This window comes from Streptomyces himalayensis subsp. himalayensis (assembly GCF_013778455.1).
GTDB lineage: Bacteria > Actinomycetota > Actinomycetes > Streptomycetales > Streptomycetaceae > Streptomyces > Streptomyces himalayensis.
Genome location: NZ_JACEHE010000013.1, coordinates 1 through 56,688, shown reverse-complemented (window position 1 = coordinate 56,688; position 56,688 = coordinate 1). Strand labels below are relative to the sequence as shown.

At 70.0% G+C, this 56,688-nt stretch carries 52 protein-coding genes and 4 pseudogenes (1 of these 56 only partly in view); 20 read left to right on the top strand and 36 right to left on the bottom strand.

Features of this window, described 5'->3' with window-relative positions:
* From pgi to uvrC, 11 genes are all read right to left on the bottom strand, one after another.
* Positions 1-994: the 5' portion of a glucose-6-phosphate isomerase gene (pgi, locus tag H1D24_RS21415; protein WP_181659249.1), read on the bottom strand. It extends 659 nt beyond the left edge of the window; the window shows 994 of its 1,653 coding nt (coding positions 1-994); the start codon lies at positions 992-994; the stop codon falls past the left edge of the window.
* Positions 995-1,069: 75 nt separating this feature from the next.
* A complete protein-coding gene (locus tag H1D24_RS21410; protein ID WP_181659248.1) occupies positions 1,070-2,317 on the bottom strand; it encodes an MFS transporter in 1,248 nt (415 codons plus the stop codon).
* 200 nt (positions 2,318-2,517) lie between these two features.
* Complete coding sequence (locus tag H1D24_RS21405; protein WP_119105043.1) at positions 2,518-2,853, bottom strand: RNA polymerase-binding protein RbpA; 336 nt, start codon at positions 2,851-2,853, stop codon at positions 2,518-2,520.
* Between the two features lie 226 nt (positions 2,854-3,079).
* Positions 3,080-3,310 carry a preprotein translocase subunit SecG gene (gene secG / locus H1D24_RS21400; RefSeq protein ID WP_181659247.1) on the bottom strand — a complete coding sequence of 77 codons (231 nt, stop codon included), beginning with the start codon at positions 3,308-3,310 and terminating at the stop codon, positions 3,080-3,082.
* A 121-nt stretch (positions 3,311-3,431) separates the two neighbouring features.
* On the bottom strand, positions 3,432-4,208 hold the full coding sequence (gene tpiA, locus H1D24_RS21395; RefSeq protein WP_181659246.1) for a triose-phosphate isomerase: 777 nt from the start codon (positions 4,206-4,208) through the stop codon (positions 3,432-3,434).
* A 6-nt stretch (positions 4,209-4,214) separates the two neighbouring features.
* Positions 4,215-5,426, bottom strand: coding sequence for a phosphoglycerate kinase (locus tag H1D24_RS21390; protein WP_181659245.1), 1,212 nt, complete (start codon positions 5,424-5,426; stop codon positions 4,215-4,217).
* A 114-nt stretch (positions 5,427-5,540) separates the two neighbouring features.
* Positions 5,541-6,545, bottom strand: coding sequence for a type I glyceraldehyde-3-phosphate dehydrogenase (gene gap, locus H1D24_RS21385; protein ID WP_181659244.1), 1,005 nt, complete (start codon positions 6,543-6,545; stop codon positions 5,541-5,543).
* Between the two features lie 389 nt (positions 6,546-6,934).
* A complete protein-coding gene (gene whiA / locus H1D24_RS21380; protein WP_067271475.1) occupies positions 6,935-7,924 on the bottom strand; it encodes a DNA-binding protein WhiA in 990 nt (329 codons plus the stop codon).
* Positions 7,915-8,952, bottom strand: coding sequence for a gluconeogenesis factor YvcK family protein (locus H1D24_RS21375; RefSeq protein WP_181659243.1), 1,038 nt, complete (start codon positions 8,950-8,952; stop codon positions 7,915-7,917). Before H1D24_RS21375 ends, whiA begins: the two co-directional genes overlap by 10 nt.
* Entirely contained in the window at positions 8,949-10,007 is a 1,059-nt protein-coding gene (gene rapZ, locus H1D24_RS21370; protein WP_181659242.1) for an RNase adapter RapZ, read from the bottom strand. The genes H1D24_RS21375 and rapZ overlap by 4 nt, the downstream gene beginning before the upstream one ends.
* Entirely contained in the window at positions 10,004-12,196 is a 2,193-nt protein-coding gene (gene uvrC / locus H1D24_RS21365) for an excinuclease ABC subunit UvrC (RefSeq protein WP_181659241.1), read from the bottom strand. The genes rapZ and uvrC overlap by 4 nt, the downstream gene beginning before the upstream one ends.
* A gap of 358 nt (positions 12,197-12,554) precedes the next feature.
* Between uvrC and H1D24_RS21360 the strand changes: the two genes are divergently transcribed.
* Positions 12,555-13,502 (top strand): carbohydrate kinase family protein, encoded by a 948-nt coding sequence (locus H1D24_RS21360; protein ID WP_181659240.1) that lies wholly within the window; start codon positions 12,555-12,557, stop codon positions 13,500-13,502.
* 73 nt (positions 13,503-13,575) lie between these two features.
* Here H1D24_RS21360 and H1D24_RS21355 read toward each other — a convergent pair whose 3' ends face one another.
* Positions 13,576-13,824, bottom strand: coding sequence for an MmyB family transcriptional regulator (locus H1D24_RS21355; protein WP_374064283.1), 249 nt, complete (start codon positions 13,822-13,824; stop codon positions 13,576-13,578).
* A gap of 91 nt (positions 13,825-13,915) precedes the next feature.
* On the opposite strand from H1D24_RS21355, the pseudogene H1D24_RS21350 reads away from it, so the two are divergent.
* A pseudogene (locus tag H1D24_RS21350) lies at positions 13,916-14,196 on the top strand (YceI family protein); the annotation flags it as partial.
* Positions 14,197-14,326: 130 nt separating this feature from the next.
* Here the strand turns inward: H1D24_RS21350 and uvrA are convergent.
* Entirely contained in the window at positions 14,327-17,329 is a 3,003-nt protein-coding gene (uvrA, locus tag H1D24_RS21345) for an excinuclease ABC subunit UvrA (RefSeq protein WP_181659239.1), read from the bottom strand.
* A gap of 223 nt (positions 17,330-17,552) precedes the next feature.
* Here uvrA and H1D24_RS21340 point away from each other — a divergent pair, with 223 nt between their 5' ends.
* The gene (locus H1D24_RS21340; RefSeq protein ID WP_181659238.1) at positions 17,553-18,278 is read left to right on the top strand and encodes a maleylpyruvate isomerase family mycothiol-dependent enzyme; all 726 of its coding nucleotides are present in this window, start codon (positions 17,553-17,555) and stop codon (positions 18,276-18,278) included.
* A 10-nt stretch (positions 18,279-18,288) separates the two neighbouring features.
* Positions 18,289-18,945 (top strand): MBL fold metallo-hydrolase, encoded by a 657-nt coding sequence (locus H1D24_RS21335; protein WP_181659237.1) that lies wholly within the window; start codon positions 18,289-18,291, stop codon positions 18,943-18,945.
* A 103-nt stretch (positions 18,946-19,048) separates the two neighbouring features.
* Here H1D24_RS21335 and H1D24_RS21330 read toward each other — a convergent pair whose 3' ends face one another.
* The 8 genes from H1D24_RS21330 to H1D24_RS21295 all read right to left on the bottom strand — a co-directional run bounded on the left by H1D24_RS21330 (position 19,049) and on the right by H1D24_RS21295 (position 29,743).
* Complete coding sequence (locus tag H1D24_RS21330) at positions 19,049-20,035, bottom strand: aldo/keto reductase (protein ID WP_181659236.1); 987 nt, start codon at positions 20,033-20,035, stop codon at positions 19,049-19,051.
* A 300-nt stretch (positions 20,036-20,335) separates the two neighbouring features.
* Positions 20,336-20,803, bottom strand: coding sequence for a type II 3-dehydroquinate dehydratase (aroQ, locus tag H1D24_RS21325; RefSeq protein ID WP_181659235.1), 468 nt, complete (start codon positions 20,801-20,803; stop codon positions 20,336-20,338).
* A 154-nt stretch (positions 20,804-20,957) separates the two neighbouring features.
* Entirely contained in the window at positions 20,958-22,058 is a 1,101-nt protein-coding gene (locus H1D24_RS21320; protein WP_181659234.1) for a calcium:cation antiporter, read from the bottom strand.
* Positions 22,059-22,315: 257 nt separating this feature from the next.
* Complete coding sequence (locus H1D24_RS21315) at positions 22,316-23,332, bottom strand: TerC/Alx family metal homeostasis membrane protein (RefSeq protein ID WP_181659233.1); 1,017 nt, start codon at positions 23,330-23,332, stop codon at positions 22,316-22,318.
* A gap of 350 nt (positions 23,333-23,682) precedes the next feature.
* Complete coding sequence (locus H1D24_RS21310) at positions 23,683-25,707, bottom strand: TerD family protein (RefSeq protein WP_181659232.1); 2,025 nt, start codon at positions 25,705-25,707, stop codon at positions 23,683-23,685.
* Between the two features lie 231 nt (positions 25,708-25,938).
* Complete coding sequence (locus H1D24_RS21305) at positions 25,939-26,517, bottom strand: TerD family protein (RefSeq protein WP_181659231.1); 579 nt, start codon at positions 26,515-26,517, stop codon at positions 25,939-25,941.
* 160 nt (positions 26,518-26,677) lie between these two features.
* Positions 26,678-28,834: an excinuclease ABC subunit UvrB gene (gene uvrB / locus H1D24_RS21300; RefSeq protein ID WP_181659230.1), complete on the bottom strand. Its 2,157-nt coding sequence runs from the start codon at positions 28,832-28,834 to the stop codon at positions 26,678-26,680.
* Positions 28,835-28,903: 69 nt separating this feature from the next.
* Complete coding sequence (locus H1D24_RS21295; protein ID WP_181659229.1) at positions 28,904-29,743, bottom strand: MHYT domain-containing protein; 840 nt, start codon at positions 29,741-29,743, stop codon at positions 28,904-28,906.
* A gap of 287 nt (positions 29,744-30,030) precedes the next feature.
* Here H1D24_RS21295 and H1D24_RS21290 point away from each other — a divergent pair, with 287 nt between their 5' ends.
* From H1D24_RS21290 to H1D24_RS21270, 5 genes are all read left to right on the top strand, one after another.
* Positions 30,031-30,903: a glycerophosphodiester phosphodiesterase gene (locus H1D24_RS21290; RefSeq protein ID WP_181659228.1), complete on the top strand. Its 873-nt coding sequence runs from the start codon at positions 30,031-30,033 to the stop codon at positions 30,901-30,903.
* 148 nt (positions 30,904-31,051) lie between these two features.
* On the top strand, positions 31,052-31,627 hold the full coding sequence (locus tag H1D24_RS21285) for a methylated-DNA--[protein]-cysteine S-methyltransferase (protein ID WP_181659227.1): 576 nt from the start codon (positions 31,052-31,054) through the stop codon (positions 31,625-31,627).
* A 165-nt stretch (positions 31,628-31,792) separates the two neighbouring features.
* On the top strand, positions 31,793-31,933 hold the full coding sequence (locus H1D24_RS21280; protein ID WP_181659226.1) for a hypothetical protein: 141 nt from the start codon (positions 31,793-31,795) through the stop codon (positions 31,931-31,933).
* Complete coding sequence (locus H1D24_RS21275) at positions 31,930-33,192, top strand: MFS transporter (RefSeq protein WP_181659225.1); 1,263 nt, start codon at positions 31,930-31,932, stop codon at positions 33,190-33,192. Before H1D24_RS21280 ends, H1D24_RS21275 begins: the two co-directional genes overlap by 4 nt.
* Positions 33,193-33,434: 242 nt before the next feature.
* Entirely contained in the window at positions 33,435-33,698 is a 264-nt protein-coding gene (locus H1D24_RS21270) for a GlsB/YeaQ/YmgE family stress response membrane protein (protein ID WP_181659224.1), read from the top strand.
* A gap of 97 nt (positions 33,699-33,795) precedes the next feature.
* On the opposite strand, the gene H1D24_RS21265 is transcribed toward H1D24_RS21270, so the two are convergent.
* Positions 33,796-34,227 (bottom strand): VOC family protein, encoded by a 432-nt coding sequence (locus H1D24_RS21265; protein WP_181659223.1) that lies wholly within the window; start codon positions 34,225-34,227, stop codon positions 33,796-33,798.
* A gap of 99 nt (positions 34,228-34,326) precedes the next feature.
* Here H1D24_RS21265 and H1D24_RS21260 point away from each other — a divergent pair, with 99 nt between their 5' ends.
* Complete coding sequence (locus tag H1D24_RS21260) at positions 34,327-35,232, top strand: pseudouridine-5'-phosphate glycosidase (protein WP_181659222.1); 906 nt, start codon at positions 34,327-34,329, stop codon at positions 35,230-35,232.
* A gap of 122 nt (positions 35,233-35,354) precedes the next feature.
* Positions 35,355-36,257 (top strand): annotated as a pseudogene (locus H1D24_RS21255) (carbohydrate kinase family protein); the annotation flags it as partial.
* 219 nt (positions 36,258-36,476) lie between these two features.
* Here H1D24_RS21255 and H1D24_RS21250 read toward each other — a convergent pair.
* A complete protein-coding gene (locus tag H1D24_RS21250; RefSeq protein ID WP_181659221.1) occupies positions 36,477-37,340 on the bottom strand; it encodes a methyltransferase domain-containing protein in 864 nt (287 codons plus the stop codon).
* Positions 37,341-37,493: 153 nt separating this feature from the next.
* Here H1D24_RS21250 and H1D24_RS21245 point away from each other — a divergent pair, with 153 nt between their 5' ends.
* Positions 37,494-38,621: a magnesium and cobalt transport protein CorA gene (locus H1D24_RS21245; RefSeq protein ID WP_181659220.1), complete on the top strand. Its 1,128-nt coding sequence runs from the start codon at positions 37,494-37,496 to the stop codon at positions 38,619-38,621.
* A gap of 143 nt (positions 38,622-38,764) precedes the next feature.
* On the opposite strand, the gene H1D24_RS21240 is transcribed toward H1D24_RS21245, so the two are convergent.
* Complete coding sequence (locus H1D24_RS21240; protein ID WP_181659409.1) at positions 38,765-39,406, bottom strand: nucleoside/nucleotide kinase family protein; 642 nt, start codon at positions 39,404-39,406, stop codon at positions 38,765-38,767.
* A gap of 105 nt (positions 39,407-39,511) precedes the next feature.
* Here H1D24_RS21240 and H1D24_RS21235 point away from each other — a divergent pair, with 105 nt between their 5' ends.
* The 3 genes from H1D24_RS21235 to H1D24_RS21225 all read left to right on the top strand — a co-directional run bounded on the left by H1D24_RS21235 (position 39,512) and on the right by H1D24_RS21225 (position 42,705).
* On the top strand, positions 39,512-40,324 hold the full coding sequence (locus H1D24_RS21235) for a DUF2293 domain-containing protein (RefSeq protein WP_181659219.1): 813 nt from the start codon (positions 39,512-39,514) through the stop codon (positions 40,322-40,324).
* 230 nt (positions 40,325-40,554) lie between these two features.
* Positions 40,555-41,037 (top strand): anthrone oxygenase family protein, encoded by a 483-nt coding sequence (locus tag H1D24_RS21230; protein ID WP_181659218.1) that lies wholly within the window; start codon positions 40,555-40,557, stop codon positions 41,035-41,037.
* Between the two features lie 183 nt (positions 41,038-41,220).
* Positions 41,221-42,705 (top strand): glutamate synthase subunit beta, encoded by a 1,485-nt coding sequence (locus H1D24_RS21225; protein WP_181659217.1) that lies wholly within the window; start codon positions 41,221-41,223, stop codon positions 42,703-42,705.
* Positions 42,706-42,816: 111 nt separating this feature from the next.
* On the opposite strand, the pseudogene H1D24_RS21220 reads toward H1D24_RS21225, so the two are convergent.
* The 3 genes and pseudogenes from H1D24_RS21220 to H1D24_RS21210 all read right to left on the bottom strand — a co-directional run.
* Positions 42,817-43,007 (bottom strand): annotated as a pseudogene (locus tag H1D24_RS21220) (SAM-dependent methyltransferase); the annotation flags it as partial.
* A gap of 153 nt (positions 43,008-43,160) precedes the next feature.
* Positions 43,161-43,451, bottom strand: a complete 291-nt coding sequence (locus H1D24_RS21215) for a DUF397 domain-containing protein (protein WP_181659216.1) — start codon at positions 43,449-43,451, stop codon at positions 43,161-43,163.
* Positions 43,452-44,312, bottom strand: coding sequence for a Sco1979 family transcriptional regulator (locus H1D24_RS21210; protein ID WP_181659215.1), 861 nt, complete (start codon positions 44,310-44,312; stop codon positions 43,452-43,454).
* A gap of 234 nt (positions 44,313-44,546) precedes the next feature.
* Between H1D24_RS21210 and H1D24_RS21205 the strand changes: the two genes are divergently transcribed.
* Together H1D24_RS21205 and H1D24_RS21200 are read left to right on the top strand one after the other, a co-directional pair.
* On the top strand, positions 44,547-45,101 hold the full coding sequence (locus H1D24_RS21205; protein WP_181659408.1) for an ATP-binding protein: 555 nt from the start codon (positions 44,547-44,549) through the stop codon (positions 45,099-45,101).
* On the top strand, positions 45,092-45,529 hold the full coding sequence (locus H1D24_RS21200; protein WP_181659214.1) for a hypothetical protein: 438 nt from the start codon (positions 45,092-45,094) through the stop codon (positions 45,527-45,529). The genes H1D24_RS21205 and H1D24_RS21200 overlap by 10 nt, the downstream gene beginning before the upstream one ends.
* Before the next feature lie 41 nt (positions 45,530-45,570).
* Here H1D24_RS21200 and H1D24_RS21195 read toward each other — a convergent pair whose 3' ends face one another.
* The 5 genes and pseudogenes from H1D24_RS21195 to H1D24_RS21175 all read right to left on the bottom strand — a co-directional run bounded on the left by H1D24_RS21195 (position 45,571) and on the right by H1D24_RS21175 (position 49,864).
* Positions 45,571-45,744 (bottom strand): DUF8839 family protein, encoded by a 174-nt coding sequence (locus tag H1D24_RS21195; RefSeq protein WP_181659213.1) that lies wholly within the window; start codon positions 45,742-45,744, stop codon positions 45,571-45,573.
* A gap of 272 nt (positions 45,745-46,016) precedes the next feature.
* The gene (locus H1D24_RS21190; RefSeq protein ID WP_309484403.1) at positions 46,017-47,885 is read right to left on the bottom strand and encodes an FUSC family protein; all 1,869 of its coding nucleotides are present in this window, start codon (positions 47,883-47,885) and stop codon (positions 46,017-46,019) included.
* Positions 47,886-48,148: 263 nt separating this feature from the next.
* Positions 48,149-48,446: pseudogene (locus H1D24_RS21185) on the bottom strand (nucleotidyltransferase domain-containing protein); the annotation flags it as partial.
* On the bottom strand, positions 48,443-48,886 hold the full coding sequence (locus tag H1D24_RS21180) for a hypothetical protein (RefSeq protein WP_181659211.1): 444 nt from the start codon (positions 48,884-48,886) through the stop codon (positions 48,443-48,445). The pseudogene H1D24_RS21185 and the gene H1D24_RS21180, both read right to left, overlap by 4 nt.
* A gap of 294 nt (positions 48,887-49,180) precedes the next feature.
* Positions 49,181-49,864, bottom strand: coding sequence for a helix-turn-helix domain-containing protein (locus H1D24_RS21175; RefSeq protein WP_220137028.1), 684 nt, complete (start codon positions 49,862-49,864; stop codon positions 49,181-49,183).
* Positions 49,865-50,070: 206 nt separating this feature from the next.
* Between H1D24_RS21175 and H1D24_RS21170 the strand changes: the two genes are divergently transcribed.
* Positions 50,071-51,624 carry an NCS1 family nucleobase:cation symporter-1 gene (locus H1D24_RS21170; protein WP_181659210.1) on the top strand — a complete coding sequence of 518 codons (1,554 nt, stop codon included), beginning with the start codon at positions 50,071-50,073 and terminating at the stop codon, positions 51,622-51,624.
* Positions 51,621-52,373 (top strand): aspartate/glutamate racemase family protein, encoded by a 753-nt coding sequence (locus H1D24_RS21165; protein ID WP_309484402.1) that lies wholly within the window; start codon positions 51,621-51,623, stop codon positions 52,371-52,373. Before H1D24_RS21170 ends, H1D24_RS21165 begins: the two co-directional genes overlap by 4 nt.
* A gap of 87 nt (positions 52,374-52,460) precedes the next feature.
* On the opposite strand, the gene pip is transcribed toward H1D24_RS21165, so the two are convergent.
* The 3 genes from pip to H1D24_RS21150 form a co-directional block, all read right to left on the bottom strand.
* The gene (gene pip / locus H1D24_RS21160) at positions 52,461-53,441 is read right to left on the bottom strand and encodes a prolyl aminopeptidase (protein ID WP_181659209.1); all 981 of its coding nucleotides are present in this window, start codon (positions 53,439-53,441) and stop codon (positions 52,461-52,463) included.
* Positions 53,442-53,460: 19 nt separating this feature from the next.
* Entirely contained in the window at positions 53,461-54,603 is a 1,143-nt protein-coding gene (locus tag H1D24_RS21155; protein ID WP_181659405.1) for an MFS transporter, read from the bottom strand.
* Between the two features lie 128 nt (positions 54,604-54,731).
* Positions 54,732-55,508, bottom strand: a complete 777-nt coding sequence (locus tag H1D24_RS21150; protein ID WP_181659208.1) for a uracil-DNA glycosylase — start codon at positions 55,506-55,508, stop codon at positions 54,732-54,734.
* A gap of 121 nt (positions 55,509-55,629) precedes the next feature.
* Between H1D24_RS21150 and H1D24_RS21145 the strand changes: the two genes are divergently transcribed.
* On the top strand, positions 55,630-56,079 hold the full coding sequence (locus tag H1D24_RS21145; RefSeq protein WP_181659207.1) for an RNA-binding S4 domain-containing protein: 450 nt from the start codon (positions 55,630-55,632) through the stop codon (positions 56,077-56,079).
* 6 nt (positions 56,080-56,085) lie between these two features.
* Here H1D24_RS21145 and H1D24_RS21140 read toward each other — a convergent pair whose 3' ends face one another.
* Positions 56,086-56,565 carry a DoxX family protein gene (locus tag H1D24_RS21140; protein ID WP_181659206.1) on the bottom strand — a complete coding sequence of 160 codons (480 nt, stop codon included), beginning with the start codon at positions 56,563-56,565 and terminating at the stop codon, positions 56,086-56,088.
* Between the last annotated feature and the right edge of the window lie 123 nt (positions 56,566-56,688).

Genomic DNA, 56,688 nt, shown 5'->3' with positions numbered 1-56,688 from the left:
GGAAGTTGCCGTACCAGATGCCCAGCAGGCCCAGCAGCAGCGGCACGTTGGACTCGGCCGGTGCCGTGCGGAAGTGCTCGTCGACCAGGTGGAAGCCGTCGAGCATCTCCCGGAAGCGGTCCGGGCCGATGGCGATCATCAGCGACAGGCCGATCGCCGAGTCATACGAGTAGCGGCCGCCGACCCAGTCCCAGAACTCGAACATGTTGGCCGTGTCGATGCCGAAGTCGGCCACCTTCTCGGCGTTCGTGGACAGTGCCACGAAGTGCTTGGCGACGGCCTCCTGACCGGCCCCCAGCTCGTTCAGCAGCCAGGTGCGCGCCGAGGTCGCGTTGGTGATGGTCTCGATGGTGGTGAAGGTCTTCGAGGCGATGATGAACAGTGTCTCGGCGGCGTCCAGGCCCTGCACGGCCTCGTGCAGGTCGGCGCCGTCGACGTTCGAGACGAAGCGCACGGTCAGATCGCGGTCGGTGAAGGCCCGCAGCGCCTCGTACGCCATGGCCGGTCCGAGGTCGGAGCCGCCGATGCCGACGTTGACGACGTTCCTGATGCGCTTGCCGGTGTGGCCGGTCCACTCGCCCGAGCGGACCCGCTCCGAGAAGGCACTCATCTTGTCGAGCACTGCGTGGACCCCGGGCACGACGTTCTTCCCGTCGACCTCGATGACCGCGTCACGCGGGGCGCGCAGCGCGACGTGCAGCACCGCACGGTCCTCGGTCGTGTTGATCTTCTCGCCCCGGAACATGGCGTCTCGCAGCCCGAACACGCCGGTCGCGGCGGCCAGGTCACGCAGCAGGGCCAGCGTCTCGTCCGTGACCAGGTGCTTCGAGTAGTCGACGTACAGATCGCCGACCTGGAGCGTGTAGCCCGCGCCGCGCCCCGGCTCCGCGGCGAACAGCTCACGCAGATGCACCTCCCCCAACTGCTCCCGGTGCTTGGCCAGAGCGGTCCACTCGGGCATCTGGTTGAGCCTGGTACGGCGTTCTGCGTTCATCTGGGACTTCAGCCTTCTCTTGTACCTGCGTACGTCCTGCGTACCTTGCCCCGCTGCACTTCCCAACCTAATTGATCAGGTATCGCCATGAGCGGTCTGTTCGCCGTTGGCGGGTTGAAGGGCAGGCAACAGGGCGGTGACGGACAGGACGAACAGCGCTGCCGCAAGCAGCGCGGGCGTGTTCAGTCCCCAGGCCGTGGCCACGGCACCGCCCAGAAGGGCACCCAGCGGCGCCCCTGCGACCGCCAGGGTGCGGAAGGCCGAACTGATGCGTCCCAGCATCTCCGCGGGCGCCCGCTGTTGCATCAGCGTCGTCGTGTTCACGTTCCAGACCATGCCCATGAGACCGAAGACCGCCAGGCTCACGACCACCGCGGCAAGGCTGCGCACCGTGCCCATCACCACCAGTGCGCCGATCTGCGCCGAGCCGGCGATGACCACACTGCGTATTCGGCCTACCCGAGCGACGAGCCTCCGCTGCACCCATCCCCCGGTCAGGCTGCCGACCGCGTAGGCCGTCATAGCGGCTGCGTATCCGCCGTTGCCCGCGTCGAGCCAGCCCGTCACGAGGAGCACCATCGTGGCGATCAGGGCACCCATCCCGATGTTGCAGAGGGCTGTCGCGAGGCACAGTCCTCGCAGAGGACGGTCACGCCACAGCGCCCGGAGTCCGGCGGCGATGTCCCCGCGCAGGGTGCTGCCCGCGGGTCTGGGGTCACGCTGAGGCACGGAGGTCCGCAGCGAGGCCACGAGTGCCGCCGCCACCAGGTAGGTCACGGCGTCCGCCGCGAACGGGACGGCCATCCCTCCGACGATCAACAGGGGCACGGCGGGTGCCGCCAGCAGACCGCCCGCGATCTGCTGGCCGGTGAGCAGACGCGCGTTCGCGCTGCCCAGTGCCCTCTCGTCCACCAGGTTGGGCAGCAGGGCCGTGGCGGCGTTGTCGAAGAGTGTCTGGAGGGTGGTGAGCGCGAAGGCCAGCGCGATGAGCAGTCCTATGGTCGCCTGCCCCAGCGCCACGGCCGCCGCGAAGGCCGCCACCAGCAGGCCACGCGCCACGTCCACGCTCCACATGGCGCGCCGCTGGTCGACCCGGTCTGCCAGGGCCCCGCCGAGCAGCCCGAAGATGATCCACGGCAGATAGCCGCAGGCCGTCACGGAGGCGATCAGCATCGGCTCGTCCGTCAGCGAGGCGGCGAGCAGCGGTAAGGCCGCCGTCCGCAGCGCGTCGCCGAATCTCGACAGCACGGCAGCCGTCCACAGGCGCCCGAATCCCCCGCGCCACGTGGGCGCAGAGGCACCCACGACTTCGGTCGTCGTCACAACGTCCCCTCCCGGTCCTCCCCCAGAGCCTCAAGGGCCTGGGGGTACCCCCAGATTCAGAACCGTAGAGGCCGCCACTGACAATCGGCCGCGAGCGCGGGCGCGCGGGCTTGAACGCATCAGAAGCCCGGCCCGGATCCGAAGGCGGAAGACGACTCCGGCCGGACACCGCACATGGGTGCCCGGCCGGACAACAACTCCTAGATCTCGCCCCGCAGTTTGGCGAGCGCCTCGGCGAGGATCGCCTCGCCGTCCGCGTCGCTGCGCCGCTCCCGTACATACGCGAGATGCGTCTTGTACGGCTCGGTGCGCGGCGGGTCCGGCGGGTTGTCCCGGTCCTGTCCTGCCGGGAAGCCACAGCGGGGACAGTCCCATGTCTCGGGAACCTGCGCGTCGCTTGCGAAGCTCGGCTGCGTCTCGTGCCCGTTCGAGCACCAGAAGGAGACGCGCAGCCGCGGCGCGGACTCGCCGCGCTCGGCCTCGCCCATCGGCCCCGCCCCGACCCGGCTTCCTCGGATCGCGTTGCCACTTGCCACGGTCGTAACTCCCTGCGTGATGGTGCCGCGAAGCACATGGCCTGTCGCTTCGCTGCGGGCGCCTCAGTCTACGTAAGGCCCAACGCGCGTCCAGTGACTGGAGTTACACCCCCACCCCAAGACGCAAGCCCCATGATAAGCCGCGCCTAAAGAACGCGTACCAAGCATGGGGCTTTAACGTCGCTATGTGCAGTTGTTGACGTGCCGTCCTACCGTCCTGGCGTCGTCAGCTGCTGACCTTCATCAGCAGGCCGAGTACGACAATGCACGCGAACCACAGCAGACCGACCACCACGGTGATGCGGTCGAGGTTGCGCTCGGCGACCGAGGAGCCGCCGACGGACGACTGCATGCCGCCACCGAACATGTCGGAGAGGCCGCCGCCCTTCCCCTTGTGCATCAGCACCAGCAGCATCAGCAGCAGGCTGAAGACGATCAGGGCGATCGAGAACCCCATAACCACGGCTGGACCAACTTCCTCGGACTCTGATGGACGACGGGGGCCGAAGCTCACTTCCAGAGCCTCCGGCCCCCGCAAGGGTACGACGGATCGCCGCTACCGCATACTCACCGCATGATCACTGGTCGCGGAAGCGGACGATCTTGACGAACTCGTCGGCGTCCAGCGCGGCGCCGCCGACCAGGGCGCCGTCGACATCGGGCTGCGCCATGATCGCCGCCACGTTCCCGGCCTTCACGGAGCCGCCGTACTGGATGCGGACCTTGTCGGCCAGTTCCTGCGAGTACAGCTCGGCGAGGCGGCCGCGGATCGCCCCGCAGACCTCCTGGGCGTCCTCGGGCGTGGCGACCTCGCCGGTGCCGATCGCCCAGACCGGCTCGTAAGCGATCACGATGGACTCGGCCTGCTCGGCCGGGACGTCCTTGAGGGCGCCGTCGACCTGCGCGAGCGTGTAGGAGACCTGGTTGCCCGCCTTGCGGATGTCCAGGCCCTCGCCGACGCAGAGGATCGGGGTCAGGCCGTGCTTGTAGGCGGCCTTGACCTTGGCGTTCACGAGTTCGTCGGTCTCATTGTGGTACTGGCGGCGCTCGGAGTGGCCGATCGCCACGTACGTGCACTTCAGCTTGGCCAGCATCGCGCCGGAGATCTCGCCGGTGTAGGCGCCGGAGTCGTGCGCCGAGATGTCCTGGGCGCCGTACTTGATCTTCAGCTTGTCGCCGTCGACCAGGGTCTGCACGGAGCGCAGGTCGGTGAAGGGCGGCAGGACGGCGACCTCACAGGCCTCGTAGTCCTTGTCAGCCAGGGCGAAGGCGAGCTTCTGGACGTGCGCGATGGCCTCGAGGTGGTTGAGGTTCATCTTCCAGTTGCCCGCCATCAGCGGGGTGCGGGAGCTCACGGGTGTTCAGTCCTCCAGTGCGGCGAGGCCGGGGAGCGTCTTGCCCTCGAGGTATTCGAGGGAGGCGCCGCCGCCGGTCGAGATGTGGCCGAATGCGTTCTCGTCGAATCCCAGGATGCGGACGGCCGCGGCGGAGTCTCCGCCGCCGACGACCGTGAAGGCCTTGGAGTCGAGGAGGGCCTGGGCGACAGCCTTGGTGCCCTCGGCGTAGTCGGGGTGCTCGAAGACGCCCATCGGGCCGTTCCAGAAGACGGTGGCCGCGTCGGCGAGCTTCGAGGCGTAGAGGTTGCAGGTCTCCGGGCCGATGTCGAGGCCCATCCCGTCGGCGGGGATGGCGTCGGCTGCGACCGCGGTGGGGTTGGCCGGGGCCTTGGTCTTCAGGTCCGGGAACTCGGGCGCGACCAGGGCGTCGACGGGCAGGACCAGCTCGACGCCGGTCTTCTCCGCGCGCTCGATGTACTCGGCGACGGCCGGGAGCTGGTCCTCCTGGACGAGGGATTTGCCGATCTCGTAGCCCTTGGCCTTGAGGAACGTGAACACCATGCCGCCGCCGATCAGCAGACGGTCGGCCTTGCCGAGCAGCTGGTCGATGACGGCGAGCTTGTCGGAGACCTTGGCGCCGCCGAGCACGACGACGTACGGGCGCTGGACATCCTCGGTGAGCTTCTTCAGGACGCCGACCTCGGTGGCGATGAGGTAGCCCGCGTAGTGCGGCAGGCGCGCCGGCAGGTCGTAGACCGAGGCGTGCTTGCGGTGCACGGCGCCGAAGCCGTCACCCACGTACACATCGGCCAGGGCGGCGAGCCGGTCGGCGAACTCGCCGCGCTCGGCGTCGTCCTTGCTGGTCTCGCCGGCGTTGAAGCGCAGGTTCTCGATGACGGCGACCTGGCCGGGCTCGAGGCCGTCCACCGCGTCGTGCGCTGCGGGGCCGACGGTGTCCTCGGCGAAGGCGACGGGCTTGCCGAGCAGCTCACCGAGCCGCTCGGCGGCGGGCAGCAGTGAGAACGCCGGGTCGGGGGCGCCCTTGGGGCGGCCGAGGTGCGAGGCGACGACGACCTTGGCCCCCGCGTCGGCGAGCGCCTTCACGGTCGGCAGGACGGCGCGGATACGGCCGTCGTCGGTGATCCGGCCGTCGGCCAGCGGCACGTTGAGGTCGGCGCGGACGAAAACCCGCTTGCCGTCGACGCCTTCGGCGAGAAGTTCGTCGATCGTCTTCATGGAGTGACTCCTAAGGGAAAGCTCTGGACTCGTACAACAGGGCCCGGGTAGCGCGGCATTGCGCTGCCCGAGCCCTGCTGCTCACATCGGAGTGCCTGCCGTATCAGATACGGATCAGAGCTGGCCGCCGACGAAGACCGTGAGGTCGACGAGGCGGTTGGAGTAGCCCCACTCGTTGTCGTACCAGCCGACGACCTTGACCGACTTGCCCTGGACCATCGTCAGGGAGGAGTCGAAGGTGCAGGAGGCCGGCCAGTTGACGATGTCCGAGGAGACGATCTGGTCCTCGGTGTACTCGAGGATGCCCTTCAGCTGACCCTCGGCGGCCTTCTGGAAGGCGGTGTTGATCTCGTCCTTGGTGACCTCGCGGTCGAGCTCGATGACGAGGTCGGTGACCGAGCCGGTCGGGACCGGGACGCGCATCGCGATGCCGTCCAGCTTGCCCTTGAGCTGCGGGAGGACCAGCGCGGTGGCCTTCGCGGCACCGGTGGTGGTCGGGATGATGTTCTCGGCGGCGGCACGGGCGCGGCGCAGGTCCTTGTGCGGGAAGTCCAGGATGCGCTGGTCGTTCGTGTACGCGTGCACCGTCGTCATCAGGCCCTTGACGATGCCGAAGTTCTCGTCGAGGACCTTGGCCATCGGCGCCACGCAGTTGGTGGTGCAGGAGGCGTTGGAGATGACGTGGTGGTTCGCCGGGTCGTACTTGTCCTGGTTGACGCCCATCACGATGGTGATGTCCTCGTTCTTGGCCGGGGCCGAGATGAGGACCTTCTTGGCGCCGCCGGCGAGGTGCTTGGCGGCGTCGTCGCGGCTGGTGAAGATGCCGGTCGACTCGATGACGATGTCGACACCCAGCTCGCCCCACGGGATGTCGGCGGGGTTGCGCTCGGACAGCACCTTGATGGTGTGGCCGTCGACGGTGATGGTGTCCTCGGTGTGCGACACGTCGGCCTTGAGGCGGCCGAGGATGGTGTCGTACTTCAGCAGGTGAGCGGTGGTCGCGGTGTCACCCAGGTCGTTGACAGCCACGATCTCGATGTCTGCACCCTGCTCCAGCAGCGCGCGGAAGTAGTTACGACCGATGCGGCCAAAGCCGTTGATGCCTACGCGGATCGTCACGAACCGATCTCCTCGTTAGGTACGCCGGTTTCGACGCCGGCGAGTTTTATAGGGATGTCCCCGACCGCCTACGACCCTACCTCTCCAAAGCCCCCGAAGTGACATCGAGAGGGCCCCGACGCGACACGTGCGGTGCGTACCAGCCAGTAGGGGGATGAGCCGCTGCCACAAGGGCTGACGGCCGAGAGTCAGCCCGCTCCGATGAGCGGAATCTGCTCCTTGGCGACCGCGCCTCGGAGCACCTTGACGACACCCGCCGCCGGGGTCCGATGTGCGGCCCGCGGCCACCGACGCCGCGCGTCAACGGCGCCCAGGATGGCGAACGAAGAAGGGTGCCCGCGCCCCAAGTGAGCGCGGGCACCGGTGCATTGGATGTGCGGAGCCGGCGGTCAGCCCGCGAGGTTGTCCGCCATCTCCTCCGAGAGGTTGGACTCCGTCCCCGGGATGCCCAGGTCCTGCGCCCGCTTGTCGGCCATGGCCAGCAGGCGGCGGATACGGCCCGCTACGGCGTCCTTGGTGAGCGGCGGGTCGGCGAGCGCGCCGAGCTCCTCCAGGGACGCCTGCTTGTGCTCCATGCGCAGTCGGCCGGCGGCCGCGAGGTGCTCGGGCACCTCCTCGCCGAGGATTTCCAGGGCGCGCTGGACGCGGGCCCCGGCGGCCACGGCGGCGCGGGCCGAGCGGCGCAGGTTGGCGTCGTCGAAGTTGGCGAGGCGGTTGGCGGTGGCGCGGACCTCACGGCGCATCCGCCGCTCCTCCCAGGCCAGCACCGACTCATGTGCGCCGAGCCGGGTGAGCAGCGCGCCGATCGCGTCGCCGTCGCGGACGACGACCCGGTCCACGCCCCGTACCTCGCGGGCCTTGGCGGCGATCGACAGCCGGCGGGCCGCGCCGACCAGGGCGAGCGCCGCCTCGGGACCTGGGCAGGTCACCTCCAGGGAGGAGGAGCGGCCGGGCTCGGTGAGCGAACCATGGGCGAGGAACGCCCCGCGCCAGGCGGCCTCCGCATCACAGGTGGCCCCCGAGACCACCTGCGGGGGCAGTCCGCGGATGGGGCGGCCGCGGCCGTCCACAAGACCCGTCTGGCGGGCCAGCTGGTCGCCGCCCGCGACCACGCGTACGACATAGCGGGAGCCGCGCCGCAACCCGCCGGGAGCCATCACGATCAGTTCGGAACTGTGTCCGAAGATCTCCAGGATGTCCCGCTTCAGCCGGCGCGCCGCCATCGCCGTGTCCAGCTCCGCCTCGATCACGATGCGGCCGCTCACCAGGTGCAGCCCGCCCGCGAACCGCAGGATCGCCGAGACCTCTGCCTTCCTGCAGCAGGTCCGGGTGACGGGTAGCCGGGAGATCTCGTCCTTCACCGCTGCCGTCATCGCCATGGGCCGATCCTTCCATGCATCCGAAAAATACGGTCGTACGCGGCAGCCAGGAGCTCCGGGTCGTGCCGAGGGCTGCCGTCGGTCCGGGCGACCGGCGCCAGCTCGACCGCGGCGCCGAACCTTTGGGCGGCCTCGGTCAGCGACTCGCAGTCGGGCACGGCGGCCTCGTCGGCCAACACCACGTCCAGGGCGAGTTTAGGGGCGTGTCGCCCCAAAACCTCCAAATGACGCTGCGGGGAGAAGCCGGAGGTTTCGCCGGGCTGCGGAGCCAGATTGAGCGAGAGGACCCGGCGGGCCTTGGTCCGCATGAGGGCGTCCAGCAGCTCGGGCACGAGCAGATGCGGGATCACGGAGGAGAACCAGGAACCGGGTCCGAGCACCACCCAGTCCGCGTCGAGGACCGCCTCGACGGCCTCGGGGACGGCCGGCGGGTCGTTCGGGACGAGGTGCACGGACTGCACCTCACCTGGGGTGAGCGCGACGGTGGCCTGACCGCGGACCGTGTCGACCTCGTCGGGCCGCTCCGGATCATGGCCTCGTACGAGCGCCTGGAGCTCCAGTGGTACCGCGGACATCGGCAGGACGCGGCCGTGCGCGCCCAGCAGCTTGCCGACCAGGTCGAGGGCCTGGACATGGTCGCCGAGCTGCTCCCAGAGGGCCACGATCAGCAGGTTGCCGACCGCGTGTTCGTGCAGGTCCCCCTTGGACTGGAAGCGGTGCTGGATGACGCGGGCCCAGGTCTGGCCCCACTCGTCGTCGCCGCACAGCGCCGCGAGAGCCTTGCGCAGATCGCCGGGCGGGAGCACGCCGAGCTCGTCGCGCAGCCGTCCGCTGGAGCCGCCGTCGTCGGCGACCGTGACGACGGCGGTGAGATCGCCGGTGATACGGCGCAGCGCGGCGAGCGAGGCGGACAGGCCCATGCCGCCGCCGAGCGCGACGACCTTGGGCTGGGCACCCCGGCGGCGTACCTTCCCGCCGGCACCTGTGATCCGGCGCAGCCTGCGGAGCCGGAGATTGGGTTCGCTCATTCGCGGCCCATGTCCCGGTGGACGACGACGGTCTCCACTCCCTCGGAGGCGAGTCGCTTGGCGAGCTTCTCCGACATGGCGACGGAGCGGTGCTTACCGCCGGTACAGCCGACCGCGATGGTCACATAGCGCTTGCCCTCGCGGCGGTAGCCGGCGGCGATGAGCTGGAGCAGCTCGGTGTACTGGTTGAGGAACTCCTTGGCACCGGGCTGGTTGAAGACGTAGCCGGAGACCTCCTCGTTGAGGCCGGTGTACGGGCGCAGCTCGGGGACCCAGTGGGGGTTCGGCAGGAAGCGGCAGTCGACGACGAGGTCGGCGTCGACCGGCAGGCCGTACTTGTAGCCGAAGGACATCACCGTGGCCCGCAGCTCCGGCTCCTCGTCGCCGGCGAACTGGGCGTCCATCTTGGCGCGCAGCTCGTGGACGTTGAGGCTGGAGGTGTCGATCACCAGGTCGGCGTCACCGCGCAGCTCGCGCAGCAGATCGCGCTCGGCCGCGATGCCGTCGACGATCCGGCCGTCGCCCTGCAGCGGGTGGGGCCGGCGTACGGACTCGAAGCGGCGGACCAGGGCATCGTCGGACGACTCCAGAAAAACGATCCGTCGGGTGACGTTCCTGGCCTCCAGGTCGGCGAGCGACTCACGGAGGTTGTCGAAGAAGCGCCGGCCCCGGACGTCGACGACGACCGCGATCCGGGCCACATTGCCCTGGGAGCGGGCGCCGAGCTCCACCATGGTGGGGATCAGCGCGGGCGGCAGGTTGTCGACGACGAACCAGCCGAGGTCCTCGAGGCACTTGGCCGCCGTGGACCGGCCTGCGCCGGACATTCCCGAGATGATCACCAACTCGGGGATCGCGGAGTCGGGAACCCCGTTCGCGTCGATGGTCGTGCCCGTACTCACCTGTGCTCCATGTTCGGCTTGTGCGTCCTGTGCTTCCTGTGCTTCCTGTGGGCTTGACGCGCTGGGCGCGCTCGGTGCGCGATGTTCGCCCTGCGCACCGTGGTCGCTCTCTTGGCCGTGTGCACCCTGTCCGTGTGCGCCGTGCTCGCTCATGTCTCCTGCCCCCGTCTTTCGTCCGAGGCCCCCGCGGCCTCGGCTTCTTGCCCGGAACCCGCGGGTGCGGGCTCCTCGTCCTCAATGATCTCTCCTGTGGCCGTGTTCACGGCCGGTGCCGCGGGCGCCGTACGGGCCAAGGCCCCGAGGATCGTCTCGGCCGTCTTGCGGCCCACGCCCGGGACCTCACAGATCTGCTCGACGGTCGCAGCACGCAGCTTCTTCACCGAACCGAAATGCCTGATCAGCGCCTGTTTCCGTGCGTCGCCCAGGCCCGGCACCTCGTCCAGAGGGCCTGCCTTGAAGCGCTTGGCCCGCTTGGTGCGCTGATACGTGATCGCAAAACGGTGCGCCTCGTCGCGTACGCGCTGCAGAAGGTACAGGCCCTCGCTGGTGCGCGGCAGGACCAGCGGGTCGCTCTCGTCGGGCACCCACACCTCTTCGAGGCGCTTGGCGAGGCCGCACACCGCGATGTCGTCGATGCCGAGCTCGTCGAGGGCCTTCTTGGCCGCGGCGACCTGCGGCTGGCCGCCGTCGACGACGACGAGCTGCGGGGGGTAGGCGAAGCGCTTGGGGCGGCCGGTGTCGTCGACCAGGCGTGCCCGGGCATCGTCGGCCTCGGATGCGGCGCCTTCGACCGCTCCGGGGGACGCCTCGATCGGTCCCTCCCCCCGTCCCTCGCCCGGTCCCTCGACAGATCCTTCGTAGGCATCTGCGGACAGTTCCACGGAGGAGCCGTCCCCAGCCCACTCCCCCGTCCTCTCCTGCTCGGCGAGATAGCGCTTGAAGCGGCGCATGATCACTTCGTGCATGGACCGGACGTCGTCCTGCCCCGAGCCGTGCCAGATTTGCGTGTCTCCGACACGACCCTTGATCTGGAAGCGCCGGTACTCGCTCTTCCGGGCCAGACCGTCCTCGAAGACCACCATGGACGCGACGACGTCGTCGCCCTGCAGGTGCGAGATGTCGTAGCACTCGATCCGCAGCGGGGCGCTGTCCAGGTCGAGCGCCTCGGCGATCTCCTCCAGGGCGCGCGAGCGCGTGGTGAGGTCGGATGCGCGCTTGGTCTTGTGCAGCGCGAGGGCCTGCAGCGCGTTGCGCTGCACGGTCTCCATGAGCGCCTTCTTGTCCCCGCGCTGCGGTATGCGCAGCGACACATTCGAGCCTCGTCGGCCGGTCAGCCACTCCTGCACCGGTTCGGCGGGGTCGGGCAGCGCCGGGACCAGCACCTCCTTCGGTACGGAGTCGCCGGTCTCCTCGCCGTACAGCTGCTGGAGCGCGTGCTCCACTAGATCACCGGTGGTGACGGCCTCCACCTTGTCGGTGACCCAGCCGCGCTGGCCGCGCACCCGGCCGCCGCGGACGTGGAAGATCTGGACGGCGGCCTCGAGCTCGTCCTCGGCGACCGCCATGAGGTCGGCGTCGGTCGCGTCGGCCAGCACGACCGCGTTCTTCTCCATCGCCTTCTTCAGGGCGCCTATGTCATCGCGCAGGCGTGCCGCCTTCTCGTACTCCATCTCCTCGGCGGCGTCCATCATCTGCTTCTCCAGACGACGGATGTACGTGCCCGTGCGCCCGGCCGTGAAGTCGCAGAACTCCTCGGCGAGTTCGCGGTGTTCCTCGGCGGAGACGCGGCCGACGCAGGGGGCCGAGCACTTGTCGATGTACCCGAGGAGGCAGGGGCGACCGGTCCTGGCCGCGTTCTTGAAGACGCCCGCGGAGCAGGTCCGTACAGGGAAGACGCGCAGCAGGAGGTCCACGGTGTCGCGGATCGCCCACGCGTGCGCGTACGGTCCGAAGTAGCGGACGCCCTTCTTCTTGTGGCCGCGCATGACCTGGACCCGCGGGAACTCCTCGTTCATGGTCACCGCGAGATACGGATAGCTCTTGTCGTCGCGGTACTTGACGTTGAACCGGGGGTCGAACTCCTTGATCCAGGAGTACTCGAGCTGCAGCGCCTCGACCTCGGTCGACACCACCGTCCACTCCACGGACGCGGCCGTGGTGACCATGGTGCGGGTGCGCGGGTGCAGGCCCGCGAGGTCCTGGAAGTAGTTCGCCAGGCGCTGGCGCAGGCTTTTCGCCTTGCCGACGTAGATCACGCGACGGTGCTCGTCGCGGAACCTGTAGACCCCCGGCGAGTCGGGGATCTGTCCCGGCTTGGGGCGGTAGCTGGAGGGGTCTGCCATGCCTCACACCCTACTGGCGGGGACCGACAACAGGGCCACCCGAGGACCTCTCGCCAGCCGCGGAAAAGGGGCCGCGCGCGGGACCACGCCAATTCTGGCATCGCCCCTCGTCAGGGGCATCAAACTCCCATATAAGAGACAAATCATCGCGTACCGTGTTCACGCGGGCGTTTACGCTCGGGCGCAGAGGAGATACGGCCCCGCGGGCACCGCGCCCGGGGTGGTGAGATACGTTCCCGCGGGCGCCGCAACCGGGGCCGGGCGTGCCCGGCGAGGACCGGCCGAGCCCGCACCCACCACCGACCTGAGTACCTGATCACTGCGCCTCATGAGGGTGCGCAGAGAAAGGAACCGTCTCGTGATCGTCGTCGCCGGTGAGGCCCTCATCGACCTCGTCCCGCAACCGGGACGGTACGGGAGCCCCACTCGCGTATCGCCGAATGCAGCCGGCGGGCTGCCGGACCTCGCCCCGCGCCTGGGCGGCGGGCCCTACAACACCGCCGTGGCGCTGGGCCGGCTCGGCTCGCCCACGGCCTTCTGCTCCCGGGTGTCGGCCGACGCCTTCGGCGAGGCGTTGCTGGGCGGGCTGCGTGCGGCGGGGGTGGACGTGTCGTACGTGCAGCGCGGCACGGAGCCGACGACGCTGGCCGTCGCCTCGATCGGCGCGGACGGTTCGGCCGGGTACTCCTTCTACGTCGAGGGAACGGCGGATCGGCTTTTCGCCGTGCCGGACCAACTGCCGCCCGGTACGCGCGCGGTGTCGTTCGGAACCTGTTCGCTGGTCCTGGAGCCGGGCGCAACCGCGTACGAGGAGCTGATGCGGACCGCAGCCGGGCAGGGCGTGTTCACGGCACTGGACCCGAACATCCGGCCGGTGCTGATACCGGACGCGGACGCCTATCGCGCGCGGTTCCGCTCCTGGCTGCCGCACACGGGGCTGGTGAAGCTGTCGGAGGAGGACGCCGCGTGGCTCGGCGGGGCGCCGAAGGAGTGGCTGGCCGCCGGCCCCGCCGCGGTGGTGCTGACCCATGGCGGCGACGGCCTCACGGTGCTGACCCGGGAGGGCGGGGAGTACGCGGTGCCGGGCGTCCCGGTCGACGTCGTCGACACGATCGGTGCGGGTGACACGGTCAACGCCGCGCTGCTGCACCGGCTCGCCGTGCACGACGCGATGTCCGTGGAGGCCGTGGCGGCGCTCGGCGAGGACGACTGGCACGACATTCTCGGCTTCGCGGCCCGGGCCGCCGCGATCACCTGCTCCCGCCCGGGAGCGCAGCCGCCGTACGCCGCCGAACTCGGCCGGTAAGTCCGGGACTGGGGATGTACGTCAGGCGTTGACGGCGCCCGTGTACGTCAGCCTTTGACGGCACCCCTGTACGTCAGCCGTTGACGGCGCGCAGCGCGCCGGGCCGGCGTCCGTCGACGTGGTCGAGGGCCGCGGCCGTCGCCTCGTCGGCGGGCAGATGGACGACCATCCGCTGGCCGTCGTCGGGGAGCGCGAGCGTTTCGTACGCCAGGCGCAGGGCGCCTGCTCCGGGGTGTTCGACGGTCTGTACTCCCGCACGCCGGGGCATGACCGGCACGGCGGCGAGCCGGTCGGCGAAGGCGGCGCCTGCCGTGACCTTCAACTCGTCGGCCAGCGAGGCGACATGGGGGGGGCCTGCAGCGGAGCCTCGTGCCGGAGAACGGCGACCTGCTCGTCGGCCACGCGGTCCCAGTCGGCCGACGATGACGTACCGCTCGACGCGGGTGTCCGGCAAGGGCGGAGTGGTCGATGGAGGGCGAGCTGACCATCGGCGACGTGACGCGTCCGGTGACGCTGGACGCCGAGTTCGGCGGGCTCGTGGACTTTCGTCGTGGACGGGCGCAGGCACGCCGGGTTCGAGGCCACGGGCGAGATCCGGCGCAGCGACTTCGGGCTGGACTTCGGGACCGGGCTGCTCGGCGACGTGGTGAAGATCCAGCTGGACATGCAGTTCGTCGAGCCGCAGAGCGCCTGACCCGCTGTCCGGCCTGACCTGGTCGTGCGTCCGCCGCATCTCCCTGGCCCGCGTACTCCGTATACACGCCGCGCCCCACGGGGAGTTCCTCCCGTGGGGCGCGGTCGCGCGTTGCCTGGGGTGACGCGGGTCAGGCCGTGCGGGCCTGGCTCGTCTTCTTCGCGCCGGTCTTCTTGGTCGCCTTGGTGACCGTCGCCTTCGCCGTGGCCGTGGAGTTGGCCACCACCGTCTTCCTGGCCGCCGTCTTGCGCGGTGCCTTTGCCGCCTCGGTAGACGACGCGTCGCTGATGCGGTCGGCACCCAGGATCTCGCGCAGGAACTTGCCCGTGTGGCTCGCCGGGACCGCCGCGACCTGCTCCGGCGTGCCCTCCGCGACGACGAGACCGCCGCCGTTGCCGCCCTCCGGGCCCATGTCGACGACCCAGTCGGCCGTCTTGATCACGTCGAGGTTGTGCTCGATGACGATGACCGTGTTGCCCTTGTCGACCAGGTCGGACAGCACCGAGATCAGCTTGCTGATGTCCTCGAAGTGCAGACCGGTGGTCGGCTCGTCCAGGACATAGACCGTGCGTCCCGTGGACCGCTTCTGCAATTCGCTCGCGAGCTTCACGCGCTGGGCCTCACCGCCGGAGAGCGTGGGCGCGGGCTGGCCGAGCCGGACGTATCCGAGGCCGACGTCGTTGAGCGTCCTGAGGTGGCGGGCGATCGCGGGCACGGCCTCGAAGAAGCCGAGGGCCTCCTCGATCGGCATGTCCAGCACCTCGGCGATGGACTTGCCCTTGTAGTGGACCTCCAGGGTCTCCCGGTTGTAGCGCGCGCCGTGGCAGACCTCGCACGGCACGTACACGTCCGGCAGGAAGTTCATCTCGATCTTGATGGTGCCGTCGCCGGAGCAGTTCTCGCAGCGGCCGCCCTTGACGTTGAAGGAGAAGCGGCCCGGCAGATAGCCGCGCACCTTCGCCTCCGTCGTCTCCGCGAACAGCTTGCGGACGTGGTCGAAGACGCCCGTGTACGTCGCCGGGTTCGACCGCGGCGTACGGCCGATGGGCGACTGGTCGACGTGCACCACCTTGTCGACGAGGTCGTCGCCGTCCACGCGCGTGTGCCGCCCCGGAACGCTCCGGGCGCCGTTCAGCTCACGCGCGAGATGCGTGTAGAGGATGTCGTTGACCAGCGTGGACTTGCCGGATCCTGATACACCTGTGACGGCCGTGAGGACACCGAGCGGGAACGATACGTCGATGTCCTGCAGGTTGTTCTCGCGGGCGCCGTGCACCGTGAGCTGCCGGGTCGGGTCGACGGGCCGGCGGATGTCGGGCAGGACGATTGACTTCTTGCCGGACAGGTACTTGCCGGTCATCGACTCGCTGTTGGTCAGCAGCTCCGCGAGCGGGCCGCTGTGCACGACCTTGCCGCCGTGCTCACCGGCGCCCGGCCCGATGTCGACGACCCAGTCGGCGACCTTGATCGTGTCCTCGTCATGCTCGACGACGATGAGCGTGTTGCCCATGTCGCGCAGCCTGACCAGGGTCTCGATGAGGCGGTGGTTGTCGCGCTGGTGCAGGCCGATCGACGGCTCGTCGAGTACGTACAGCACGCCGACGAGTCCTGAGCCGATCTGGGTGGCCAGGCGGATGCGCTGGGCCTCGCCGCCGGACAGCGTCCCTGCCGCGCGGTTCAGCGACAGATAGTCGAGGCCGACGTCGACCAGGAAGCGCAGCCGCTCGTTGACCTCCTTCAGGACCCGCTCGGCGATCTTCTTGTCACGGGCGCTGAGCTTCAGCTCGCCCAGGAAGTCCGCGCAGTCGCTGATCGACATGGCCGAGACCTCGGCGATGGACTTCTCCATGATCGTGACAGCGAGCACGATCGGCTTGAGGCGCGTGCCCTCACACGTGGGGCACGGCACCTCGCGCATATAGCCCTCGAAGCGCTCGCGGCTGGCGTCGCTCTCGGCCTCGCTGTGCCGTCGCTTCACGAAGGGGACGGCGCCCTCGAACGGGGTCGTGTACCTCCGCTCGCGGCCGTACCGGTTGCGGTACCGCACCTCGATCTGCGTCTTGTGCCCGTACAGCACGGCCTTCTTGGCGCGCTGCGGCAGCCCCGCGAACGGGATGTCGGTACGGAATCCGAGGGCGTCGGCGAGCGCGCCGACGAGCCGCCCGAAGTAGTCCTTGGTGTGACCGTGCGACCAGGGGTGGATGGCCCCTTCGTCGAGGGACTTGTCCTCGTCGGGGACGATCAGCTCGGGGTCGACCTCCATGCGCGTACCGATGCCGGTGCAGTCCGGGCAGGCGCCGAAGGGCGAGTTGAAGGAGAAGGAGCGGGGCTCCAGCTCTTCGAAGGACAGGTCGTCGTACGGGCAGTAGAGGTGCTCCGAGTACATGCGCTCGCGCTCGGGGTCGTCCTGGGGGAGGTCGACGAAGTCGAGCACGACCATGCCGCCGGAGAGGCCGAGGGCCGTCTCGACGGAGTCGGTCAGTCGGCGCTTGGCGCCGTCCTTCACCGTGAGGCGGTCGACGACCACCTCGATGGTGTGCTTCTCCTGCTTCTTCAGCGTCGGCGGATCGGTCAGCTGAATTGTCTCGCCGTCGACGCGGGCACGGCTGTAGCCCTTCGTCTGCAGATCGCTGAAGAGGTCGACGAACTCGCCCTTGCGCTCGCGCACGAGCGGCGAGAGGACCTGGAAGCGGCTGCCCTCGGGCAGCTCGAGGACCTTGTCGACGATCGCTTGCGGCGACTGGCGCGAGATGGGGCGGCTGCACTCGGGGCAGTGCGGCTTGCCGATACGCGCGAACAGCAGGCGCAGATAGTCGTAGACCTCGGTGATGGTGCCGACCGTCGAGCGCGGGTTGCGCGAGGTCGACTTCTGGTCGATGGAGACCGCCGGCGACAGGCCCTCGATGAAGTCGACGTCCGGCTTGTCCATCTGACCGAGGAACTGGCGGGCGTACGAGGAGAGCGACTCGACGTACCGTCGCTGGCCCTCGGCGAAGATCGTGTCGAAGGCGAGCGACGACTTGCCCGACCCGGACAGACCCGTGAAGACGATGAGGGAGTCGCGTGGGAGGTCGAGCGAGACGTTCTTCAGGTTGTGCTCGCGCGCTCCACGGACGATGAGACGGTCGGCCACGCCGGTCCGCACCTTTCTTGAGAGAAGCGACAGGGGCGGGGCCCCCGTCTCTCACAGACTAGGGGGAGCCACCGACAGCGCCGGACTGGTTTCGCTGGTTGGTAACAATCCCGGACCTTCCAGCATGCCCGACGCCGCGCCCGAGCCTATAGCACGTGCATTCGATTTTGGTCGGCGCTCCACCGCCTTCACCCGAACGTGTGGCGGGACTATCGTCGGCCCCATGAACGATCATGTGCGCGACCTGGCGTCTGTACGTGACGCGACCGACCGGCTGCTGACCGCAGCCGCCGAACTGGACAACGCGTCCGTCGCCGAGCCGTCACGGCTTCCCGGCTGGACCCGCGGCCACGTCCTCGCCCACCTCGCCCGCAACGCGGACGCGCTCGTGAACGTCCTCGCCGGACGCCCCATGTACACGACCGCCGAGCAGCGGGAAGCCGACATCGAGCGGGACGCCCCGCGCGACCTGGAGGAACAGCTCACGGACGTCCGCGAGAGCGCCGCCCGCTTCCAGGAGGCGTGCGCGGCGCCCGCGGACTGGTCCCGCACGGTGGAGCTCCGCAACGGCGTGACGGATACGGCGTCCCAGGTGCCGTTCCGGCGGTGGATCGAGGTCGAGCTGCATCACGTGGACCTGGGGATCGGGTACGAGCTGGAGGATCTGTCGGAGGAGTTCACGCAGCGCGAGATCAACTTCCTCGCCCGCCGATTCCGGCACCATCCCGGCGTGCCCGCGCTGTTGATCAAGCAGGACGACGGCCGCGCGCTGGGCACCGGGGCCGTCGAGGGCCTCACCCTGGAAGAGATCAAGAGCGGCCGCGAGCCCCGGTTCGAACTCACGGTCAGCGGCCGCCAGGCTGATCTCCTCGGCTGGCTCTGCGGCCGCCGCGACGGTTCGGCCCTGCACGTCGACGGCGGCCTGCTCCCCGCGCTCCCCCCGCTATAGGCTGAGCGACATGACGTACAGCGGAGCGGTGAAGGTCGGCGGACCTGCGGATGTACACGAGTTGCAGGACCTGATGATCTCCAAGGTCGCGGTCGGCCCGATGGACAACAACGCCTATCTGCTGCGCTGCCGCGCCACGGACGAGCAGCTGCTGATCGACGCGGCCGCCGAGCCGGAGACGTTGCTGACGCTGATCGGTGACGACGGCATCGCGTCCGTCGTCACCACCCACCGCCACGGGGACCACTGGCAGGCACTGGCGCAGGTGGTGGAGCCCACGGGCGCACGCACCTACGCGGGACGGTACGACGCGGAGGGCATCCCCGTCCCGACCGACGTGCTGGTCGAGGACGGCGACACGATCCGCGTCGGCCGCGTCGAGCTCACCGCCCGCCACCTGGTGGGCCACACCCCCGGCTCGATCGCCCTCATCTACGACGACCCGCACGGGCACGCGCATGTGTTCACGGGCGACTGCCTGTTCCCGGGAGGCGTCGGCAACACCCGCAAGGACCCGAAGGCCTTCGCCAGCCTCCTGCACGACGTGGAGACGAAGATCTTCGAGCCGCTGCCGGACGAGACGTGGGTGTACCCGGGGCACGGCAACGACACGACGCTGGGCGCGGAGCGGCCGCATCTTGGGGAGTGGCGCGCGCGGGGCTGGTGATCGCGGGCCACGTGCCGGACGTGCGTCCCTGCGCGGTCCGCACCCGTGCCCGGGGCTCCTTCGGAGGACTGCGCACCGCCAGTGCCGGCTTTGTCGGTGAGCGCTAGTGCGCCGCGTCCAACAGGGCCCGCTGATCTTCCGTCAACTCCAGGTCCACCGCGGCGAGGTTCTCGTCCAGCTGGGCCACCGACGACGCCCCGGCCAGCGGGATCACAGGCAGTCGGCCGCCTGTCTGCCAGGCCAGCACGACCTGGTTGACCGTCGCCCCGGTCTCCTTCGCGACCTCGCGCAGTACCGCGAGCCGAGCGGGGGTCCCCGGGTGTTCGAAGTCCGGCGGCAGCGGCTTGTCCTGCCTGACGTAGGCGCCGGTGAGCAGCGGCGAGTAGGCGACCAGCGTCAGGCTGGGCTCGGCCTTCAGGTAGCTCAGCAGCTCGGCACCGGCATTGCCGAGGTTGCCCTCCGGGAAGAGCGGCTGGGGCACGTCTGTGCGTGGCCGGAGGTGGCTGTGCTGATATTGCAGGACCTCGTAGCCGGGCAGCCCGGCCGCCGCCGCGAGGGCGCGCGCCCGCTCGACCCGCCACATCGCGTGGTTGCTCACCCCCAGCAGCCCGACCGTTCCCTCGGCCACCAGCTCGGCGAAGCCCTCGACGGTGTCGCGCAGCGGAACGGTCCGGTCCTCGATGTGCGCGTAGAGCAGGTCGATCTTCTCCACCCCGAGCCGGTCCCGGCTGCGCTCGGCGGACTCGCGGATCACCTTCGGTGACAACCCCTCGGGGTTGTCTATGTAGCCGGTACCGGGCGCGAGCGGACGCGCCCCCAGCTTGGTGGCGATGACGATCTCGTCGCCGATGCCGCGGCTGCGCCGCCAGCGTCCGAGCAGCTCCTCGCTCTGCCCGCCCTGACTGCCGTCGATCCAGAAGGCGTAGTTGTCGGAGGTGTCGATGAACGTCCCGCCGGCCTCGACATAGCGGTCGAGGATGGCGAAGGACGTCTTCTCGTCGGTCACGGAGCCGAAGAGCATCGCGCCGAGCGCGAGCACGCTCACCTCACGGCGGGTCTTCGGATCGGTTCCTATGGTGCGGTATTTCACGGCGTCCCCTCCCGTTCGGGCCCGTCGTACCGGGCTATGAACGGGAGTCTGCGACTTGGAGCGCACGCGAAGGCAAGGCCTTTCGGGGTCACGGACGGAAACGGACGGATTCTGCTGGCGGCACGGCAGGCAGGCATGGGGACGGTCAAGGGCACAGGCAGGCGGGCTCAGGGGCGCCAACAGACCCGTCGTCACGGCGCGTTCACACGGCCGCAGCGCCCGTTCCAGCGGATCAGGTCTGCTGCGACGCAGACACCGATGCCGTCGTGTCCGAACCGCGGTGCCGGGCACCCGCCGCCGCTACGCCTCGCGCTGAGCCACCAGTGCGGCCACCCGCTCGACAGCGAAGGCGTACCCCTGGACGCCGCATCCCGCGATGACGCCGTCCGCGCGCAGCGAGACGTACGAGTGGTGCCGGAACTCCTCGCGCTGGTGGATGTTGGAGATGTGGACCTCCAACACCGGCATACCGTCACAGGTGTTGAGGGCATCCAGGATCGCCACGGAGGTGTGGGAGTAGGCGGCCGGATTGATCACGATGCCGACGTGGTTCTGGCGGGCCTCGTGGATCCAGTCGACCAACTCGCCCTCGTGGTTCGACTGACGGAAGTCGATGGTGCCGCCGTGCGCGGCCGCCGCCTTGGCGCAGAGTGCCTCGACGTCCGTGAGGGTGTCGGAACCGTAGATCTCCGGCTGCCGCTGGCCGAGGAGGTTCAGGTTGGGCCCGTTGAGGATCATGATGGGGGCGCTGACGAGGGTGCGGGGCACGGGTCCTCCTGTGTCCGATGGGCGCCGCGTTCGGCCTGGGCCTGCCGCTGCGTCCTGCGGCTGCGTTCGGTGCTGTCGAGACCGGTCTATCACGGTGCTCACGGGCCGCCACGCGCGGATGGAGCGCCCCCTGCCCCATGGCTGATGGCAAGCCCTAAGGCGTGATCGCCAGCTCCAAGTACGCCGCGAACAGCACCAAGTGGACACCGCCCTGAAGCGGGGTCGCGCGGCCCGGCACAACGGTGAGGATGCTGACCCCGATCGTGAGGGCGAGCAGCACCAGGTGGACGGAGCCGAGACCCAGGACGAGCGGCCCCGACAGCCACAAGGAGGCGAGCGCCACGGCGGGAATGGTCAGCCCGATGCTGGCCATCGCCGATCCCAGGGCCAGGTTCAGACTGGTCTGCACCCGATCGCGGCGGGCGGCACGCAAGGCGGCGATGGTCTCGGGCAGCAGCACGAGCAGCGCGATGATCACGCCGACCACGGCGTGCGGCATTCCGGCTGCCTCCACGCCGGACTCGATCGTCGGTGACACGCCCTTCGCGAGACCGACGACGCCGACCAGTGCACAGGCCAGGAGAAGAAGGCTGATGACGGCGATCCGCGCGGACGGGGCTTCCGCGTGCTGGTCCGCGTCGACCACCTCGCCCTTCCTGGTCAGCGGAAGAAAGTAGTCGCGGTGCCGGATCGTCTGCGTGGCCACGAACAGGCCGTAGAGCACCACCGAGGCGACCGCTGCGAAGACGAGTTGGGCCGTGGAGAACTCAGGACCCGGCTTGCTCGTCGTGAAGGTCGGCAGCGCCAGGCTGAGGGTGGCCAGCGTGGCCACGGTCGCGAGGGCGGCACCCGTTCCCTCCGGGTTGAACACCGCCACGCGATGACGCAGCGCACCCACCAGCAGGGTCAGGCCGACGATGCCGTTGCAGGTGATCATCACGGCGGCGAAAACGGTGTCCCGGGCGAGCGTGGCGCTCTTGGCGCCGCCGTCCGCCATGAGCGCGACGATCAGCGCGACCTCGATGACCGTCACCGCAACGGCGAGTACCAGTGAGCCGAAGGGCTCGCCGACGCGGTGTGCGACGACCTCGGCGTGGTGCACCGCGGCGAGCACCGCGGCGGCGAGCACCACCGTCATGAGTACGACAACGGCTCCGGGAACGGAGCGTCCCCAGGTGGCGACCAGCAGCAGCAATGCGAACAGAGGGATAACGGTCGTCCAGTGCGCTGCCAGTTCCCGAAGCCGTACGATCATGATCCCGATGCTTTCAGACGAGTACAGATGGTGCATTACAGGCGTGCACGGCGAGGCGCGGGCGCTTTGCTGCCGAGCGCCCGCTGCCGAGTGCCTTCCTGCCTACTGGGGGCTTTCCGCCGTCGGCTGACAGCGCGATGGCCCGTGGGCGCGGTCACTCACGCCGCCGCGGCCGGTGACGCCGTCGGCGGCCGATTCCTCAGCCGCCGACGATCTCGGGCGCGATCGCCCGCACCCGCTGTCAACCGCAGCTGCCGTCAGCTGCCGACGCTGTTCTTCGACGTCTCCCCCTCCGCTTCGGCGATCTCCGCCGCCTCCGCGGACTGGGCCTCGGCCTGCTTCCTGGACGCCATCAGGCTGGTGATGGTCGTGACGATCAGGACGGTGCAGATGACACCGAGCGAGACCGGTATGGAGATCTCCGGGACGTGCAGGCCCGACTCGTGCAGGGCGTGCAGCACCAGCTTGACGCCGATGAAGCCGAGGATGACCGACAGCCCGTAGCTGAGGTGGACCAGCTTCTTGAGCAGCCCGCCGATCAGGAAGTACAGCTGCCGCAGACCCATCAGCGCGAAGGCGTTGGCGGTGAAGACGATGTACGGGTCCTCGGTCAGACCGAAGATCGCGGGAATCGAGTCCAGCGCGAAGAGCACGTCCGTGGTGCCGATCGCCAGCATCACGACCAGCATCGGCGTCATGACGCGCTTGCCGTTCTGCTCGATCCACAGCTTGGTGCCGTGGTAGCGGTCGGCCACGCCGAAGCGCTTCTCGGCGGCCTTGAGCAGCCGGTTCTCCTCGTACTCCTCGTCCTCCTCGTCGGCCCTGGCCTCCTGGATCAGCTTCCAGGCGGTGTAGATCAGGAACGCGCCGAATATGTAGAAGACCCACGAGAAGCTCGCGATGATCGCGGCACCTGCTGCGATGAAGATCGCGCGCAGCACCAGGGCGATCAGCACACCGACGAGTAGCACGCGCTGCTGGTACTGCGACGGCACCGCGAACTTCGCCATGATCAGGACGAAGACGAAGAGGTTGTCGACACTCAGCGACTTCTCGGTAATGAAGCCCGCGAAGAACTCTCCGGCGGGCTGACCGCCCCCGAAGACCAGCAGGCCGAGCCCGAACAGGGCCGCCAGGGCGATCCAGACGACCGTCCAGATCCCGGCTTCCTTGATGGATACGTCATGGGGCTTGCGGCCGATGAAGAAGTCGACCGCGATCAGGGCACTCAGGCCCAGGATTGTGAGGACCCATAGGGTCAGGGAAACATCCACTGCGCCTCCGGCAGTACGTAACGTCATTTCTCAGCGCGTCGCTGCCGGAGGTCTCTTCCACCCAGGAGGCATGTGGTCGCGCATGATGCGCGTGCGCCTCGGGCCGGCGCCCCGGGACCTGGCCTGGTCCGTATTGACGGGTACGCCGCAGTAGGAGTACTCCCCTCCGCGAGAGCAACAGTACTTGATTTACCAAGAAAAGGTAAAGGGTGAGGTAAAGCACACACCAAATCTGCAGGTCAGAGGCATGCTTACCGCACTTGGGATACCGGGCCTGCGCAGGCAGGGACGACCGCCGGTGCGGCACGTCGGTCCTCAGCGGGTCCTCAGAAGTGGGCCCTCAGGACCCCTCAGCGGTTCCACGGCCGACGCGCGGCAGCGACCTGGTTCATCACGTCGTGCAGTACCTGACTGCCGGGCGGGACGAGCGGCGGTTCGTACGTCCATGCGTGACCGACCCACGGGTCGGCCAGGTGATCGTCGGGCACCGGCGTCAGGCGCAGCAGCGACCGCCACAGAGGGTCGAGCAACGGTCCGTACGCCGCGGCGTCCTCGCGGTCGGCCACCAGCATCAGATGGACACCGACGTCCGGGCCCTCGTCCGCGAGGTAACGCAGCTGTGTCACGGCGCGGTCGTCGAAGCCGCCCGGGAAGTCGTTGACGATCAGCAGCTGCTGCGCGGTGTCCAGGTCCGGCGGCAGTGCGTCCGTGGCGCCGCTGCGGATCGCCATCTGCACGAGGTCCACACGCTGGGTGAGCTTGGCGAACACACCGGAGACGCCCGCCGCACCAACGGCTGGAGGTCCATCGAGGACACCGGCCGCCACGAGAGGAGCGAGCGGACCGGCACCGGAGCCGGCGGCGTCGATGACGTGCACGGTGAACTCGCCCGCCGGATACGCGGCGATCAGCCGCGCGGCATGGGCGACGGCCGCGTCCATGGCGAGACGGCGCAGCTGCCCGGAGTCGGCGAACGAGGTGGTGGCCGACGAGGACCGGCCGCTGTCGATCCACAGGCCGCGCTCCAGCGGCAGCCGGACGAGCATCGGGATCCGAAGATCGGTGCGCTCGGGCAGATGGAGGTCGCCCAGGCGCAGGGCCATAGGTATCTCCGTCGGCGCACGGTAGGCATGCCAGACCGGGTTGTCCCAGCGGGCGTAGGCGGGGGGCAGGGCCGGCTCGACGACGTCGGCCTCGGCCCGGAGCTGGGCGATGTCCCGGTCGAGTACCTCCCGTGCCTGGTCCACAAGTTGGGCGTGCTTGGCCCGGGCGGCTGCCCGCGCTGCGTCACCGGTGCCGCCGATGCGGCTGCGCGGATCGGAGAGGGCCTTGTCGAGCTCCTGCTCCATGCGGGAGTCGGCGAAGTCGACGGCGCTGCGGTAGGCGGCGGCCGTGCGGGCGAGGTCCTCGAACATGCCCCACACCTGGTTGTAGAGCCGCTCCTCCATGGACCAGCCTGTGGCGTCGCCCGCGACCGGCTGGACGGGCTGCCCGGATCCGGCCGGAGTCGCGGTGGGCGGTGGCGGCGGAGGCGCGGCGGTCTGGCGGCGCGGATGCGTGTAGTTGACGGGCCCGCCGGGAGAGGGCGCACCGCCGCCACCCGGTGCGGGCTGGGCGCCGGAGGCTGCGGATCTCGGATCCATGGGGCTCACCGACCCGGCGGACAGTGCCGCATCGGGAGAGCCCGCGGGAGGCTGAGCCATGCCGGGTCCACCCTGCGCGCCCGATCCTCCTGCTCCAGTCGCCCCAGCGCCAGGCGATGCCGTACGCACCCGGGTCTCGTCCGACGTGCGCGGCGGCGGCGCCGCAACCGAGCGGGCAAGGCCCTGCGTCACCGCATCGTTGATCGCTTGCGCGAGCTGCCCAGCCGCTCCCGTGAGGCCCTGATCGGACAGCAGCTCGGCGAGGCCGCCCGCGTACCCCTGGCCGATGGCGCGCACCTTCCAGGCCCCCTGCCGACGGTAGAGCTCCAGGGCGACCACGGCGGACTCGGCGTCCAGTCCCGTGATGGTGTAGCTGGCGACCTCGCTGCCGTCGAGTCCGGTGACCGCGACGAAGGGAGCGGCGACGGCGCCGAAGCAGACCGGTCCTCCGACACCCACGGGCAGCGCGAGCAGCACACTGACCCGGTGCACCGTCTCCGGCAGCACGCCCAGGTCCACCGCAAGACGATGGTCGGCCGCGGCCTGCTTGGAGACCTCGAGCCCGGGCAGAGTCGGTGATCCGGGATGGACCACCCATTCCGCGCCCTGCACCGTGCCCTGCTCGTCGCTGAGGGTGGCACCCGCCACGACCGGCTTGCCGGCCGATACCCGGATTTCCAGACGGGTCTGGGTGAGGGGGTGGTTCTGCCCCCGGACCAGCTCGGCCGTCATCGCCTTCGTCCCCCTCTTCGAGCAGCCAGGGCTGCTCAAGGCTGCGTACTGTCCATACTGGTGGGCTCGTGGTGTGGGTGCCGCGAGGCCGTCGCGCGCCAGTGCACGGCCGTGCGAACGCGGATGCTCCAGCTCGTGGTGTCCGAGCTGGAGATCCTGCGCCGGTGGGTGCTCACCCTGTGGTGCGCGTGTGCGTGCCCCGGTGCTCGTGCGGGTGGTGCCCGCCGTGGACTACAGGTGCGGCAGGATCGACGGCATCAGGTCCTGGAAGGTACGGCCGTTGGCCGCCGTGCCCAGGGCGGTCATCTGCCATCCCGATCCGGCGCGGTGCACCTTCGCCATGATCTGTGCCGTGTACGCGCCGCCGCCGTCGAGCGTGTAGCGAGCGAGCTCCTGGCCGTTGGTCTCGTCGACCAGGCGACAGAACGCGTTCTGTACCTCCTGGAACGTCTGACCCGTGAACGAGTTCACGGTGAAGACGAGCTGGTCGATGTGGACCGGAAGGCGCTGCAGATCGACGAGGATCGCCTCGTCGTCCCCGCCCTGGCCCACACCGCCGACGAGGTTGTCACCGGTGTGTCGCACGGAGCCGTCGTCGCTGACGAGGTGGCGGAAGAACACGACGTCCACCGGCTGCTTGTCCGCGAACAGCACGGCCGAGGCGTCGAGGTCGATCTCCCGGGTGCGCGTACCGAACAGTCCGCGCCTCGGGGCCGCCTGCCAGCCGAGACCCATACGTACTGCGGTCAGGGTGCCCCCGTCGTTCTTCTGCAGACTGATGGCCTGACCCTTGGTCATGTTGACCGTCACGTGCTGTTCCCCTCTCGAACTCTCCCCTGAACCGCTCTCAGTGCGGTTGCCGAGCACCCTATGCAGGGCCACTGACAGTGCCGCACACGGGGCAGCACTTTGTGTCGGTCTTGCAACACTCCCGGTGGTCACAGTGGGGCCCCCAGGATCGGCGGTCAGGTCAGGCCAGGCCCGCCTCCTTCATCTGCCGCAGCTCCTTCTTCATCTCCGACACCTCGTCACGCAGCCTCGCCGCAATCTCGAACTGCAGATCAGCGGCTGCGGCACGCATCCGCTCGGTCAACTCCTCGATCTGCCCGGAGAGTTCGGCCGCCGGGCGGTCGGTGGGCACGGTCTCCTTCGCCTTGCCCTTGGCGGACTTGGCCGGCTTGGCGCCCTTGCCGGCCGCGGCCGCCGCACCGCCGCGCGAGGGCACCGGCACCTTGCCGCCCTTGCCGTCCTTCGCCTGGCGGTACCCCGTGCCCAGCAGCTGCTCGGTGTCGACCTCCTCGCGCGCGATGGTCGCGACGATGTCGTTGATCTTCTTGCGGAGCGGCTGCGGGTCGATGCCCTTCTCCTTGTTGTACGCGATCTGCTTCTCCCGGCGGCGGTTGGTCTCCTCGATGGCCTTCTCCATCGCCGGGGTGATCTTGTCGGCGTACATATGGACCTCGCCGGAGACATTGCGCGCCGCGCGGCCGATGGTCTGGATCAGCGAGGTCCCCGAGCGCAGGAAGCCCTCCTTGTCGGCGTCGAGGATCGCCACCAGGGAGACCTCGGGGAGGTCGAGGCCCTCACGCAGCAGGTTGATGCCGACCAGCACGTCGAACTCGCCGGACCGCAGTTCGCGAAGGAGCTCGACGCGGCGCAGGGTGTCGACGTCGCTGTGCAGATAGCGGACCTGGATGCCCAGTTCCAGGAAGTAGTCCGTGAGGTCCTCGGCCATCTTCTTGGTGAGCGTGGTGACCAGGATCCGCTCGTCCTTCTCGGTGCGCTTCCTGATCTCGTGCACCAGGTCGTCGATCTGCCCATGCGTGGGCTTGACCACGACCTGAGGGTCGACCAGGCCGGTGGGCCGGATGATCTGCTCGACGTGGCCGTCCGCGCGCGAGAGCTCGTACTGGCCCGGGGTCGCCGAGAGATAGACGGTCTGCCCGATGCGCTCCTGGAACTCCTCCCACTTCAGCGGACGGTTGTCGAGTGCGGACGGCAGGCGGAAACCGTGCTCGACGAGGGTGCGCTTACGGGAGGCGTCCCCCTCGTACATGGCGCCGATCTGCGGGACCGTGACGTGCGACTCGTCGATGACGAGCAGGAAGTCGTCCGGGAAGTAGTCGAGGAGGGTGTTGGGCGGGGAGCCGGGCTCGCGGTCGTCGAAGTGCATCGAGTAGTTCTCGACTCCGGAGCACGAACCGATCTGGCGGAGCATCTCCAGGTCGTAGGTGGTGCGCATGCGCAGCCGCTGAGCCTCCAGGAGCTTGCCCTGCTTCTCCAGCTCGGCGAGGCGTTCCTCGAGTTCCTTCTCGATTCCGTTGACGGCCTTCTCCATGCGCTCCGGGCCCGCCACATAGTGCGACGCCGGGAAGACGTAGAGCTGCTCGTCGTCGCTGATGACCTCGCCGGTCAGCGGATGCAGGGTGGAGAGCGCCTCGATCTCGTCGCCGAACATCTCGATACGGACGGCCAGTTCCTCGTAGACCGGGAAGATCTCGATGGTGTCGCCGCGGACCCGGAAGGTGCCCCGGGCGAACGCCACGTCGTTGCGCGTGTACTGGATGTCGACGAAGCGGCGCAGCAGCTCGTCCCGGTCGAGCTCATCGCCGACCTTGAGCGGCACCATCCGGTCCACGTACTCCTGCGGGGTACCGAGGCCGTAGATGCAGGAGACCGAGGCGACCACGATGACGTCGCGGCGCGTCAGCAGCGAGTTCGTCGCGGAGTGGCGCAGGCGCTCGACCTCCTCGTTGATCGAGGAGTCCTTCTCGATGTAGGTGTCCGACTGCGGGACGTACGCCTCGGGCTGGTAGTAGTCGTAGTACGAGACGAAGTACTCGACGGCGTTGTTGGGCAGCAGCTCGCGGAACTCGTTCGCCAGCTGGGCGGCCAGCGTCTTGTTCGGCGCCATCACGAGTGTGGGGCGCTGGAGCTTCTCGATCATCCACGCGGTGGTCGCGGACTTGCCGGTGCCGGTCGCACCGAGCAGGACGACGTCCTTCTCACCTGCGCTGATGCGCCGCTCCAGCTCGGCGATGGCCGTCGGCTGATCGCCGCTGGGCTGGTAGGGGCTGACGACCTCGAAGGGCGCCACCGTGCGTTCGATCTTGGATACGGGCCGCATGGAATCCACCGTACGACCCCCCACTGACAACGGGGGAGAGTCAGCAGATTTGTGCAGGTCAGGACCTGGTCACCAGCTCTGCGGGGTGCGCGGGCGGCCGGGGCGCGGCGGACGGTGGCCGACGCCCGCAGCCGTGTGGGGTGCGGAGACCGGCGCACCGGTGGCGCCCTGCCAGGCGGGCCTGCCCATCACCAGCAGCGGGTCGAGCATCACGACAGCGCCCGCCACGACGAGGATGACCAGCGGGCCGATCATCATGGGCGCAAGCAGCTCGGCGGGCGAGTGGTCGACCGGAGATCCGGTCGACCCGTGCACCTGGACACGGAGGGCCGCCATACCGGTGTAGTGCATGCCGCTGACGGCGAGGCCCATGACGAGGCTCGCGCCCAGGCTCCACCGGAATCCCCTGACCTGGCCGGCGGCCCACAGGGACGCGGTGGCGGCCGCCATGGCGATCACCACGGATACGGCGACCATGACGGTGTTGTACTCCAGCTCTCCGGGCAGACGCATTCCGGCCATTCCCAGGTAGTGCATCGACGCGACGCCCAGCCCTGTGATGGTGCCCCCGGTGAAGAGGGCCGCGCCCTTCGCGCCCCGGTAGCCGACGATGAAGATCCCGATTCCGACCATGACGACAGCGATGCCCAGGCTCGCGAAGGTCGTGAGCGTGTCGTAGTGGATCGGGATCCCTCTGACGGTGAAGCCCATCATCGCGACGAAGTGCATGGTCCAGATTCCGGCCCCGATCGCCGCCGAGCCCAGGGCGAGCCAGCCGGGCCGCCAGGACCGCGTGCGGAGCGCCCTGGTCGTACACCGCAGACCGAGCGCGCCACCAAGACAGGCCATCAGATAGGCCACCACCGGGGTGACGAGTCCATAGCTGAATCCGTCGACCGTGCCCTGCATGCGCAACCCTTCCGCCCTTTATGCCCTGCGATCTCTGTGCGGCCCCTGCCCCATGGTCGCCTGGGCGGGCGTACTTGAGGCAGAGAGTATGACCCGCCCGGAATGGGCGAGCGATTTTCCTGCAAAGAATTGGTAGCCATCGCGCGCGTGCGGGGCGCACAACCGGCGTCGGGCGCCTTTTTGTTCAACGCCTGGCCATCCTGTACCTGTTTTCCGTTGCTCCTCCGCTGTCACGCTCGAGCAGTCCGTGATCTCAGTCCGTGAACTGACGAATGCGAGGAGTACACGTGTACGCACGCCCTGCCGCAGCAACCGCCGCCGCGCTCCTGGGAGTCAGCGCACTCATCCTCCCCACAGCCTCCGCTCACGCCGCCGAGCACGACGAACCGCTGGTCATAGCCCATCGCGGCGCCTCCGCCTACGCTCCCGAGAACACTCTCGCAGCCGTCGACCGTGCGGCCGACATGGGGTTCCGCTGGGTCGAGAACGACGTCCAGCGCACTAGGGACGGCGAGCTCGTGGTGATCCACGACGACAACCTGAAGCGGACGACGAACGTCGAGGAGGTCTTCCCCGACCGCGCCCCGTGGAAGGTCGCGGACTTCACCGCCGCCGAGATCGCCCGGCTCGACGCGGGCAGCTGGTTCGGCCCCGAGTACGCCGACGCGCGCGTGCCGACGCTCAAGCAGTACATGAACCGGGTCTCGCACAACCACCAGAAGCTCGTTCTGGAGATCAAGAAGCCGGAGCTGTACCCGGGCATCGAGCAGCAGACCCTGCGTGTGCTGCGCAACGAAGGCTGGCTCGACCGTACCCACGTCGGCAGCAAGCTCGTCATCCAGAGCTTCAGCGCGCAGAGCGTCCAGACGGTGCACGCACTGCGGCCCGACATCAAGACCGGCTTCCTCGGCACGCCGGCGGTCGCGGACCTGCCGAAGTACGCCGAGTTCGCCGACCAGATCAACTCCACGCACACCTCGATATCCACCGACTACGTGTCCGCGATCCACGCCCTCGAGGGACCGCACGGCAAGCCGCTGGAGATCTTCACCTGGACCGTCGACAGCGCGGCGAACGCACGGCGAGCCGCGGGCTTCGGTGTGGACGGCATCATCACGAACGCCCCTGACGTCGTCCGCAGGGCTGTGGCCGAGGACTGAGTCCGGCCCTTGCCGACTGCCATCCGGCCGGTCCCGGGGACGGCGATGCGCGGGGTGCGGGCGAGCAATGCCCGTCCGCACCTGTCCGCAGCCCTGGGCCACGATCCGTGCCGGGCCGTTGTCAGTGCCGGGTCGTACGGTGGTCCGCATGAACAGCGATGGGCAGTGCGAGCAGCAAGAGGGGCAGTACGGGCAGCAGGTCGTATGGACCGTCGTCGGCACCGACATCGGGCCGCTGCTGCTGGCCGCGACCGAGGAAGGCCTGGTCAACGTCGTCTTCCACGCCTCGGACGCGGTGCGGGACAAAGCGGTCGAACGGCTCGCCGCGCGCCTCGGCACCGAGCCGGCCGAGGCTCCCGACTCGCCGCTGCTGGCCGAGCCCATACGTCAGCTCGCCGCGTACTTCGCCGGTGCACGGCACCAATTCGACCTTCCGCTGGACTGGACCCTGGCCTCCGGCTTCAACCGCCAGGTCCTGCGCGAACTGGCGGCAGCCGTGCCGTACGGCGCGGTCGTGGGCTATGGCGACCTGGCCGCCCGGGTGGGCCAGCCTGGCGCGGCACAGGCGGTCGGGATGGCCATGGGTGCCAATCCGCTGCCCGTCGTCGTGCCGTGCCACCGGGTGGTGGAGAGCGACGGCGGCATCGGCGGGTTCGGCGGCGGCCTGGAGACCAAGCGGCAGCTCCTCGCCCTGGAGGGAGTGCTGCCCCAGCCGCTGTTCTGAGCCGGATGCGATGCTCCGATCCCGATCCGACGGCTACGGGGGAGGCCTCAGCTCTGCCGTGGACGCCTCAGCCCTGCCGCGCCGGGTCCTGGGGTGGAGTGAGCCCTGAGCGATATGCGCGACATCCGAGGTCCGGATGTCAGTGCGGGCTGACACACTGCGCCGGTGACCTCTTCCTCATCCACCGTGCTCGAGCCGGGTGCCTACGCCCGGCGGCTGCCGATCCGGATGCGGCTGCCGCTGCCCGCCGGACATGTCTCAGCGGCCGCGCTCGGCTCGGCGGCCGACCGGAGGTACCTGCGATGAGCGCCACCGACCGGCGGGACGCCGCCGCGTCCATCGCACCGGACGCGATGGCCGCCCTGCGGCGCCGAATATCCGTCGTGCTGATCGCCAGTCAGATTCTCGGCGGGCTGGGCGTTGCCACCGGCATCGCCCTGGCCGCCGTACTGGCCCAGCAGGTCAGCGGCACCGAGGCGCTGGCCGGGCTCGCGCCCACGGCCACCGTCGCGGGCACGGCGCTGCTGTCGGTGCCGCTGGCCGCGCTGATGACCGCCCGCGGCCGCCGGCCCGGTCTGGTACTGGCTTATGTGATCGGGGCGCTGGGCGCGGGAACCGTCGTCGTGGCCGCGGTCGTGGGGAGCTTTCCGCTCCTCCTGGTGGGCATGGCGGGGTTCGGTGCCGCCTCGTCCGCGAATCTGCAGGCGCGGTTCGCGGCCGCGGATCTGGCGGAGCCCCAGCGGCGGGCCCGGGCCATCGCGAATGTCGTGTGGGCGACGACGATCGGGGCGGTTCTCGGCCCGAATATCGCGGCGCCCGCGGGGGCCAGCGCCTCCGGATTCGGCATACCCCTGGCAGCGGGCCCCTTCCTCTGGGCCGCCGGCGTCTTCCTGGTCGCGGCGGTGCTGGTGCTGGTCCTGCTGCGCCCCGACCCGCTGCTGACCGCCCGCGCCCTCTCCCCCGCCGATGAGCAGTCCCCCGAAGGCCGCTCCATCCGGGCGGGTATCGCCGCGGTCGCCGCCTCGCCGCACGCCCGGCTGGCACTGGCGACGGTCGCCGTCTCACACACCGCCATGGTCGCGATCATGTCGATGACCCCGGTGGACCTGGGCCATCACGGCGCGAGCATCGACCTCATCGGTCTGGTCATCAGTGTCCACATCGCGGGCATGTACGCGTTCTCGCCGGTGATGGGAAGGCTCTCGGACCGGTTCGGCAGGCTCTCCGTGATCGGGCTGTCCGTCGGCCTTCTGGCCTGCGCGGCGCTGGTCGCGGGCACCGCGGGAGGCAGCCATGCTCAGAGCACCGCGGGCCTGTTCCTGCTGGGGCTCGGCTGGTCGGCAGGCCTGGTCTCCGGTTCCGCGCTGCTCACCGACTCCGTCCCGGGGCCGGCGCGGGCCGCTGCGCAGGGCGTTTCGGACCTGACGATGAACACGGCGGCGGGCCTCGGGGGCGCGGCAGCCGGTCTCGTGGTCGCGCAGGCAAGCTACGGCTGGCTCAACCTGATCGCCGCCGGCCTCCTGCTGCCGCTCGCCGCGCTCGCCCTGTTCACCCGCGCTCGCTGAGCTGTCGAAGGCGCACAACACTGAACAACCGCGGAGCTCGATTCACCGCCGTATCGTGCAGCGCGCCGGCTGCAGTACCGGGAAACGCTGTCGTGCTCCCGCACACCCGGACTGGAACCCGCTCCAGGGGGAAGGCAGTTGATGAACGCACCGGGCCCGGGAAGGCGCGGCGGGAGCAGGACGTGAGTCTGATGCCGCCCGCTGGCCGAATGCAGCCGGATTGCAGAGGGAGTCGTGGGGACATGGAGATCTCCGGCATCATCAGCGCGATAGTGATCGGCATCGTCATCGGCGCTCTCGGGCGCCTCGTGCTGCCCGGCCGGCAGCGGATCGGCATCCTGTTGACGATCCTGGTGGGCATCGTGGCCGCGCTTCTCGGCTCGGCCATCGCGGCCGGGTTCGGAGTGGCCGACACCGATGGTGTCGACTGGGCCGAGTGGCTGATTCAGATCGGCCTGGCGGCGCTGGGGGTCGCGATGCTCGACCGCGGACGCGTTCGCCGCTGACACCCTGCGGTGGCCCAAGGCGGCCGCCGGCCCAACGGCACGACGGCCTGGCGGCACGACGGCCCCGCGGCACGATGGTTCCGGCCGCGCCCCTGCGTCATGCCGAGTCGTAGTGCCGGGCCTCGAAGATGTTGCCGTCCGGGTCACGGAAGTAGAAACTGCGCCGGGCGTTTCCGCGGGCGCCGAACGCGTCGTGGGAGAACTCCGACACGGAAGTGCCGCGCTCCTCCAGCCGGGCGTGCAGGGCGTCGAAGTCGTCTCCAGGCAGGGAGATACAGACGTGGTTCACCGGGTGCCCGGCGCTGTCAGCCGCGCCCGGAACTGCGTTCATCCGCTCGGCAAGAGACAGTGGAGCCAGGTCGAAGATGGTCTCCTCGTTGAGCCTGACGGACGGGAAGGAGACCTTTCCCTCGGCGAATTCCGGAAGTCGCACCGGTGTCAGGCCCACCACCTTCTCGTAGAACTCCGCCGAGGCGAGGGGATCGCTCACCCACAGGACGACATGGTCGAGGCGCGAGGTGTCTGTCATGCCCCCAGGCTGCTGCGGTCTCCTCCGCCGCACAAGGGTTTGACCGGGCGCCGCGGCCGCCAGGGATGAGGGGGAGTCCGACAGGCAGGAGGCAGGCGCGTGCTGGTGGTGTCCGAGGAAGTACGGGAGGCGGTCGCGGCACGGCGGCCGGTCGTGGCGCTGGAGTCCACGATCATCGCGCACGGGCTGCCCCGCCCGCGCAATCTGCAGGTGGCGCTGGAGCTCGAGGCGGTCGTGCGTACGGAGGGCGCTGTTCCCGCGACGATCGCGGTGCTGGACGGGCGGCCCCATGTGGGCCTGGACAAAGAACAGCTGGAGCGGATCGCGAACGAGCGCGGCATCCGCAAACTGGGACACCGGGATCTCGCCCTCGCGGTCGCCGCTGGGGCGAGCGGGGCGACGACCGTGTCGGCGACGGCGCTGCTCGCCGCGCGGGCGGGAGTACGGGTGTTCGCGACGGGCGGCCTCGGCGGGGTGCACCGTCAGTGGACGGTGACCCAGGACGAATCGGCCGACCTGGGGCTGCTGGCGCGTACCCGTATCACGGTGGTGTGCGCGGGCGTGAAGTCGATCCTGGACGTGGCAGCGACGCTCCAGCGCCTGGAGACCCTGGGTGTGGCGGTGGCGGGGTACGGCACGGCGCGCTTCCCCGGCTTCTATCTGTCCGACTCGGGGCATCCGGTCGAGTGGACGCTGAACTCGCCCGCCGAGGTCGCGGACGTGATGCGCGCGCAGGACGCGCTCGGCGGCCCAGAGTCGGCCCTGATCGTCGCCAACCCCGTGCCCGAGACCGAACAACTCGATCCCGCGCTGCACGCGCGCGTGCTCGCCGACGCGTTGCGGGCCTGCGACGAGCAGCACGTCACGGGACAGGCGGTCACGCCGTTCCTGCTGGACTATCTGGTGCGGCACACCGACGGTGCCTCGCTGCGCGCCAACCTGTCGGCGGTGCGCGGCAACGTACGGCTGGCGGCACGCATCGCGGCGGCCTGGTCCCCCGCGTGACGGCAACCGATCACAACGCGGCCGGCGTGACGGCCGCAGGCACCGATGCGCCGGGGGTGTCGAGAGCGCCGAGTGCGCTGGAAACGCAGGGTGCGCCGGTGGTGCCGGAGAATCCGAGCGCGCTGGGGAAGCAGAGTGCGCCGGGTGCGCTGCTGGTGGTCGGCGACGTCATCACGGACGTCGTGGCCCGGCACCACGCGCCGCTCGCCCCCGGCACGGACACGGCGGCGACGATCCGGACGCTGCCGGGCGGCGCGGGCGCCAATGTCGCCTGCTGGGCGGCCCGCTGGGGCTGCGCGGACGTACGGCTGCTGGGACGGGTCGGTGCCGAATCCGCGGCGTGGCACGAGCGGGCCCTGACGGCCTCGGGGGTGCGTCCCCGCCTCGTCGTGGATCCGGAGGCGCCCACGGGAACGGTGATCTGTCTGGTCGACGCGGGCGCATCTGCGGAGCGCACCTTCCTCACGGACAGCGGGGCGTCCCTACGGCTCTCGCCTGCCGACTGGTCACCGTCGCTGCTGGACGGCGTCGCGCGGCTGCATCTGTCGGGCTACCTGTGCTTCTCCAGGCCGAGCCGGGCCCTGGTGAAGGCCGCTGTGTCGTCGGCACGCGCGCGTGGGGTGCCGGTGAGCATGGACCCAGCCTCGGCCGGCTTTCTCCGCGAGCTGGGAGTGGACCGGTTTCTGGAACTGGCCCAGGGCATCGACGTACTGCTGCCCAGCGGGGACGAGGCGCGGTGGCTCACCGGCGTGCCGGACGACGTGGACGCGGCAGCCGAGTTGAGCCGTCATTTCTCTCTCGTCGTGGTCAAGCGGGGCGCCGAGGGCGCAGTGGTGGCGCGCGCGGGAGCGGTACGGGCCCGGATTCCCGCGGTGCCCGCCACCGCACGGGATACGACGGGCGCCGGCGACGCCTTCACCGGTGCGTTCCTCGCTGCCCTGCTCAAGGGCGCGGAGGCAGAGACGGCGGCCATCGAGGGATGCCGCGCGGGGGCACGGTCGGTGCAGCAGGTGGACGCCAGGCCGGACGAGTCGGCGCTGCAGGGACCCGCTCCGGATGACTCGGCGCTGCAGGGACCCGCTCCGGATGACTCGGCGCTGCAGGGACCGGTTCCGGAGGGTACGGCTCCGGAGCGTCCCGCTCCGGAAGCATCGACTCAGGAGGGATGGGCTCAGGAGGGATCGGTTTTGGGGCAGGGGTTGTCGGCGCACGGGCGGTAGGCGCACCGCCCGGCGCCTGTTTTCTCATGCCTTTCGTGCCTTACGTCCCCAGGCGGAGATCATCGGCGCGGTCGCGAGGTCCATCTCGCCGGCGGCCACATTCATGAGGTGTCGGTCGATCTCCTCGTCGGTGGCACGTCCGGCGGAGACAAGATGGGCGCGCACTTCCTGGACGGTCGCGGTCTCCAGCTCGGCGCAAGCCGGCGAGGCGAGCGGGAAGTGGACGTCCGCCTCCACCTGGCGCAGCCCGGCCTCGCGCATCAGCCGGGGCAGCCTTCGGCCGTACGAGAGGTCGGCGCCGCGCTCGGCGAGCAGCGCACGGAATGCCTGGCGCAGCCGGTTCGCCAGCTCCTGGGCGGGCCCGTGCTCGTCGGGACAGAGGAGGGGTTGCAAGGCCGGGTCGGTGTCCTCGACGAGCAGGTGTCCGCCGGGCCGCAGGGCCTTGACCATGGACTGCAGCGCCCGTGCGTGGTCCGGCACATGAACCAGGACGTGCCGGGCGTGCACGAGGTCGAAGCTCTCGTCGGGCGGCGGCTCCGCGCCCACGTCGTGGCGCCGCACCTCGACAGGTGGGCGGGCCGCCGATGCCACCCGGGAGATGTCGGTGTCGGTCACGAGGACCCTCCCGGTGGGCCCGACCTTCTTGACGAGCCACGTGACCACGGAGTTGCCGTAGGCCCCGACCTCCCAACAACGCCCGCCCGGACCGATGCCGAGCTTTTCGATGTGCCGGAACGTCGTGGGGTCGAACAGGGCGGCGAGGGCGTCGAATCGCCGCCCGGCCTCGGTCTTCGTCGGCGTCGGCGCCTGCGTCGGGGGCTGCCTCTGCGTCTGTGTCTCTGTCGGTGCCCGCCTGCCGTCGACGAAATGTCCGTCAGTTTGCGTCATGCGCTGATCATTACAGTCTGCCTGGTTCGCCCCATGCAGTTGACAGTCACGTTCCGAAGCGGATCATTCCGTTCCCACAGCCCAATCACCGAGTGTGGTGCATCCTGGCAGACTGGCTCGTCAAGTCATCGGGTCCAGCGCAAGGAGCTCCGCATGTCGATGGCAGGCAACCTGCGGAAGGTGGGCAGTCTCCGCACAGTGGGCGGCCTCCGGAAGGTGGCGCGCCTGGCGCGGCGACGCCCGCGTGTCGATCTGAGTCACCCCGCCCGCTCCCCCCTGGGCTCCGCGGTGGTGAACTGCGTGACGTACCGGGACGGCACCCGCCAGCCCGGAGGCCGCGACTTGGTCGAGGCGGTCGAGCTCGTCCGCAAGGCCGACGACGGCTTTGTGTGGCTGGGTCTGCACGAGCCCACTGAGCGGGAGTTCGCGGGGATAGCGGAGCTGTTCGACCTGCACCCGCTGGCGGTGGAGGACGCCGTCCACGCCCATCAGCGCCCGAAGGTGGAGCGATACGGCGAAACGCTCTTCGCCGTGTTCAAGACCGTCTGCTACGTCGATCACGCCGAACTGACCGCGACCAGCGAGGTGGTGGACACCGGCGAGATCATGGTCTTCGTCGGCCGGGACTTCGTCATCACGGTCCGTCACGGCAGGCACGGCTCGCTGGGACCGGTGCGCGAGGGCTTGGAGGCGGCACCGGAGCAGCTTGCCAAGGGCCCGGCGGCGGTGCTGCACGCGATCGCCGACCATGTGGTGGACGACTACCTGGCCTGCACGGACGCGGTGCAGGCCGACATCGACCAGGTCGAGACTGATGTGTTCGCCGAGACCGGGGCGCGTGCTGATCCCGGGCGCATCTATCAGCTCAAGCGTGAACTGCTCGAGCTGAAGCGGGCCGTGGTTCCCCTCAGCCGGCCGGTGCAGGTACTCGCCACGGAGCCCATACGGGTGGTGGACCCGGAGATACAGGCTTATTTCCGGGATGTCTCCGACCACCTGCTGCGGGCGGCGGAGCAGATAGCCGCCTTCGACGAACTGCTGAACTCGATCCTTCAGGCCCACCTCGCGCAGGTGACGGTGGCTCAGAACGAGGACATGCGGAAGATCACGGCCTGGGCGGCGATGATCGCGGTGCCGACGATGGTCTGCGGGGTGTACGGCATGAATTTCGACCACATGCCCGAACTCCACTGGCGGTTCGGTTACCCGCTCGTCGTGACGGTGACCGCCGCGGCCTGTCTCGTCCTGTACCGCGCGTTCCGGCGGAGCGGCTGGCTGTGAAGGCGGAGGGTCGGCACGGAGTCGAGTGACGGCGGACGGTCGGCAGGACCCGACTGACGGGGAACGGTCCGCAATCACCCCGTGGGCATGCCTTCAGGAGCGTTGAGCAGTATTCAGGAGTGTTGAGCAGTAGGGGGCTGCTCTCAGCCGTTCCAAGCCGGATGTCGTGGGTCGTCCGCTCGTACGAGGACGTCGGCCGCCGCGCCCGGGTCCACCTCGGACTCGTACCTCTCGAAGGCCGGCAGCATCCAGTGCTCGTTCTCGGGCGTGCGCCGCCGGAGCGCGCCCGCCGACAGCCGCAAATGAACGGTCAGATCGAAAGGGAACCAGCGACCCAGGAGGAGGGGGCCGTGCAGCAACAGGATGCCACCTGGCGGGAGTTTCACGTAGGGGCTGCGTGTCGCCCGGTCGGCGACCGCGTCCCACAGATCGGGCAGCACACGACCGGTGCCGCCGGGGTCGAGAGGCCCGAAGACCTCCCGCCACAGCGCGCCCGTGTCGAACCATCCGCCGTAGTAGGCGTCCACGTCCTCGCGCCCGTACTCGAACCGCAGCGACGCGGGCCGCAGAAACCCTTCGGTGCCGACGACGAGCGCGGCCCGGCCCCGGGCGCGCAGGACGTCGGCGACCTGCTGGGCAAGGTCGCCGGGACGGGCGGCCGGGGCTCCGTCGAAGGCGACCCGCGGCCAGGAGCTCCCGTCGTGGGGCTTCAGGTCGAGCAGCCAGTCGGCAAGCGAGTCGCCGAGCCGTTCCCAGGTGATCGCTTCGAGTCGCACACGCTCCATCATGCCGCGCCTCCGTCGGCGGCCCGTCGGGCACTCGGACCTCCGCCGCCCGACCACGGCAGGTCCACGGTAGGCAGTGAGAACCGCAAGGGGAATGAAGCGCGTATGGCGACCTCCCCCACTCTCCAGGGCCCCGGTGGGCCTCTCGTCTTCCAGTCCGTGAAGCGGCGGCGGCACTGTGCGGAGTGCCGTGGCGGACCGCTGTCGCTTCTCGTGCTCGAGGGCGGCGTGCCCCGGTGCCTCGACTGTGCGGACCTCGGCCATCTGGTGTTCCTCGCGCGCGGTGACACCGCGCTGACGCGTCGGGCTCGTGAGGGCAGCACGCTGTACGCGGTCGTCGTCCGCTTCAACCGACGGCAGGGGCGGTACGAGCGGCAGGGCCTCCTGGTCGAGGAAGACGCGCTCGCGCGGGCAGAGGAGCGCTGTCTGGCGGATGCGGAGGTCCGGGCGCGGCGTCGGGCGCGTGACGCGAAACGGCGGGAGGCGGAGGACGTGCGCTTCACCGCGGCGTTCGCGGAGGAGATACGCCGGCTCTTCCCCGGTTGCCCGCCCGACCGGGCACGGGCGATCGCCGCTCACGCATCGGTGCGGGGCAGCGGCCGAGTCGGTCGCAGTGCGGCGGGCCGAGCACTGTCCGAGGCCGCGGTGACGGCGGCGGTAGCGGCAGCGGTACGGCACACGGACACGCCGTACGACGGCCTGCTGATGACGGGCGTGCCGCGGCAGGAGGCACGTCGCAGGATCGGACCGGCGGTGGAGGCGACGCTTCGGGCGTGGCGTGCGGGTACGGCTACGGACACTGGCACGGGCATAGGCGCGGGCATAGGCGCGCGCATGGGCACGGACATGGGCATGGGCATGGTTACGGGCACGGCTACCGGCATGGCCGGAGATACGGGGAGCGAAGCCGCCGTGTAAGGACGTATGGCCGTAAGGCCGTGTAAGGGAGCGCCGAATGCGGTTGACCTGCGAGTGCGGCGGTGGACCCGACGGCCGCCTCCCTCTGCCCTGGTCTGTGACGGACCCCGTATGGAATTTCAACTTGTGGTGACGGGGGTCGCGGTACAGGATCTTTCGCGGCTCACCGGCAGTACCTCCACCCGACGCCGGGATGCACCCCAACAACCCTGAAGGATATGGGAGTCGACATGATCCAGGGACCGTACTTCGTGCTCACTCTGCTGGGGGCGCTCGCCTGCGGACTGGTGGCCGGAGTCTTCGTCGCCTTCTCCACCTTCGTGATGAAGGGGCTCGCCGCGCTCCCTCCCGCTCAGGGCATCGCCGCGATGAAGGCGATCAACGTGACGGCGGTCCGCCCGGCCTTCATGGTGCTGTTCATAGGTGCGGCCGGGCTGTGCGCCGTGCTGGCCGTGGTCACCGTCGTACTGTGGCCGGACGAGGGCACGGTCGAGCTGCTGCTGGGTTGCGCGCTGTATCTCGCCGGTACCTTCGGGGTGACGATCGCGGCAAACGTCCCGCGCAACGATGCGCTCGCCAAGCTTGATCCGGAGGCGGCGGAGAGCGCCGACTACTGGCGGACGTATGTGGCCGAGTGGACCATGTGGAACCACATACGCAGTGTCGCGTCGCTCGCCGCGAGCGCCTCGTTCGTCCTGGCCCTCACCGTCTGACGAGGCTGACGAGCCGCGCGGCACACCGGGCACCACCGCAGGACGCACACCGCGGACGACGCCGCGACGCACACCGGGCACCACCGCACGACGCACACCGCGGACGACGCCGCGACGTACGGCGGCCGCGCGACGTATGGTGGCGGGAAGACGCTGTCCCCCCGGTAGGCAAGGGAGACGGCCATGGCCGATCCCAAAGGTTTCCTCACGACCTCCCGCCAGGAATGGCCGCGGCGCCCGGTCGAGGAGCGCGTCCGGGACTGGGACGAGGTCTACGTCCCCGGCGCCCTGCTCCCGATCATCAGCCTGCAGGCCAACCGCTGCATGGACTGCGGCATACCGTTCTGCCATGACGCCTGCCCGCTGGGCAATCTGATCCCGGAGTGGAACGACCTGGTCTCGCGCGAGGACTGGCGGGCGGCGAGCGAGCGGCTGCACGCCACGAACAACTTCCCGGAGTTCACCGGGCGGCTCTGCCCCGCCCCCTGCGAGGCGGGTTGTGTACTGGCGATCAACCAGCCTGCGGTCACGATCAAGAACGTCGAGGCGGCCATAGCGGACCGTGCCTGGGAGGACGGGCTCACACCGCCGCGGCCCCCGGACAGGCTGTCGGGCCGGACGGTCGCGGTCATCGGTTCCGGCCCTGCCGGGCTCGCCGCGGCGCAGCAGCTGACGCGCGTGGGGCACACCGTCGCGGTGTACGAGCGGGACGACCGTATCGGGGGGCTGATGCGGTACGGCATCCCCTCGTTCAAGATGGAGAAGCACCACCTGGAGCGGCGGCTCGGCCAGATGGAGGCGGAGGGCACCAAGTTCCGGGCGGGCACGGCGGTCGGGCGGGACATCGGGGCGGATGAGCTGCGGGCGAAGTACGACGCGGTGGTGCTTGCCGTCGGTGCCACGGCGTGGCGCGAACTGCCGGTTTCCGGGCGGGAGTTGACCGGCATACACCAGGCCATGGAGTATCTGCCGCTGGCCAACCGGGTGTGCGAGGGCGATCTCGACGTCTCGCCGCTGTCCGCCAGGGGCAAGCACGTTGTGATCGTCGGCGGCGGCGACACCGGGGCGGACTGCCTGGGCACGGCGGTACGCGACGGCGCGGCGTCCGTGACCCAGCTGGACATCTATCCGCAGCCGGCGACCGAGCGGACGGAGACGGACCCCTGGCCGACGTACCCGAAGATCTACCGGCTGTCTGCCGCGCATGAGGAGGCGAGGGACCTGGCCACCGCGCCGGCAGCGGATGCGGACGCACGCCTCTTCGCGGCATCCACGCTCCGTTTCACGGGAGACGCGGCCGGGCATGTACGAGCCCTGCACCTCGTCGAGGTGGACGCGGCGCGCCGCCCCAAGCCCGGCACGGAGCGTACGCTCCCGGCCGACCTGGTCCTTCTCGCGCTCGGCTTCTCGGGGCCCGACCGCGGGGACGGGCTCATCGATCAGCTGGGGCTGGCCCTCGACGAGCGCGGCACGATCACGCGGGACGCGGGCTTCGCGACGAACGTCCCGGGTGTCTTCGCCGCAGGGGACGCGGCCCGCGGCCAGTCACTCATCGTCTGGGCGATCGCCGAGGGCCGCGCGGTGGCGGCGGCCGTGGACCGCCATCTGACGGGCTCGGAACGCCTCCCGTCCCCGATAGGTCCGTACGACCGCCCGCTCACGGCTTGACGCCCGCCCCGCCTCACCTCGCCTCCGTGGGGCACGGCGACTCTAGGAGCAGCGACCGGGGGCACGGCGGCTGCCTGCGGCACGCACGCAGCCCCGCGCACGCCACCCAGACAGGAACTGGCGTACTCCCTGCAGGGCGAGCCAGTGCAGGCGCGCTGCATGAACGACCGGTTGACGCGCGCAATGACCGGCACTCGCGGCTCCAGAGCCACGAGCTGCTCGGCCATCTCCACGTCGACGGGCTAGTTGTCCTTGCCGCCCAGGAACCAGTCGTACATGCGCGCCGGATGTGGCTTGCTCATGTCGATCTGCGGGTCTTTCCGGGGGCCGTGGCTTCCCCCGCGGCAGCAGTTCCTTGCCCGGCCACGGCATCTTGCCCGGTCATGAGTAACTCCATGAGTCGTAAGGACGGTCGGTACGGTTCACGGTGCCGGGAGAATGGACGAACCGGACGGTCACGACAGCAGGAAGTCCGCCTCTCCGGCCTTGGCGGCCTCTATGAACGCGTTGATCTCGCCGGGTGTGTAGATCAGGGCAGGTCCGTCGGGGTCGGCCGAGTGGCGCACCGCGACCCTGCCGTCAGAGAGCTTCATGGCCTCCACGCAGTTGCCGCCGTTGCCGCCGCTCCACGGCTTGTGCCAGCCCTCGGTGCCGAGTTCGCGGGCGGGCATGCCGTTGTAGATCCGCCCACCATCGACACGGCGGATGCCGTCGGTGGCGCGCATCCGGGCCTTGATCCGGTCCATTCAGAGCTCCTTGCGGAAATCCCGGAGGATTTCCTTAGTGCGTCCTGCTGTTGCGGCCCCAGCCGCCATGCGGTCCATGACCTCGAGATGCGTGGCGACCTCGGCACGCGCGTCCAGATAGACCGCACCGGTCAGATACTCGCTGTAGACCATGTCCGGGAGCTCCGGCATGGCGAAGCGGAAGAGCACGAACGGCCCGTACGTGCCCGGGTGCGGTCCGGACGCGAACTCGGCTATCTGCAGCGTCACATGGGGCAGTTGCATGGCCTCGAGCAGCCGGTCGACCTGCGCCCGCATCACCTCGGGGCCGCCGACGGGACGGCGCAGCGCCGTCTCCTCCATCACGACCCACAGCCTCGGGGCGTCCTCACGGGTGAGCAGGTGCTGACGCTGCATCCGCAGGTCCACATGGCGGTCGATGTCGTCAGGCCGGGTCTGGCCGATCGCGCCGGACCGCATGACGGCGCGGGTGTAGTCCTCGGTCTGCAACAGCCCGGGGACGAAGTGCGGTTCGTACGAGCGGATGAGGCTCGCTGCCCCCTCCAGGCTGACGTACATACTGAACCAGCCCGGCAGGATGTCGTGGAACCGCTGCCACCAGCCCGGCCTGTTGGCCTCCTCGGCAAGCGTGACGAACGCGTCGGCCTCGCCGTCGGGGACTCCGTAGGACTTCAGCAGCAGTTGCAGATACGGGATCTTGAGCGCGACCTCGGCCGTTTCCATCCGGCGGACGGTGGCCGGGGCCACGCGCAGGATGCGGGCGGCCTCCTCGCGTTTGAGACCGGCCCGTTCCCGCAGGTCCTGGAGGCGTCGGCCGAGGACGACCTGCCCGACCGTCGGGGCGGAACGCGGTTCGCTCACGCTGCACCTCTCTCCGGTCCCAAGTAGCCCGACAACAGTCCCCACAGCCCAACTGGCCGAAAATCCGCACAGCGGCACTGGGACAAGCCGCATGAAACCATGCCAAGTGGGCCCGCCCGGCGGGTCGTTGCGAGAAGTGTGCCATGGCCCTCCACCAGGGCACACTGCACTCTGCACTTTCCAGAGTGGCTCTTGCCAAGTGTTCAGGGCGGGGAGATAGTTGCATGCGTGACTATGTCCGCGCCATTAGGAACAAGCGCCGAAGCGAGCCCCGGGATACCCGCCGGGGCGCATGTCGGCGCGCCCTCCGGACGCCGGTTCAGCTTCGAACTGGCAGTGCATCCGCGCTCCGCAGGGCAGGCCCGACGGCTGACGCGCACCCGGCTGACCGGCTGGTCCGTCGGCGAGGACACCTGCGAGGCGGCCGCCTTGGTCGTCTCCGAGCTGGTGACGAACGCACTGGTCCACACCGCGTCCCAGGTGATCGTGTGCGAGCTTCACGACGCCGCCGATCGGCTCCGCATATCGGTGCGCGACGAGGGATGCACCCCCGGCGAGCCGCACCCGTCTCCGCAGCGGCCCGAGGAGGAGCACGGGAGGGGATTGCTCCTCGTCGAGGCCGTGAGCAGCGCATGGGGGGCTCAGGAAGCGGCGCCCGGGCTGCTCGTATGGGCGGAGCTGCCGCGGAGGAGCGACGCTGCCCGCGGGACGGGGGCCAAGACCGACGGGACCCGCGGGACGGGGGCCGAGACGGACGGGACCCGCGGGACGGGGACCGCATGGCTGTGACGAGGCTCCGGGCACTGTCCATCGACACGCTGACCGGCTTGGCACGTCGGCGGCCGCCCCTCCGCGTGCCGCCGCTGCGGCTGACCGTTCCGTCCGGAATGTCGGCACCTCTGGGCTGCGACGCGGTCGCGGTGCCGGCGGCGTACGGGCAGCAGTTGCTGGCGCGGTTGCCGCGGGCGGGGTGCGTCTACGGCGACGGCGCGCACTGGTGGTGGCTCGTACCGTCCGACTCCGACGTCGCCATGGAGTGGCCCGCGCCCGTGCAGTACGCCACCGGAGCGGTGATGCCGGACATGTGCGCCGAACCAGGGCTGATCCACCGCCCGGACGGCACATCCGTCGTGTACACCCCGCCGATCCCGCTCTATCTCGCCGTGTGCCAGGTCACGGGGGCGAGGCCTGCATGGTCGCGCCCGGTCACCGCTTAGGACAGGAGCCGCTGTACGCCGCCCGGCGCACCGGCCGCGGCTTACTCCGAGGCCTCCCGTGGCCGTACGACCACCAGGAAGGCGTCCGACGCCAGATCCATGACGACCTCCGCGGGCTGCCCCTTCAAGCGGAGTGAGTGCGCGAACTCCTCCGCCGGCCAGGATCCCCTCGGGCCACCGGCCGGAAAGCGCTCCAGTACCAAGCGTCCGTTCACCGCACTCTCCTGTTCTCATGCCCGGCCCACACCTTCGAGGACCGTTCAGGAACTAGAACGCATCGCGAGCCTGTTCGGTCTGCGACGTGACGGTACTGAAACCTAGTTGAAACGCCAAATGTACTCAGGGTTCACTCTCGTACCGTGAGCACCCCTATACGGTCAGTGTCCGATCAGGATCGGTCGAGCTCAGGCCGTCGAGTGGGAAGCGATGGGGACCGCGCCGACGCGCCAAGCCGCCGAGCGGGAAGCGGTGGGCCCGCGCCAACCCATCAGGCCGTCGTGATCCGGGCGCGGGACTCCGCCAGCTCCTTCTGCCGGGTCAGCTCGGCGAGGTCTGCGCACAGCGCGGTCAGGTGCCGGGCATGCTGCTCCGGCAAGCGGCCGGTGTCGTCGAGGTGCACAGCGCACGCCGTCGCGGTGTCCACGATCAGTTCCAGCATGGCCGCGATCTCCGCAGCGCCCGCCGCGTGCCGGGCCAGCGTGGGCAGCTCGGCGGCGGAGACCTCGCTGGCTGCGCGTGCCTGGGCGAGCGAACGGTAGGCCGCGCGGCGCAGCGCCCAGCGGACCGCACGGTCCTCGGAGCCGCTCAGCACATGGCCGAGATAGGCGTCCGCGGCACGCATGGCGGCCGCCAGGCGGGTCCGCACCGCGCTCCCGCCGTGCCCCGGCAGTGGCAGATGCCCGACGATCAGCACGATCGCGCAGGCCAGCAGCGTCTCCCCGATGCGGCTCCAGGCTGCCTGCGGTTCGCCACCGACCATCACAAGGCCGAGCACGAGGACGGTCACGACGGCGGTCTGTGCGGCGAAGTGCCGGGTGGCCACCGGGATCAGGGCACCGCAGACGGCCACCAGGCCGACGAGCCCGTACGGCGAGGGCAGCAGCGCGGCGAAGGCGGCGAAGCACGCGGCGCCCAGCACGGTGCCGAGGGCTCGGCACAGGACGCGCGACGCAAGCGGTCCGAGGTCGGGCTTGACCAGGAAGACGGCGGTGGCGGGCAGCCAGTACCAGTGCACGTGATGCAGGGCCTGCGCCACGGCGGCACTGGCCCCCAGGCAGAGGGCGACACGCACGCCGTACTCGCGGCCCCCTGGTCCCAGGGCCTTGCGGGCGGCGGGCAGGAGCCGGCTCTTGCGCCGCGGAACGTGCCCTGTGCCGCTGTCGAAGGCTTCGGCCGCGTGCAGCAGGGCGTCGTCGAGGGCGCGCAGCCCGGCGTCGTAGCGGGCGGGCGCGGGGAGCGGACCGCTGGGCTCCCCGCTGCGGACGGCGGCCGACAGCCTGCGCGGGCCCTCCGCAGACTGGGCGGAAAGGGTCCGGCCTGCCCAGGCGAGCGCGGTCGCGGCCTCGGCGAGCGGGAGCGCGGCGAGGTACTGCGCGTGCAGCCGGCGCTCGGCCGACGAGCCGGGCCTGGCCCGCAGACGCGGCCCGGACAGGGCGTCCTGGGCATGGTCGAGGGCGGCGGTGAGCGCGGCCCGGCGGGCGAGGGCGTCGGGCCCTCCGGCCGCCTCGAGCAGGTCGGCGATTGCGGCGTAGACGTCCGCGACGGCTGTGCGCTCACCGTCGAAGCGGAAGGACCCGGCGGTGCCGGGGACCCCTGGCGACGGCAGCAGCAGGCGCAGCGCGATCAGCCAGCCCGCGCCCACGAGGTAGCAGAGGGCGCGCTGCCACCCCGGCTCAGGCAGCTCCATCCCGGCACCGACCGCAGCGGCCACCAGCAGCTGCGTCCCGGCCGCGGAGGCAACGGGCCCCACGGCACTGACGGCACCCGCGACGAGCCCGAGCACGGCGAGCACCACGGTCAGCGCGACGGCGCCCGCCCGTCCGTCGGCCCCCTCCGCATAAGCCCCGCCGTACGACCCGATGAGCAGCCCGCACGCCCCGGCGACGGCCGGTACTCCGAGTCGCTGCACGGCGGAACGCCTGCTCCCCCGCCGGTCGTTGATCCCGGCCAGCATGGCCCCGAGCGCGGCGACGACACCGGCCGACGGCCGCCCCCACAGCACCGCTGCCAGCAGGAGGGGCCCGGCCGCCAGCGCGCCACGGACGACGGCGCTCCAGGGCACCGGTCCGCGCTGGGCGCGCAGGGCATGGGCGAGCCAGGGTGGGATTGCGGAGGAGAAACGGGCGGGGACGTGCACGGGGCTCCTGTCGGGCGGGGGCGGGGTGCGCCTTCGGACGACTTCGGCCTGGGCTGTCGGTCCGACCATAGGGGATGGTTTTGAAGGGGTCGGGACGTGACCATTTCCGTAATGTGACAGCGGTACGCGGCTCGTGTGTGTTCCCGGGTCCTGGTCTGTCCCGGATCCTGAGAACGGCCGAAATGCCGACCGGCCGAACAACCGGGAGGTCGGCGCACTCCGCAGAGCCGCGGCGATCGCCTCGGGACGCTCCCCCAGCGACGCACGACGTCGAGATCGCAGTGCACGTCGGTGCGCCGCCCGTCGATCGTCAGCCAGGCGCCGCCTTTGAAGACGCCGCCGCCCCACCCGCCGACCTCGGAGACCCTCCCTGCCAGCCGATGGCGGTCAGGGCCCGCAGGCCGGCGGGTCGAAGTCGCCGCGGTAGCAGACCGCGAAGTCCCAGTCGCGGTCGGGCCGGTGGGTGCCCTGGGCGCGGGAGCCGCCGAGGGCCACGGCGCGCACGGTGGGGAGGGCGGCGAGGTGGTCCGCTATGTGATCGAGAAAGGTTTCGTCATTCAGCGTGTGGTGGGTGGCCGGGGCGTGCCGATCGTCAGGTTTCCTACCGATCCGGCCTGGATCGCGGTGCGGTGCTGCGCGCCACCCTTGATCGTATTGTGCACGGCCACTTGCCGCTGCGCGGACGGGACGGGACCCAACTCATCGAGCAGCGCCCGCAGTTGGGCGGCGGCCGCCGGGTCCGAACGCAGAGTGCGCCGCAGCCGGTTACGCCACTCCGCCTGTACGGCGGCCTCGGCGTCCTGGTCCTCGGCGCCGCGTGCCGCGACAAGCCGGGCACGCGAGGCCTCGAGCTCGCCCTCGATCACTGCCTGGTCGCCGCCGCGCCGCCGCGAGAAGAACGCGACGGCCCGGTCGCGTACCTGCGGCCATCGGTCGGTCACCATCTGCTGCACGAGCGCCGTCGCCCCCGCTGCCGCCAGTGCACTCAACTCCGCGTCCACCGAGCCCCCTTGTCGCTCGTCGCCGCTCCAGCCGACGCCCACGTTATCCCGGTGACTCGCGCCGAGTATCCGCCCGCCTACGCAGAGCACCCCTCGCGACACACGTAACCCGAGGCCACGCGCCAACCGAACTTCCAACGCGCCTCGGGCGCGTCCCGCTTCCACGCGCCACCGCGGCCGCGGTCGAACCTCTACGGCGCCCACAAGAACAACCGGTTCACATCTCGGCGCCGGCGTAGCAGTCACGCTCGGCGGCGGTGAGGAAAGCGGAAGCGACCGCTATCCGGCGCCCGCTCAGCGGTGGATGATGAGCCACGTGGCGACGGCCGTCGCGGTCTCCGACCTGTTGCTGACGATGTGCGGCCGCTGGCACGGGTAGGTGATCGAGTCACCGGCGCCGAGGGTGACCGTCTCGGACTCGAACTCGATGGTGAGTTCTCCCTGGGTGACGGTCCCCACCTCGTAGCCCTCGTGCTTGAGGAACTGCCGGTGCACGTTCGAGACGGAGCCGGGCGGATACGTCGACTCGAAGAACTCGACGTCGGGCGTGGGCACGGGTGACAGCCGCCGGAAGACGACGCCGCCGTCGAGGAACACGGGGGCCACCTCCCAGGAACGCCGGACGGCGAAGCCTTCCACGGGCGGCTCCGGTACGCCGCCCTCGTCCGTCGCGGTGTACTCGCCGGTCTCCGAGGTGTCGAAGACAGCGGCGAGCGGCACATCGATGGCCGAGACGATGGCGATGAGCCTGCTGACCGAGGGGCGCATCGTGCCCCGCTCGATCTGGGACACGGCGCTGGCCGAGATGCCGAGTTCGCGGGCGAGAGCACGCAACGACTTCCCGGAGCGGAGCCGGAGTTCGCGCAGCCGTTCTCCGAGGCGCTCATTGGTGATCGCCTCGATCTCCGCACGCCCGGTCGCCACCGCCTCGGCGCCGGTGTCGGTGCTGGTGCCGGAATCCGGCATCTTGGCGGTCACGGCTCGTCTCCCCCAAATGCGACCCATTGTTTACATGGCCGAAAAACAGTTCCGGGCGTAAAGGGCTAGCTTAACGAACGCCACAGCTGTTAAGTGTCCACTTAACGATCGTGCCTGAAGTCCCGCCGCCACGCTACTCCAGCCCTCCCCCCTCGAAGGCGGTCGCTCCACCCCAGCCTCCCCGAGTCCGACGCCCTGGAGCTGTCATGACCGACCACATAGAAGCGCCCGTCCGGCAGGCCGAGCCGACCCCGTCGGGCCACGAGCCGCACTACGACCCCAGCCTGACCAACGAGGACCTGGCGCCCATCAAGCAGCAGAACTGGTCCTCGTACAACATCTTCGCCTTCTGGATGTCCGATGTGCACAGCGTCGGCGGCTATGTCACCGCGGGCAGCCTCTTCGCCCTCGGCCTGGCGAGCTGGCAGGTGCTGTTCGCCCTGCTGGCGGGCATCCTCATCGTCCAGGTGTTCTGCAACCTGGTCGCCAAGCCCAGCCAGGTCACGGGCGTGCCCTACCCGGTCATCAACCGCGCCATCTTCGGTGTGCTCGGCGCCAACATCCCCGCCATCATCCGCGGCGCCATCGCGATCGCCTGGTACGGCGTGCAGACCTACCTCGCCTCGCAGTCGCTGAGCATCATCTTCATGAAGTTCTGGCCCGGCTGGTCCGCCTCGCTGAACGACACCACGTTCCTCGGGCTCTCCCTGCTCGGCTACCTCTGTTACGCCATCCTCTGGGTCGCCCAGGCCGCGGTCTTCTGGCGCGGCATGGAATCGATCCGCCGGTTCATCGACTGGGCGGGCCCCGCCGTCTACGTCGTCATGCTCGTGCTCGCCGGATACCTGGTCAGCGAGGCCGGCTGGGACAACATCAGCCTCAACCTCTCGCAGGGCGAGCACCTCGACTTCGGCGCGTCCATCCCGGTCATGCTGAGCGCGATCGCCCTGGTCGTGTCGTACTTCTCCGGGCCCATGCTCAACTTCGGCGACTTCGCGCGGTACGGAAAGTCCTTCGCCGCGGTCAAGAGGGGCAACCTGCTCGGCCTCCCGGTCAACTTCCTCTTCTTCTCCATCCTGACCGTGATCACCGCCTCGGCCACCGTGCCGGTCTTCGGCAAGCTCATCACCGACCCGATCCACACCGTGGAACAGATCGACACCACGTTCGCGATCCTGCTCGGCGGGCTGACCTTCGTCATCGCGACGATCGGCATCAACATCGTCGCCAACTTCATCTCCCCGGCCTTCGACTTCTCCAACGTCAGCCCCCAGAAGATCACTTGGCGCGCCGGAGGCATGATCGCCGCGGTCGGCTCGGTGATCCTCACCCCGTGGAACTGGTACAGCAACCCGGACGCCATCCACTACACCCTCGGCCTGCTCGGCGCCCTCATCGGACCGCTGTTCGGCATCCTGATCGCGGGCTACTACGTGATCAGCCGTCAGCAGGTCGACGTCGACGCCCTGTTCACCCGCGACCCCGGCGGCCGCTACTGGTTCAAGGGCGGCTACAACCCCAACGCGGTCTGGGCGACGATCCTCAGTGGCGTGCCGACGGTCGCCTCCGTCCTCGTTCCCAAGATGCTGCTCGACCTGAAGCTGACCACGGTCGACCTGACGGAGATCGCCGACTACAGCTGGTTCCTGGGCTGCGCCCTCGGCTTCGTGATGTTCATCGCGCTGGAGCGGCGCTCCCCGCGGATCATCGTGACGCCGCCCGCCGAGGCCGGGGATGAGGCGCAGGTGACCGCTCCGTGACTCGTGTCCGAGTCATCAACCCCAACACCAGCTGGGCCATGACCGAGAGCATCGGCCGCCAGGCCCGGGCGGCGGCGGCGCCGACCACGGTGATCACCGCCGTCAGCCCGAGCATGGGGCCGGAGTCCATCGAAAGCCACTACGACGAGGCTCTGGCCGTGCCCGGAGTCCTCGCCGAGATCGCCGCGGGCGAGTCGGCGGGGGCGGAAGCGGCGGACCGCGCGGACGGCTACGTCATCGCGTGCTTCGGGGATCCCGGTCTGGACGCCGCGAGGGAGCTCGCGGCGGGGCCGGTGGTCGGGATTGCCGAGGCGGCGATGCACACCGCCACCCTCCTCGGACGCGGCTTCAGCGTGGTGACCACCCTGTCCCGAACAGTGGGGCACACCTGGGAGCTCACGCGACGCTACGGCTTCGAACGGGCGTGCCGAGGGGTGTATGCCTGCGAGATCCCCGTACTCGATCTCGACGATCCCTCCCCGGAGACGGTCAGGGTTCTGACCGAGGCGTGCCGGGAGGCCGTGGCCAAGGACCGGTGCGACTCCGTCGTCCTCGGCTGCGCGGGTATGGCCCCGCTGGGCCCCGCGCTCAGCCAGGAGATCGGAGTACAGGTCATCGACGGTGTGACAGCCGCCGTGAAGCTCGTCGAGTCCCTGGTCGCCCTGGGCCTGCGGACCGGCAAACAGGGCGAATACGCCGCACCGCGTCCCAAGAAGTACTCCGGCCTGCTGAGCGAGTTCACCATCTGAGCCCGGCATCCGCCGTGATGGTGGGCGGTGGGGCGCGCCGACCCCGTTCTAGGGGTCGGCGCAACCTCGGTCGGCCTGCGTGACGGCCTACGCCTCCGTCTCCGAGCCCTTGCCTGCGTACTTGTCCGTGGCCGCCACCAGCGCCTCCGCGACAGTGGGCGCTCCCGCGTTGTGCCCCACGTCGTCCACGACGATCAACTCGCTGTCCGGCCAGGCGTGGTGCAGCCGCCACACGGTGCCCAGCAGGTTGCCGAAGTCGAGGCTGCCCTGGACCAGCGTGCCGGGGATGCCCTTGAGCAGCGGGGCGTCGCGGAGGACGACGCCCTTCTCGTTGCCCTCGCCGAGGAAGTGGTCGCCCGCGAAGTAGTGCGCGACGATGCGGGCGAAGGCGGCGCGGAAGACGGGGTCCTCGTAGCGCGGGACCGAGCGCGGCGGTGCGGGCGCCATCGCCGTCTCCCAGTCGGTCCAGGCCCGGGCGGCCCTCTCCCGCACCTCGGCGTCGGGCGACTCCAGCAGCCGGTTGTACGCGGCCGCGAGATCACCGTCGCGCTCGCCCTCCGGCACGTGGTCGCGGAACTGGGCGAACGCTTCGGGGAAGACCTGCCCGAGGCCGCGCGTCAGCAGCGCCACCTCGGGACTCGAGCCCGTGGCCACACCCGTGAGGACCAGCTCAGACACACTGCCCGGGTGCGTCTGCGCATACCGCAGACCGAGCACCGAGCCCCACGAGACGCCCCACACCAGCCACCGCTCGATGCCGAGATGGTGGCGCAGCAGCTCCAGGTCCGCGATCAGACGATCCGTCGTGTTGACGCTCATGTCGGTGTCGTACGCGCTCGCGTGCGGTGTCGAACGGCCGCAGCCGCGCTGGTCGAGAAGGACGATGCGGTACGCGGCCGGGTCGAAGAGACGGCGGAAGTACGGCGTGCAGCCGGAGCCCGGCCCGCCGTGCAGCACCACGGCGGGCTTGCCGCGCGGATTGCCGCAGACCTCCCAGTACACGTGGTTGCCGTCACCGACGTCGAGCATGCCGTGGTCGTACGGTTCGATGTCCGGATAGAGAGGCATCCGGGCACACTAGCCCGCGCTAAGGCTGGGTCGCCTGCACATTTCTCATCCGCCCGTACGCGTACACGCAGCCCGCGAGCGCCAGGTCGGACAGCAGCATGAAGCCGATCGAGTACGAGTCCTTGGCGCTGTAGATGGCGCCCATGACGAGGGGCGGAACGAAGCCTCCGAGGCCGCCCATCGCGCCGACGATGCCGGTGACAGAGCCGACCTGCGGTTGTGGCGTGACTCTGGAGACGAGCGCGAAGACACTGCCGCTCGTGGTGCCGAGGCCTGCCGCCATCAGCAGGAAGCAGAGCGTGCCGACCGGATAGAGCGCCGGGTCGAAGGACTGGACGATGGCGAACAGCGCGACGACACCGAGCGCGACGCAGGTGACGATCGCGGGGTGGATGTGGTCCGAGAGCCATCCGCCGATCGGCCGGAAGACGACCGTGACGAGGGCGAATCCGGCCGCCTTGGTACCGGCTTCCGTGGCGCTCAGGCCGTACCACGTCTTGAGATACGTCGGCAGGTACACACCGAACGCGACGATTCCGCCGAACCCGATCGCGTACAGCGCGGACAGCTCCCAGGTCACCCGCAGCCGCCCCGCCTGGCCGAGCCGAGTGCCGAGCGAGGTGGTCGGCACCGGCCGGCCGGGCCGGTCGGTGATGAGGAACGCACCGAGCACGGCGAACGCGGCGAGCGCGATGGCGACCACGATGAACGGCAGGGTCTCGCCCTGCTTGGCGATACGCGGCGTGAAGTATCCGGACAGCGCCACACCACCCATGCCCATGCCGAAGACGCCGAGCGCGAAGCCCCGGTGGGCCGGCGGAAACCATGAGTTGACCAGCGGAACGCCGATCGCGAAGGTCGTGCCCCCGAGGCCGAGCAGAAATCCCACGACGAGCATCGCCCCGTAGCTGCCCCGGGCAGGGATGACCAGCAGCACCGGAATGATGGTGAGCGCCGTGACCAGCGGGAACATCAGCTTCGCGCCGTAGCGGTCGGTGAGCGCGCCCGCCGGGATGCGGCCCAGCGAGCCGACGAGCACCGGGATCGCGACCAGGAGCGACTGCTGGAAGGAACTCAGGCCCAGATTGTCCTTGAAGTCCCCGCTGAGCGGCGAGATCAGGTTCCAGGCCCAGAACGTGAGCCCGAACCCGATCGTGGCCATGATCAGATTCCGGTACGCGGCCGCGGAGGGAGCAGTCGTCGGGCCACCCTCGGCCACCGAGGGGGCGGTGGTCTTGGTCTCTTTCACGCCCCCACGCTAGAAACAGCCGTCCGGAGCAGCCCGATCTACTACTCCATACGAGGTGACCCCGCCCCTGCGTCGTCCGGGCGCCCCGCCGCTCCCGCACCCGGTGGCCCTTCCGGCATCAGGCCTGCCACCTGGGCGGCCGTCTGGAGCACGTCCCTCAGCATGCCGGGGGTGAGCTTTCCCGTGAAGGTGTTGCGCTGGCTGACGTGGAAGCAGCCGAAGAGTTCGAGCGGGGGGCCGGCGTCCGCGCCCGGCAGGGTCAGGCGGGCGCCGTGCGCGAAGGCCGGGCGGGGGCGAGGCAGGGCCCAGCCGGCCGCGCCGAACGCCGGCAGCGCGGCGTCCCAGCCGAAGGCACCGAGTGCGACGGCCGCGCGCAGATGCGGGCGCAGCAGTTCCAGCTCACGCACCAGCCACGGCCGGCACGTGTCGCGTTCCTCGGGCGTGGGCTTGTTGGCGGGGGGCGCGCAGTGCACGGGTGCGGTGACGCGGACTCCCCGCAAAGTAAGCCCGTCGTCGCGCGAGACGGCGTCGGGGCTGGAGGCGAGGCCGAGGTCGTGCAGCGCCGCGTACAGCACATCGCCCGAACGGTCTCCGGTGAACATCCGGCCGGTACGGTTCCCGCCGTGCGCGGCCGGCGCCAGGCCGATGACCAGCAGCGACGCGGTGGGCGGGCCGAAGCCCGGAACCGGGCGCGCCCAGTACGTCCAGTCCGCGAAGGACGCACGCCTGGTCTCCGCGATCTGCTCGCGCCACTCCACCAGCCGTGGGCAGGCACGGCACTCGGTGAGGGCGGCATCAAGCTCGGCGAGGGTGCGCACACCTCCACCGTAAGCGCGCGGAGGTACGCGCAGGGCGCAGAGATACGCGGAGGCGAAGAGAGCAGGGATATGCGGAGAAAATGGGTCCGGGCCTACCGCCACGGGGCACTAAGGTCGACACATGGCTGGTCGAGACATGGCTTCAGGGGCTGCGGACGGCGCGGCGGGCCCCGCCGGTGAGGGATCCGTGCGCGTCGACAGCTGGATCTGGTCCGTACGCCTGGTCAAGACCCGGTCGATGGGGGCCGCCGCATGCCGTGGCGGACATGTGCGGGTCAACGGCGAGCGCGTGAAGCCTGCCCACGGTGTGCGCGTCGGCGACGAGGTACGGCTCCGGCACGAGGGGCGGGAGCGGATCGTCGTGGTGAAGCGCGTCATCCGCAAGCGTGTGGGTGCGCCGGTCGCCGTCGAGTGCTATGTCGACAACAGTCCGCCGCCTCCGCCTCGCGAGGCCGTCGCCCCGGCAGGCGTACGCGACCGGGGCACCGGCCGCCCGACGAAGCGGGACCGCCGCGAGATGGAGCGACTGCGTGGGCTGGGCGGCCCTGGCGGGCCGCCCACCGGACAGTAGGTCTGCTCACGCCCGCGCGCGTCGCGTGATGAGGCGCAGCAGGTCGGCGTTGTGCCGACGGCGCGCCCAGGCGATGAGGGCGAACGGCACGATGAAGATCACCGGTGTAGCCGCGTACTGGCCGTCGAAGGCCACGATCTGCGTGATGAACGCCCCGATCATCAGCGCGACGAAGGCCACGGACGCCACCGAGGACAGCACCGGGATCAGCAAGGCGATGGCTCCGGCCAGTTCCAGGGCGCCGATGGTGTACATGCCGCCCGCGCCCCAGCCGAGCTTGTCGAAGGACTCGGCCGCCGACGGATGCGCGATCAGCTTGGGCAGCGCACTCGCAAACGCGAAGAACAGGGCGAGCAGCACCTGAAGGGTGAGCAGCGCGAGGTGGAGACGGCGGCCGCGGGGCCTGGCGGCGTCGTTCCCGGTGGCGGAGGTGGCCCCGTCGGAGGCGGTGGTCTCGGAAGTGGCGGGGGTGGTGGTCTCGGACATCAGGATCTCCTCGGGACACAGGTGCCGTTCGGGTAGTTCGGCTGTCACCGGGTCAGACCGGCCCCGACTACTGAACTCATCGGTCGCGGACCGAGTTTCCACACTCGCTCGCGATCGATACAC

What these genes read in the sequence shown, in the direction of transcription:
- H1D24_RS21205 (WP_181659408.1), top strand. Translation starts at nt 44,547, where the DNA reads ATGTCCGCGCCATTAGGAACAAGCGCCGAAGCGAGCCCCGGGATACCC.
- H1D24_RS21295 (WP_181659229.1), bottom strand. Translation starts at nt 29,743, where the DNA reads ATGCAGGGCACGGTCGACGGATTCAGCTATGGACTCGTCACCCCGGTG.
- H1D24_RS21375 (WP_181659243.1), bottom strand. Translation starts at nt 8,952, where the DNA reads ATGAGCGAACCCAATCTCCGGCTCCGCAGGCTGCGCCGGATCACAGGT.
- H1D24_RS21145 (WP_181659207.1), top strand. Translation starts at nt 55,630, where the DNA reads ATGGCTGGTCGAGACATGGCTTCAGGGGCTGCGGACGGCGCGGCGGGC.
- H1D24_RS21245 (WP_181659220.1), top strand. Translation starts at nt 37,494, where the DNA reads ATGTCGATGGCAGGCAACCTGCGGAAGGTGGGCAGTCTCCGCACAGTG.
- H1D24_RS21230 (WP_181659218.1), top strand. Translation starts at nt 40,555, where the DNA reads ATGATCCAGGGACCGTACTTCGTGCTCACTCTGCTGGGGGCGCTCGCC.
- H1D24_RS21265 (WP_181659223.1), bottom strand. Translation starts at nt 34,227, where the DNA reads ATGACAGACACCTCGCGCCTCGACCATGTCGTCCTGTGGGTGAGCGAT.
- uvrC (WP_181659241.1), bottom strand. Translation starts at nt 12,196, where the DNA reads ATGGCAGACCCCTCCAGCTACCGCCCCAAGCCGGGACAGATCCCCGAC.
- H1D24_RS21310 (WP_181659232.1), bottom strand. Translation starts at nt 25,707, where the DNA reads ATGACGGCCGAGCTGGTCCGGGGGCAGAACCACCCCCTCACCCAGACC.
- uvrB (WP_181659230.1), bottom strand. Translation starts at nt 28,834, where the DNA reads ATGCGGCCCGTATCCAAGATCGAACGCACGGTGGCGCCCTTCGAGGTC.
- H1D24_RS21215 (WP_181659216.1), bottom strand. Translation starts at nt 43,451, where the DNA reads ATGGACCGGATCAAGGCCCGGATGCGCGCCACCGACGGCATCCGCCGT.
- H1D24_RS21240 (WP_181659409.1), bottom strand. Translation starts at nt 39,406, where the DNA reads ATGGAGCGTGTGCGACTCGAAGCGATCACCTGGGAACGGCTCGGCGAC.
- H1D24_RS21250 (WP_181659221.1), bottom strand. Translation starts at nt 37,340, where the DNA reads ATGACGCAAACTGACGGACATTTCGTCGACGGCAGGCGGGCACCGACA.
- H1D24_RS21170 (WP_181659210.1), top strand. Translation starts at nt 50,071, where the DNA reads ATGACCGACCACATAGAAGCGCCCGTCCGGCAGGCCGAGCCGACCCCG.
- H1D24_RS21235 (WP_181659219.1), top strand. Translation starts at nt 39,512, where the DNA reads ATGGCGACCTCCCCCACTCTCCAGGGCCCCGGTGGGCCTCTCGTCTTC.
- H1D24_RS21225 (WP_181659217.1), top strand. Translation starts at nt 41,221, where the DNA reads ATGGCCGATCCCAAAGGTTTCCTCACGACCTCCCGCCAGGAATGGCCG.
- pip (WP_181659209.1), bottom strand. Translation starts at nt 53,441, where the DNA reads ATGCCTCTCTATCCGGACATCGAACCGTACGACCACGGCATGCTCGAC.
- H1D24_RS21285 (WP_181659227.1), top strand. Translation starts at nt 31,052, where the DNA reads ATGAACAGCGATGGGCAGTGCGAGCAGCAAGAGGGGCAGTACGGGCAG.
- H1D24_RS21140 (WP_181659206.1), bottom strand. Translation starts at nt 56,565, where the DNA reads ATGTCCGAGACCACCACCCCCGCCACTTCCGAGACCACCGCCTCCGAC.
- H1D24_RS21155 (WP_181659405.1), bottom strand. Translation starts at nt 54,603, where the DNA reads ATGGCCACGATCGGGTTCGGGCTCACGTTCTGGGCCTGGAACCTGATC.
- whiA (WP_067271475.1), bottom strand. Translation starts at nt 7,924, where the DNA reads ATGGCGATGACGGCAGCGGTGAAGGACGAGATCTCCCGGCTACCCGTC.
- H1D24_RS21340 (WP_181659238.1), top strand. Translation starts at nt 17,553, where the DNA reads ATGAACGATCATGTGCGCGACCTGGCGTCTGTACGTGACGCGACCGAC.
- H1D24_RS21270 (WP_181659224.1), top strand. Translation starts at nt 33,435, where the DNA reads ATGGAGATCTCCGGCATCATCAGCGCGATAGTGATCGGCATCGTCATC.
- H1D24_RS21390 (WP_181659245.1), bottom strand. Translation starts at nt 5,426, where the DNA reads ATGAAGACGATCGACGAACTTCTCGCCGAAGGCGTCGACGGCAAGCGG.
- H1D24_RS21320 (WP_181659234.1), bottom strand. Translation starts at nt 22,058, where the DNA reads ATGATCGTACGGCTTCGGGAACTGGCAGCGCACTGGACGACCGTTATC.
- H1D24_RS21335 (WP_181659237.1), top strand. Translation starts at nt 18,289, where the DNA reads ATGACGTACAGCGGAGCGGTGAAGGTCGGCGGACCTGCGGATGTACAC.
- rapZ (WP_181659242.1), bottom strand. Translation starts at nt 10,007, where the DNA reads ATGAGCGAGCACGGCGCACACGGACAGGGTGCACACGGCCAAGAGAGC.
- secG (WP_181659247.1), bottom strand. Translation starts at nt 3,310, where the DNA reads ATGGGGTTCTCGATCGCCCTGATCGTCTTCAGCCTGCTGCTGATGCTG.
- H1D24_RS21200 (WP_181659214.1), top strand. Translation starts at nt 45,092, where the DNA reads ATGGCTGTGACGAGGCTCCGGGCACTGTCCATCGACACGCTGACCGGC.
- H1D24_RS21275 (WP_181659225.1), top strand. Translation starts at nt 31,930, where the DNA reads ATGAGCGCCACCGACCGGCGGGACGCCGCCGCGTCCATCGCACCGGAC.